Here is a 57,671-nt window from a genome sequence, read left to right as displayed (position 1 = left end):
CGTCCTTGAAGCGCTTGAGCGAGCTGAGCGAGCCCTCGTGGATGACCACGTCGTCGCGGAGCAGGCGCACCTTGCTGTCGCGGCGGACATAGCCCTCGGTGACGGAGCAACCCGCGATCTTGCCGACCTTGGTGATGGCGAAGACCTCGCGGATCTCGGCCTGACCGGTGATCGTCTCACGACGGATCGGCGACAGCATGCCTTCCAGCATGCTCTTCACGTCGTTGGTCAGGTCGTAGATGACCGAGTAGTAGCGCAGTTCCAGACCGGCCTGGCGGGCCAGATCGCGGGCCTGGGCGTTGGCACGGACGTTGAAGCCGATGATCAGGGCGTTGCTCGCCTGTGCCAGCGTGATGTCCGACTCGTTGATGCCGCCCACCGCGCCATGCAGCATGCGCACCGCGACCTCGTCGTTGCCGAGCTTGGCCAGCGTGGCGGTGATCGCTTCCAGCGACCCCTGCACGTCGGCCTTGACCAGCACCGCCAGCTCCTTCTTGGAACCGGCCGAGATCTCGGAGAGCATCTGCTCGACCGTGCCGCGGGCACCCAGTGCGGTTGCGGCACGGGCACGCTGCTCGCGCTCCGACCGGAAGGCCGAAATCTCGCGCGCCTTGCGCTCGTCCTCGACCACCACCAGCTCGTCGCCGGCCTGCGGAACGCCCTGGAGACCCAGGATTTCCACCGGCACCGACGGCCCGGCTTCCTCGACCTTGCGGCCCTTGTCGTCGATCAGCGCGCGCACACGGCCCCACTGGCTGCCGACCACGAAGGCGTCGCCGGTCTTGAGCGTACCCTTCTGGACCAGCACGGTCGCGACCGGGCCGCGGCCCTTGTCAAGCTTCGCCTCGACCACGGCGCCCTGGGCGGCGCGATCGGTGTTGGCACGCAATTCCAGAACCTCGGCCTGCAGCAGGATCGCTTCCAGCAGCTTGTCCAGGTTCTTGCCGGTCTTGGCCGAGACCTCGACCGCGATCACGTCGCCGCCCAGCTCTTCCAGAACCAGCTCGTGCTGGAGCAGCTCGTTGCGCACCCGTTCCGGATTCACGCCCGGCTTGTCGATCTTGTTGATCGCAACCACGATCGGCACGCCGGCCGCCTTGGCGTGATTGATCGCCTCGACGGTCTGCGGCATCACGCCGTCATCGGCCGCAACCACCAGGACCACGATGTCGGTGACCTGGGCGCCGCGGGCCCGCATGGCGGTGAAGGCCGCATGGCCCGGCGTGTCGAGGAAGGTGACGTGGTCACCGGTCTCGAGCTCGACCTGATAGGCACCGATATGCTGGGTGATGCCGCCGGCCTCGCGGGCCACGACATCGGTCTTGCGCAGCGCGTCGAGCAGCGAGGTCTTGCCGTGATCGACATGGCCCATGACGGTGACGACCGGCGCCCGGGGGGTCAGATCGTCATCGGTATCCTCGACACCCAGAATGCCCAGCTCGACGTCGTCCTCGGCAACCCGCTTCACCCGGTGGCCGAATTCGGTCGCGACCAGTTCGGCCGTGTCCGCATCGATCGCCTGATTGATGGTCGCCATCACGCCCAGCGTCATCAGCTTCTTGATGACGTCGGCGCCACGGACGGCCATGCGGTTCGCCAGTTCCTGCACCGAGATCACCTCGGGCACGATGACGTCGCGGACCACGCGGGCCTGCGGCTCGGCCTGACGGCCGGCCCGGCGCATGCGCTCGCGCTGACGGCGCATCGCCGCCTGGCTGCGCTGACGCTCGCTCTCGTCGCCTTCGACCAGACGCTTGATGTCGCCCTTGCCGCCACGACGACGATCGTCGGTGGTACGCGGGGTCGGCGTCGCACGCTTGCTGGCAGCCTTGGCGCGGCTCTCTTCCTCGTCGCGCTCCACCTTGCGCTCACGGGCACGCTCAGCGGCCCGGGCGCGGGCGCGCTCGGCATCCTCGTCCAGGGGCGTCGCGGGCACGGCCGCCGCACCACCCGCCGGCGGACGGCCGGCACCGGCCGGCCGCTCGGGCCGGGGACCACGATCACCGCCGGGGCGGTCGCCGCTGCGGAAGTCCGGACGGTCGCCGCGCGGACGATCGCCACCGGGGCGATCGCCGCTGCGGAAATCGGGCCGGTCGCCACGCGGACGGTCACCACCGGGGCGATCGCCGCTGCGGAAATCGGGCCGGTCACCACGCGGACGATCGCCACCGGGGCGGTCGCCGCTGCGGAAATCAGGCCGGTCGCCACGCGGACGATCACCCTGCGGACGATCACCCTGCGGGCGGTCACCCCGCGGCGGACGGTCGCCGCTGCGGAAATCAGGACGATCGCCGCGCGGACGATCGCCACCCGGGCGGTCGCCACTGCGGAAATCGGGCCGGTCGCCGCGCGGGCGGTCACCGGCAGGACGATCGCCGCGCGGACGATCGCCACCCGGGCGGTCACCGCTGCGGAAATCGGGCCGGTCGCCACGCGGGCGCTCGGCACGCACCTCGGGCTGGGCCTCGGGCGCGGGCTGGGGCCGGGCTGCTGCCGCAGCCGCGGCTGCGGCCTCTTCGGCGGCCTTGCGGGCAGCCTCTTCGGCAGCCTTGCGGGCAGCTTCCTCGGCGACCTTGCGCGCCTCTTCCTCGGCCTTCTTCCTGGCCTCTTCCTCGACCTTGCGGCGGGCTTCCTCTTCGACCTTGCGCCGTGCCTCTTCCTCGGCACGACGGACCTCTTCTTCGGCCCGGCGCTTCTGGTCCTGGATCGCCTGTTCCAGCGCCCTCAGGCGCACATCCCGCTCGTCCTGCGTCAGGCCGCCGTCAGCGGCGGCGCCGCGCGCACGTCCGCGACCGCCGCCGGAACCGCCCCGGCCGCCCTGCTCGGGCACCGACACGGTCCGCTTGCGCTTGACCTCGACCGTCACGGTCTTGGAACGGCCGTGCGAGAAGTTCTGGCGAACCTGCGCGCCTTCGCCCGCAGGCTTCCTCCTCAGCTCAAGACGCCCGGCTCCCGACAGGCTGAGCGCCTTCTTCTGGCCGTCCTCGTTGGTCTCGCTCATATCGCTCCGGTTATCCGTTCTCTCTCAAGCCGGCCGACACCCGGTCGACAGGGTAGGGGGCATCCCTGAAACCCGCGAGGCGCCCGGCTTCCGCCAGGAAACGCTTCGCGAGCCGTCCTTCGGCAATTGCGACGTTGACCGCGTTCTCGCGTCCGAGAGCGCGGCCCATCTCGTCACGCGTCAACAACGCTACGACGGGAACGCCCTTCAGCGCCCCCATGCGGGATACGGCCACGTCTCCGGCATCAGATGCCAGAGACACGGCACCGACGGTCCCGGCATCGAGCCAGGCCCGTACCTTTTCGTATCCGGCAACGACCGCTCCCGCCCGGCGGCCGAGCCCAAGATATTCCAAACACCGGGCGGTTAGCAATCGCTCGACCGTCCCGATCAGGTCTTCACCGGCTTTCACCGGCGCCTTGAAGGCCCGGGGAAAGGCCTTCCGGCGGATCGCCTGTTCCAGCAGATCGGCCCGGGCAGTCACCCAGGCGCCCCGTCCGGGCAGGCGGCCATCCATGTCGGCGACCACCTCGCCGCCCGGGGCGACGACGAAACGGATCATGCCGTCCGGCGATCCGCTCTGTCCGGTCGCAATGCAGCGGCGCTCAGGCGCACGATCACGCGGACCGCCATCGGTCGGCAGATCCGCCGCCGCGTCCGTCATCGCGTTCTCATCCACCGTCACGCCCTGCACCACCACCGTCTGCTCAGGCCTCGCTGTCGCCCGCGGGGGCGGCATCGGCTTCGGGGGCGTCCTCGCCCTCGAACCAATGGGCACGCGCGGCCATGATGATCCGGTTCGCTTCCGCCTCATCGATCGTGCCGGCGGGCAGAAGCTCGATCAGCTCGTCGCCGGCCAGATCGGCCAGGTCGTCCAGCGTCTTGATGCCCTTCTCGCCCAGGCTCGCCAGCATGACCGGGGTCATGCCGTCGATCTCGGCCACGGCATCCTCCACGCCCAGCTCGCGGCGCTTGTCGTCCATCTGACGATCACGGGCCTCGAGGAAGATCTGGGCACGGTTCTGAAGCTCGGCTGCGACATCCGGGTCGAACCCCTCGATGCCCGACAGCTCGTCTTCCGCGACGAAGGCGATCTCCTCAATCGACTCGAAGCCTTCGGTCACCAGCAGCTGGGCGATCACCTCGTCGACGTTCAGCGCCTCGATGAACAGCCGCGAGCGCTCGCGGAACTCTTCCTGGCGCCGCTCCGACTCTTCGGTCTCGGTCACGATGTCGATATCCCAGCCGGTCAGCTGAGACGCCAGGCGCACATTCTGACCGCGGCGACCGATCGCGAGCGACAGCTGCTCGTCGGGAACCACGACCTCGATGCGCTGGGTGTCTTCGTCCATCACCACCTTGGCGACCTCGGCCGGGGCCAGAGCATTCACCAGGAAGGTGGCCGGATCCGGCGACCAGGGGATGATGTCGATCTTCTCGCCCTGCAGTTCGGCCACTACGGCCTGCACGCGCGAGCCACGCATGCCGACGCAGGCACCGACCGGGTCGATGCTGCTGTCGTGGCTGGTCACCGCAATCTTGGCACGCGATCCGGGATCCCGGGCGCAGCCCTTGATCTCGATGATGCCGTCGTAGATTTCCGGCACTTCCTGGGCGAACAGCTTCGCCATGAACTGCGGATGGGTCCGCGACAGGAAGATCTGCGGGCCCCGGGGCTCTTCACGCACGGCGTAGATATAGGCGCGCACGCGGTCGCCGACACGGAAGCTCTCGCGCGGGAGCAGCTCGTCGCGGCGCATCACGGCCTCGGCACGGCCCAGATCGACCACGACGCTGCCGTATTCGGCGCGCTTGACGATACCGTTGATGATCTCGCCGACGCGGTCCTTGAACTCGTCGAACTGGCGCTGACGCTCGGCCTCGCGCACCTTCTGCACGATCACCTGCTTGGCGGTCTGGGCAGCGATGCGGCCGAAATCGATCGGCGGCAGCGGGTCGACCAGGAAATCGCCGGGGGCGGCATCGGGCTTGCGGTGACGGGCATCGGCCACCGACATCTGGGTCGCCTCGTCCTCGACCTCGTCCACCACCTGAGTGTAGCGATAGAGCCGGATCTCGCCGGTCTTACGGTCGATGGTCGCGCGGATATCGTGGTCCTGGCCGTATTTGCGGCGCCCGGCGGTCTGGATGGCCTGCTCCATGGCCTCGAGCACGGCATCGCGGTCGATCGACTTCTCGCGGGCAACCGCATCGGCGACCTGAAGCAGCTCGTGCCGGACCGGGCCGGTGTTGAAGTTGATGTCCATGGGCGCACTCAGCTCCGGTTGTCCTGAACGGCGGCGATGAGCTCATCGGTCAGGATGAGCTTCGCCGACGAAATCTCGTCGAATGGCAGGGCCGGTTCCGACCCGTCATCGAGGCGGATGGCCACCAGACCGCCTTCGCGCACGCCGGCCAGCCGGCCACGGAAACGCTTGCGCCCCTCATGCGGGCGGCGCAGTTCCATCTTGGCCTCGAAGCCGGCGAAACGCTCGAAATCCTTCAGCCGGGTCAGCGGCCGGTCGATGCCGGGCGAACTCACTTCCAGCGAATAGGCCTCGGTGATGGGATCCTCGACGTCGAGGAGAGCCGACACGACATGGCTGATCTCGGCGCAATCGTCCACCGTCATGGGCTGACCGTCCACCCGCTCCGCCATGATCTGGAGCGTGGCATTGACGCCGGAACGAAAAGTCACCCGCACGATCTCGTAACCGAGATCGCCGACGGCCGGCTCGATCAACTCCGTGATACGACGAACGACGTCCATGCGCTCCTCCGGTGGCGGGGCGACTCGCGAACCCTCTCGGGGCGGCGGTCCGACGCGGCACAATAAAAAAAGGCGGGCTTGGAAGGCCCACCCGGCGGAAGCTGCATGTGACCGCGACCACCGGCGGGCCCTCGTCCGGACGTACCTCGCCGCTCCCTCACCGGGGCGGATGGCTCGTCGGCTTGGGCGCTGGCGGGATCGCCGGCGGTCCGCAATCGCGGACGCTGGTCAATATACGCATATGTCGCGGAACCGCAAGGGGTTTATCCACAGCATCCCCGCGCAGGGATGCGCGGCGGTTGCAGGTCCGCCCTGCGGTCCGGGTCAACCGCGCCGAAAACTCATGAAGACCGGCACACGCCCGGCGGCACGGGCCTTCGCTTCGTAGCGGGTCTCGATCTGCCCGTCCGGCCGCCGCTGCCAGTCGCCCGGCCGCCGGGCCTCCCAGCTGAAATCGGGATGGGCGCGAAGATGGGCCAGCGTCCAGGCGCAGAGATCGGGATGGTCGGTGGCGGCGATCAGCCGCCCGCCCGGCCGGAGCACGCGGGCAAGCCCCGCCACCGTCTCCGTCTGGATGAAGCGGCGCTTGTTGTGGCGACGCTTGGGCCAGGGGTCCGAAAACAGCAGATAGACACGGGCCAGCGAGGCGTCGGGCAGGGCATCGAGCAGTTTCGCCGCATCGTCCCCCAGCACCCGGACATTGCGCAGCCCCCGGCGCTCCAGTTCCACCAGAAAGGCCGACATGCCACCGATATAGGGCTCGCAGCCGATGAAGCCGGTATCCGGCTCGGCCTCGGCTCGGGCGATCAGATGCTCGCCGCCACCGAATCCGATCTCGACCACGATTTCACGCATCGGCCGATCGAACAGCCCGGCAGGGTCCAGCCGCGTCCCGGGTTCCGGCAGGGCGATCGCCAGTTCGGGCAGGGTCTCTTCCATCGCCCGGCTGCGCCCGGCCTTGAGCGGACGCCCCACCCGCCGGCCGAAATGGCGGCGGCCCATGCTCTCACCGGCGGCATCCGCCAGGGTGTCGGTCCCGGTGGTCCGGGTATCGTCGGCGCTGGTCATCGTCGGCACGGGTCCGGCTTGCGGCTGAAGATGGGGTTGAAAACGCAACGGGGCGGCGGCCGTTCCCGGCCGCCGCCCCGCTGATCGCACGAATGGGGATCAGAGCACAAGCTGCTTGATCGTCTCCGCCAGATCGGTCTTCTCCCACGAGAAGCCGCCATCGGCCTCGGGGTCGCGGCCGAAATGGCCGTAGGCCGCCGTGCGGCCGAAGATCGGCCGGTTCAGCTTCAGATGCTCGCGGATGCCGCGGGGAGTCAGGTTCATCGCCTCGCGAAGCGCCTTTTCAAGCTTCGCCTCGTCGACCTGACCGGTGCCGTAGGTGTCGACATAGACCGACAGCGGATGGGACACGCCGATCGCATAGGCAAGCTGGATGGTGCAGCGATCGGCAAGGCCGGCCGCCACCACATTCTTCGCCAGATAGCGCGCGGCATAGGCGGCCGACCGGTCGACCTTGGTGGGATCCTTGCCCGAGAACGCGCCACCGCCATGGGGAGCGGCACCACCATAGGTGTCGACGATGATCTTGCGGCCGGTGAGGCCGGCGTCGCCATCCGGACCGCCGATCACGAAATTGCCGGTCGGGTTGATGTAAAGCCCCGCGTCATCGCACATCCAGCCGGCCGGCAGTGAGGCTTCGATGACCGGCAGGACGGCCGCACGGACCTCTTCCTGCGACGCCGAGGCCAGATGCTGGGTGGACAGCACGATCGAAGTCGCACGCACCGGCTTGCCGTCGACATATTCCAGCGTCACCTGGCTCTTGGCATCGGGGCCAAGCACCGCAATGTCGCCCGAGCGGCGAGCGGTGCGCAGGTTGCGCAGGATGGTGTGGGCATAGTGGATCGGCGCCGGCATCAGCGCGTCGGTCTCGCGGCAGGCATAGCCGAACATGATGCCCTGGTCGCCGGCGCCTTCATCCTTGTTGCCGGCGGCATCCACGCCCATGGCGATGTCGGCCGACTGCTCGTGCAGCAGCACTTCGACCTTCGCCGTGTTCCAATGGAAGCCGTCCTGCTCGTAGCCGATGTCGCGGATCACGTCGCGGGCCACACGTTCGATCGTGGCAGGCGCGGTGTCACCATGCGAACGGATTTCGCCCGCGATCACCACGCGATTGGTAGTGGCGAGCGTCTCGCAGGCGACGCGGGAATAGGGATCTGCGGCAAGCAGATGATCCAGCACCGCATCCGAAATCCGGTCGCAGATCTTGTCCGGATGTCCCTCGGAAACCGATTCGCTGGTAAAAAGATAGTTGCTGCGGGCCATGGCGCGTCTTCAACCCCTCAAGAACCGACGACGGACCACGAGATCGGAATCCGTGGTCCGGGCACCAGTGCGGGTGGCGAACCGCGCTGGCACCACTGATGGACTCCGTGCGTCTGGGTTCTCGGCAGATAACGCGACAGCGCACCACCAAGCCCACTTAGCGCACTGTTTAACGTGGCGGCAAGCGGCACAAATCCGACCACGGACGACCTTCTTACCTTTCCCGCGTCCCCGCGGCCGGCGCGGCCGGCACTGCGCGTACTCGCGTGAAAGTTTTAGAAAACGTCGTCAGAGGAAACTTTCACGGCGTGACGTCGGAATCAAGAGGGATTTTTTGAGAGAGCCCCGCCAAGCCGTCACTGATGGTCCGGGCAAGCTCCACCACCCGTGCACGCGCACGCGGATCGGAGATGCGCGCAAAGTCGAAAGCGAGTGTCTGTGCTTCCGGGCCATCCATCACCATCCAGTCGAAACCGTCATCCAGACCGTCGGCTCCCCGGTCCGGTGTCACCGCTCCAACATCTTCATAGAAAAATGAGACCGGAACATTGAGCGCATGGGCGATGAGAAACAGGCGGCCTGCACCGATGCGATTGGCCCCACGCTCATATTTCTGAATCTGCTGGAACGTCAAGCCGACCCGCTGTCCCAGCTTTTCCTGACTAAGGCCCATGAGCTGGCGGCGGAGCCGCACCCGACCACCGACATGGGCATCAATTGGGTTCAGTCGCGTCGCCATCCGTCACATCCCTCCTCGCTCACGGTTGCCTTCAATTCCGGCCCGTTTGTCAGGCGGATAGATGACATCACGCCATGGCATGGGTCAACCCCGGCGCGGGCATCGCAGTGGCCGAAACGCGCATTCCGGGTTGCATTGTCAGGCCTACTCGCCTTTGATGACATGTGGCCAACGTTCCGATTGCCAGCTTCGATGCCACGGTGTCGGCAGGTAGGCGAACAACCGGTCTGCGATCTGACGCCTCAGGTCAGGCTCCCCTTACGCGAAAGCCGTCATCTCTCAACCCGGAATGTGAGAAGCCCCCATCACTCCTCCCTCTGCCGCTTGCGCCGTCCCCAGCCCCCCGGCAGAAAGGCGAGGGCCAGTACAATCAGTCCTGCCATCGCCGCCGACGCATCACCCAGGCGGGCATAGAGGGTCGGCGGCAGAGCCGCCGGAAGCGGTCCATCCAGCACGCCCCGACGATCCAGCTCCAGCAGGGCAACGATCCGCCCGAGCGGATCGACAATCGCCGAAATGCCATTGTTGGCGGCGCGGACCAGCGGCAGCCCTTCCTCGATGCTCCGCAGCCGTGCAGACGCGAAATGCTGATGCGGCCCGGCGGTCAGGCCGAACCAGCCATCATTCGTGACATTCAGCAGAAAACCTGGCCGAACAATAGGGGCGGAGCCCGCGGTAACCTCCCCCGGAAAGATTGCCTCGTAGCAGATCAGCGGGCTGGCCGGCGGCAGGCCGGGCAGGGCCAGCGTCGCCGGGCCGGGGCCGGGCGTGAAATCGATGCTGCCGGCCGTCAGCTTCGGGAAGGGATTGAACTCGCGCAGCGGCACGTATTCGCCGAAGGGCACCAGATGCGCCTTGTCGTAGACACCCACGATCCGCGCCTGATCGTCGATCGCCATCACGGAATTGAACACCCGCGGCTGCGGTTCGGTTCCAGCAGGCGCACCAGGCGGCGGCTGCGTCCATTCCACACGGGGAGCCCCCGTGATCAGCAGACCGCCCGGTGGCACGGCCTGGGCCAGCACCTCGCGAATGTCGGCTTCCTGCTGCGGATAGTAGCCAACCGCGGTCTCGGGCCAGATCACGTCGGTGATCGTATCGAAGCCCGGGCCCCGGGTCAGGTCAAGATGCGTGCGCAGGTGCTGCGCCTTCATCCCGCCGCGCCATTTTTCCTTCTGGTCGATCGCGGCCTGAACAAGGCGGAGTTTCACCCCCGGCACCATGGCCGTCGGATGGGCCTCGAGACGCAAGGCGCCCCACACACCGACGCCTGCCAGCACCACGAGGATCAGACCACCGGTGATCGCCGCCGGCCGCCGGTCCTCCGGCTCACGCACCAGCACCAGCGACGGGGCTGCAAAGACGGCGACGGCAAGCAGGCCCATGCCATAGGTACCGACGATCGCAGCCCCCTGCGCCAGGGCCGGCACAGCCAGGGCGGAGGCACCGGCCAGATTCCAGGGAAATCCCGTCAGCAGATGGCCGCGCAACCACTCGGCCGCCACCCACGCAACCGCCAGAAACAATACGCGCCCGGCGCCCTTTGGCGCCGCCCGGGCCTGCGCCAGGCCGGCCAGGCCCGTGAAGATTGCAAGTCCGGCCGAAAGCCCCAGGACCGACGGCACGGCCAGCGCCCCGAAGGCCGCCGCATCCACGAAGAAGGCCACACCGATCCAGTACAGCCCTGCCGCGAACTGGCCGAGCCCGAAGGCCCAGCCGGTCCAGAATCCTGGCCAGAGCCGGCCGCGGACGCCGTCGAGCAGCAGCAGAAGCAGGGTAAAGGCAATGAAGCCCAGGGGCCAGGCGTCGGCCGGCGGCAGTGCCGCCGTCGAAAGGCCGCCGGCCAGGGCCGCCAGTCCCAGACGTGCACGCACGCCAAGCCCGCCGATCCGGTCGGCGAGGCGGTGCAATCGGCCTTCCGCAGCCGGGCGGTCCCTATCGGCCAGGGTCACGCGGCCGTCGTGGCTTCAGGGGCGGTTACGCGGATGCGCAACCGCTTGATCCGCCGGGGATCGGCATCCAGAACCTCGAAGACCAGACCCGCCGGATGCTCGACGGTCTCTCCCGCCGCCGGCACACGACCGGTCAGGGCGAAAACCAGACCGCCCAGCGTGTCGACATCCTCGTCGTCATCGACCAGAACCCTGTCGAGCCGCGCTTCCAGCTCTTCGACATCCAGCCGGGCATCGGCCTCGAAGACGCCGTCTTCCACTTCCTCCAGCCGCGGCTGCTGCTGATCGTCGTGCTCGTCCTCGATCTCGCCGACGATCTGTTCGACCAGATCTTCGATCGTCACCAGCCCGTCGGTGCCGCCGTATTCGTCGACCACGATGGCAAGATGAATGCGAGTGGTCCGCATGCGGTTCAGCAGGTCGAGCACCCGCCTGGACGGCGCCTCGAACAGCACTTCCCGCACCAGCCCGGGGCTTTCCAGCGTGCCGGCCTCGCCCAGACGCCCGACCACATCCTTGAGGTGAACCATGCCGACCAGCTCGTCGAGCGTGCCGCGATAAACCGGCAGCCGGGAATGCCCCGCCTCGGCCATCGCCCGGAGAGCTGCATCGATGGGAGTGGAGATTTCGATGGCAATGATGTCCGCACGCGGCACCATCACATCCTCGACGGTCAGGTCGCCGAGTTTCAGGACGTTGGTCACCAGCTGGCGCTCGGCGGGATCGAGCGCCTCGCGCTCATCCTCCTCGCCTTCGATGCGCTCGGCCAGTTCGACCAGGCTCTCGCGCAGTTCGTCCCGGTCGCGGGAACGCCCGCCGCCGAGCCAGGACATCAGCAGATGCCCCAGGGAAGTATTGCCGGCCCCGCCCGAGCGGGGCCGTCTAGACGAAGATTGGTCGCTCATCGCTTCCTGCCCGATGGGCCGCCGGCCGACGGATCCTCATGATCCGGGCCCGGGGCCCCTGCCCTCGGACCCAGGTCAGCCCTGCGGTCCGGTCGATCGTATTGCCGCCCTGCCCGGAACGGCCTCCCGATCCTCCGACTTCTCAGACTCTCCAACGAAGGCGGGGGTGTCGTCAATCATCCATCTGAACGCGGCAGCAGCGCGGCGGCAGCATGGTGCCGGGCAACCTTCGCGCGCACTCAGTCCGCGTCGGGCGCGCCCTCGATCTCGGCATAGGGGTCTGCGATGCCGAAGCCCGCCAGACAGCGGATCTCGATGGATTCCATCTGCTCGGCCTGATCGTCATCGACATGGTCGTGGCCAAGCAGATGCAGCAGGCCGTGGGCGATCAGATGCATCAGATGGGCCCGCGGTACCTTGCCCTGCGCGGCGGCCTCGGCCCTCACCGTCTCGGCTGCGACGATCACGTCGCCCAGCATCAGCGGTGCCTCTGCCGGCAGCATGTCGAGGACCTCGTCCATCGTCTCCGGATCGTCCGGATCGATGGACTCTGCAGGAAAGGACAAGACGTTGGTCGGCTTATCCTTCTCCCGCCAGTCGCGGTTCAGTTCGCGCACGGCGGCATCGTCTGTCAGCGTGACCGAGATCTCGATCAGCCGGTCCTCCACCCGCGCGAGCAGGTCCGAGGCCGCCATGGTCAGCAAGGCGCCAGCCAGACGACCGATCGCCTCGGACAGCGGCCCGTCCAGCCGGGCCGCCGGCTCGTCCCAGCACGGATCGGCCCAGATGTCCCCGACGCGCTGCAGGGCGATCTCCACCCGGCCCCCCATGAGAGCGAGCGTTTCGACATCCTCTGCCACACCCTCGTCGCCATCCTCCCGCGGCGGCAGGCCGGTCATGCCGTGCCCTCCCCGGCCTTTGCGGGGACGGCGCCACGTTCCGCCTGCCGGCGTGGTCGGCGCCGGGCTTCGTCACGGGCGTCATAGGCGCGCACGATGCGGGCCACCAGCGGGTGGCGGACGACATCGGTATCGTCGAAGGTGACGACCGGCACCTCCTTGAGCCGCCCCAGCACCGACAGCGCATCCGACAGGCCCGAAACGGTGCCGGCCGGCAGGTCGATCTGCGACAGGTCGCCGGTGATCACCATGCGGCTGTTCTCACCCAGGCGGGTGAGGAACATCTTCATCTGCACCGCGGTGGTATTCTGCGCCTCGTCCAGGATCACGAAGGCGTTGGACAGCGTGCGGCCGCGCATGAAAGCGAGCGGCGCCACCTCGATCTTGCCGCTTTCGATCAGCTTGGAGACGATGTCGTCGGGCAGGGTATCCTGAAGCGCATCGTAGAGCGGGCGGAGATAGGGGTTCACCTTCTCCTCCAGCGTGCCGGGCAGAAAGCCCAGCCGCTCCCCCGCCTCCACCGCCGGACGCGACAGGATGATGCGGTCGACCTTCTTTTCCAGGAACAGCGCCACCGCCATGGCCACCGCCAGATAGGTCTTGCCCGTACCCGCCGGACCGATGCCAAAGACCAGATCGTGATCGCGGATCGCAGACAGATAGGCCCCCTGGCGCATGGACCGGGGCGTGATGCGCTTCTTCTTGGTCTTGATGACCACTTCGCCGGTGATGTAGGCGCCGGCCTGCGCACCGTGATCGCCGTTCCGTCCCGCCGCCGGATGCGTGACCGTGGTGGTCGCCTCTGCCGGCGGAATTTCCACCGCCTCGGTACCGAGTGCCGCCGTCGCTGCCTGGGTGACCATGCGGATTGCGGCGTCGACCTCGGCCATGGTCACGATCAGGTTGCGCTTCAGTCGCTGGTAAAGTCCATCCAGCACATCGGCGGCGGCATCCTGGGCGCTTTCACTGCCCTGAATCGCCAGGCGGTTGCCGCGACTGACGATGTGCACGCCAAGCTGGCTTTCGATCCGCACCAGATGCTCATCATGTTCGCCGACCAGCAGCGCGAGCAGGTGGTTGTCGTCGAAATCCAGGATCACCGCATCGATGTCGGCTGCGGCAACCCGCTCGGCAGCCATGGGGGTGCGACCGCGCGCCGCGCGATCGGTGCGCCGGGCCGTCAAGAAACCACCCCGGCGGACGCGGCGATCCGGCTGTCCCCGGCGGTGGTGATCCCGGTCGGCAGCCATTCGCCGCCGGTGATCCGCCCGTTCAGGCTGAAGGAATTGACGGTGTCGATGTCGACCTCCACCATCCGGCCCGCGGCCTCCGCGGGTGCGTCGACCACCACCGCCTGCATGTAAGGCGAGCGGCCGACCATCTGCCCGGCATGCCGGCCGGGCCTCTCCAGCAGCACCGGCAGGCGCCGCCCCGTCATGCTGGCATTGAAGGCGCGCTGCTGGGACGAAAGCAGGTCCTGCAGGCGCTGCAGGCGCTCGGACTTCACCTCGTCCGGCACCTGGTCTTCCAGATCCGCGGCCGGCGTGCCGGGACGCGGGCTGTATTTGAAGGAATAGGCGAGCGCGTAGTCAACCCGCTCCACCAGCCGCATGGTCGCCTCGAAATCCGCATCGCTCTCGCCGGGGAAGCCGACGATGAAGTCCCCGGACATTGCCATGTCGGGGCGCACCTCGCGCAGCCGGTCAACGATGCGCAGGTAGTCTTCGGCGGTGTGCTTACGGTTCATCGCCTTCAGGATCCGGTCGGATCCCGACTGCACCGGCAGGTGCAGATAGGGCATCAGCTGCGGCAGGTCGCGATGGGCCAGGATCAGGTCGCCGCCCATATCGCGAGGGTGCGAGGTGGTGTAGCGGATCCGGGCAATGCCGTCGATTTCGGCAATCGCACGCGCCAGCCGGGCCAGGGTCCAGTCGCCGGCCGGCCCGCGGGCCCCTTCGGGGGCCGCACCGTGATAGGCGTTGACGTTCTGACCAAGCAGCATCACCTCGCGCACGCCATTGGCCGCGAGCGCGCGGATCTCGTCCAGGATGGCCCCCGCCGGACGGCTGTATTCGGCTCCGCGGGTATAGGGGACCACGCAGAAGGTGCAGAACTTGTCGCAGCCTTCCTGCACCGCCACGAAGGCGGTATGTCCGCGCTGGCCGGTGGCCGTCGGCAGATGGTCGAACTTGGCCTCGGTCGGGAAATCTGTCTCGACCACCGCCTGCCCACGGGTGGCACGCTCCACCATGTCGGCCAGACGATGATAGGTCTGCGGGCCGAAGACGATGTCGACGAAGGGGGCACGGGTCCGGATCTCGACGCCTTCGGCCTGTGCCACGCAGCCGCCGACCGCGATCAGCCGTCCTGCGGGACCGCCGGCCGCGCGCAGCCGCCCCAGATCGGAATAGACCTTCTCGGCCGCCTTTTCCCGGATGTGACAGGTGTTCAGGATCACCAGATCCGCGTCTTCCGCCACCTCGGTCGGCGCAAAGCCCTGGGCGGCCAGCACGTCCGACATGCGTTCGCTGTCGTAGACGTTCATCTGGCAGCCGTAAGTCTTGATGTAGAGCTTCTTCGTCACCCTCGCCTCGGGCCTCGTTCTGATCGGGCCGCGGTCCGCTGACCGCCTCACCCGCAAGATATCAGCCGCACCGCGGCCGCTTCAAGACGCACACCCGGTCTTCGTCAGGCCGGGACGTCCTCGGAGGTCCCATCACCCTCGGCTGCATCGATCTCCTGGGGGTCGAGCGGCTCGTCCTCTTCGGCCACCTGAAGGGCGCCGCCCTCCACTGCCGGACCGCGCTGCGCCAGCGCCTGGCCGATGAGGGCGAGCGCCGCCGTCGAACGGCCCTGCAATGCCTGGGCAACCCCCGCCGAGACGGCCTGCTCGCAATGGCGGGCAAGCGCCTTGCGGTCCTTGAAGTCATCGATGGTAACCGGTGGATGGAAAACCAGTTCCACCCGGGCGGGGCCAAGGGTCAGGGCGGTCCACAGATGGCCCGCCAGATCCATGTCGCCATACCAGGCATAGGACGGACGCAGCTTGCGCCCCATGGGCATGCCGCGGACATGGGTATAGGCCAGAGAGACCGGCTGCACCACCAGCGGCCGCCCGCCCGGCCGGCGATCCGCCACCGAGAAAAAGGCGGTGCGGAAGGGCAGCACCCGCTGGCCGTCATTGCTGGTGCCCTCGGGGAACAGGATCAGCCGGTCGCCCGCTTCCAGCCGCCTGGCCACTTCGTCGGCCTGTTCGGCCGTGCGGCTGCGCTCGCGCTTCACGAACACGGTGCGCTGCAGCTTGGCGAGCAGGCCGTAGAGCGGCCAGTCCGCCACTTCGCTCTTGGCGATGAACGAGCCGGCGATCACCGATCCCAGCACAGAGATGTCGAGATAGGAGCTGTGGTTGGAAACGAACAGGGCCGGCCGGTCCCGGACCGGCGTGCCGACCACATCGACGTCGAAGCCGATCAGCCGGCAGGTCAGCCGGTGATAGAAGCGCGGGAACAGTACGGCGCCGGGCAGCTTCAAAGCCACCAGTGCCGCCTGCACCGGGATCAGTGCCGCCGTCACCGCCAGATAGACCGGCAGAAGCACGGCGGCCCGCAGCCATCCGGTCATGCGCCCTCGTCGCCGGCCTTGCCCCGGCCGCGCCCCGAGCCGCCTTCATAGCGATCCCGGTAGCGCCCGGTGATCAGGTCGCTTTTCACGATCATGCAGACATCGGTCGTGTTGAACTGCTTGTCCACCACCGCGCCGTCACCGACGAAGCCGCCAAGCCGCAGATAGCCCTTCACCAGCGGCGGCAGCTCGGCCAGGGCGCGGGTGGCATGCAGATCGTCCTTTGCCACCAGATCCATCGCGACGTAGCGCTCGGGCACCGCCACCGGCCGCAGGGCCTCGGGCGCCAGATGATAATGATGCAGATAGGCGAGCTGGGTTTTCAGCATGTCGATATCGGTGCCGTCCAGACTGGCGCAGCCGAACATCAGCTGAATGTCGTAATGCTCGAGATAGATGGCGATGCCGCGCCAGAGCAACTGCATGGTCGAGCGGTTGCGGTATTCTGCCGCAACGCAGGACCGGCCAAGCTCCAGCAGCTCGCCCTCGACCGTCATCAGCGGGCCGATGTCGAACTCGTCGGCGGTATAGAAGCGGCCATGGGCCAGGGCCACCGACCGGCGCAGCAGCCGGTAGGTGCCGACCACGGTCGGCGCCCCGCTCGGATGGGCATCGTCGATCACCAGAAGGTGGTCGCAGATCGCATCGAAACCGTCCAGATCGCGCTTCACAGCCGCCATCTCGGGACTCGGCTGAGCGTGGCGTTCCTCGTAGAACACGTGGTAGCGCAGGCGCTGGGCCGCCTCGATGTCGTCGGCTCCGTCCGCGAGGCACACCCGCAGATTTCCGGAACGCAGGCCGAGGTCGGGTTGGAGTGTTTCGGTCATCCGAACATGCCCTGAAGTCTCGCGGCGAAGAGGACCGGCCACCGGGGTGGCCGGTCGTGGGTGAAGGGGCGGACCGGAGCGTGGCCCTCTGTCCCGGGATCCCGGACGATCCCGGTGGGGGCCCGCGCCGGTCGGCGGCGGGGCGGCCGATCAGGCCTTGCCGGCGTCCGTGTCGTCGTCCTGGGGCTGATCCAGCGGAATGCCGTACAGTTCCAGACGATGATCGACCAGTCGGTAACCGAGCTTGCGGGCGATCTCCTGCTGGAGACGCTCGATCTCGGTGTTCTGGAATTCGATCACGGTTCCGTTGCGCATGTCGATCAGATGATCGTGATGCTCTTCGGGAATGGTCTCGTAGCGGGCACGGCCGTCGCCGAAATCATGCCGCTCCAGAATGCTCGCTTCCTCGAACAGCCGCACCGTCCGATAGACGGTAGCGATGCTGATCCGCGGATCAACGGCACTGGCCCGGCGATGCAGCTCTTCGGCATCCGGGTGGTCGTCGGCTTCCGACAGCACGCGGGCGATCACCCGGCGCTGGTCGGTCATCTTCAGACCCTTTTCGAGACACAGACGCTCCAGTCGCGACATCTCCAAGATGGCCTGGCTCCTTGGGCAGAAAGGGGGCGGAACACGCGGATGGCCGGTCTGCGCGCTTCTGCATGCCGCCACCCCCTGTTCCGTCCGGAACGGAGGCCGCGCCATCGTCGCGCCTTCGGACGACCGTCACGAACGGATAAGGACCAGCCCACCAGAGGCACGGTCCCCGCAATCGGTCGTGGCGGGATGGTCTGGAAGACCATCCCGCCCGTCAGGCCATTATCGGACAGCAGCCGCGCAACGACAAGCGGCGGGCGCCACAGTCTTCCGACCGGCGCCCGCAAAATCGTCAGCCGAGGCAGCTGCGGGCCGGATCAATCCGCGTCGCCGCGGCCCCGACGGCCAAGACCGATGCGCTTGGCAAGATCGCTGCGCTGGCGGGCATAGCCCGGCGCGACCATCGGATAGTCGTCGGCCAGGCCCCAGCGGCGGCGATATTCTTCCGGGGTCATGTCGTAGGCCGTCTTGAGGTGGCGCTTCAGCATCTTCAGCTTCTTGCCGTCCTCGAGGCAGATGATGTAGTCGTCGTGCACCGACTTGCGGATCGGCACCGCCGGGGTCGGGCGCTGCTCTTCCTCACGCGGTTCAGGCTCGCGGCCGAGGCCGGCAAGGCTCTGATAGACCTCGCCGATCAGCTGCGGCAGTTCGCCGGCCGACACGGTGTTGTTCGCGACATGGGACGACACGATCTGTGCGGTCAGCGAGAGAAGATCGAGCGGGCTCGGATTTTCGGCCATGATATGGTCTGGACCTCGGTGTCTCGGGCGGAAATCAGGGTCGGGAGCAGGTGTCGGGACAGGCCGGGCCTTCCGCGCGGGAATGCCCTTGACTTCGACGGCCCGGGGGGCAACGTCGAGGTCTGAGAGCCTGGCGGCTGGTCTGTCCGACCGGGATGACGATGACGAGGATGGACATCGGCACTGATGTCCGGGCCCGGCACCGGTACCGGCCTCCGCCCAGGATGGCCGTCACCGGGACCTGCCCGTCCCTCGCACTCCGAGACGACGACCGGATGGTTCGCAATGAAACCAAGTGCAGATCGCTTTCTCGACGTCACGCATGATGTCTGCCCGATGACGTTTGTCAAAACAAAATTAATGATCGGGAAGATGTCCGGGGGTCAGATCGGTGAAGTCCGACTGAAGGCGGGTGAGCCTCTGGAGAACGTACCGCGGTCGGTTGTGGAACTGGGGCACCAGATCGTGGACCTGTCGGCTGAAACGGACACGCCGGACGTGTGGCGGCTGACCTTCCGAATCGCCGGCGGATAACGAAATCTCGGACGGATTTCAGGCGGGAACCAAAGGCAGTTCCATGACTTCGGCATCCACAGCCGGGGCCTTGCCCCGGGCATAGTAACCGCGCCGACGACCTGCGATCCGGAAGCCTGCCGACAGATAAAGGGCCCGGGCAGGCATGTTGTCGACCGCCACTTCCAGCAGCAGCCGGTCTGCCCCGCGGGCCGCTGCCCAGATCGCCGCCCCGTCGAGCAGGCGCCGCCCCAATCCGCGCCCCCGGCAGGCCGGATCGACGGCGATGGTCAGGATCTCGGCCTCACCGGCGGCGGCCTGCGCCATCACCATGCCGGAAAGTGCAGGCTCAGAGCCCAGGATCATCGCGGCCACCGTCGGCAGGGCCAGCAGATCGCGGATGGCGCCGGCACTCCACTGCGTCTCCCACGGGGCATCGAAGGCCCGCGCATAGAGTGCGGCCATGGCCGGCGCCGTATCCGCCGTTGCCGGCGCCAGATCATGGGTGCCGGTCACGGCGTCTCGATCCCGCTCGGAGCCGGCGGCAGGGCATCGGGTGCCCGCAGATAGAGCGGCACGGGCGGTGTGCCGCCGGCCTGCCCCGCCGCCAGATGGCGCTCTGCCAGGCCGATCAGATCGGCGGCATCCGGTTGCCCATGCCCGTGCGGCAGATCGTCACGGACCAGATCGGCCAGCCCGTGGGCATCCAGCAGCGGGCGCAGCAGCCGCGCCCCTGCCCCCACCGCCAGCGCCGGCCGGGCGACCAGATCGGCCACCGCCGTCTCGGGCGTCACGGCCGCCGGCTCGCCGGGGCTGCCATCGGCAGCGATGCGCTGAACATAGACCTCGCCGCGCCGTGCATCGATCACTGCCAGCGCCCCGCGCCCGCGGGCATCCGCAGCGGCGACATCTTTAGCGGCACCGGCGGCCAGCAGCTCCAGCGTGGTCATGCCAAGAACCGGGCAGCCGGCCGCCAGCGCCAGACCGCGGGCAAATCCCAGCCCGATACGCACGCCGGTGAAGGTGCCGGGGCCGCGGGTGACCGCCACGGCGGCAAGCTCCGCCGGTGCGACACCCGCCTCGGCCATCAGCCCCTTGACCAGGGGCGCCAGCCGTTCCGCTGCCGCCCGGGCATCCGGCAGAAAGACCCGGGCCACGACCTCCCCGTGGCGGCCGATCGCCGCCGAGGTCGCCCCGGCGCAGGTGTCGAGTGCCAGAACTGCCGTCCGTCCGCCGAAGGTCATATGTATGTCCGTGCCCCCGGAGCCGTGCCTTGTGCTAGGGTTCCCCCGCCGCATAGCACGGACGGGACAGCTGATGTTAGAAGAAATCCTGAGCGCGCGGGACGGGGTCGATATCGACATCGCCTACGCCACCACCCGCAACTTCACCGGCCGGCCGATCTATGCCCGCGCCGCCTGCTTCCTGCATCCCGAGGCCGCAGCGGCGATGCGCCGGGCGATCGCCATCGCCGCACGCCAGGGGCTGCGCTTCCGCATCTACGACGCCTTCCGGCCGTCCGAGGCCCAGTGGAAGCTGTGGGAACACACGCCGGATCCGAATTTCGTCGCCGATCCGCGTCGGGGCTCGCCCCATTCCCGCGGGGCTGCGGTCGACCTGACCCTGATCGACGGGGCGGGACAGGCGCTCGACATGGGCACGGGGTTCGACGACTTCACCCCGCTGTCGCATCACGGTGCCGCCGGCATCACGCCCGAGGCGGAACGCAACCGGCTGTTGCTGATGGGGATCATGACCACCGCGGGATGGGATTTCTACCGCAATGAATGGTGGCATTATCAGCTCTTCGACGCCCGACGCCTGCCGGTGTTGAGCGACACGGCCGCAGGCACGCGGCTGATGCCGGCCGGCTGACTGCCGGAACCTGACGCGATCACGAGGGGAGATCCGCCGAGATGTCGATCGAGGGACGCAAGCTGCTGGTCACCGGGGGAACCGGCGCACTGGGCCGCGCGGTGGTGCTGGCCGCGCTGGACCGGGGGGCCGAGGTCGCCGCGACCTATCTGGTGGCAGAGGAATGCGCCGCCGCCGAAAAGGCATTCGGCGGCCGGGCGGTGCTGGTCCAGGCCGATCTGGGCAGCGAAGACCAGACGGCGACCGCCGTGGACGCCGCGGCGGCGGCCCTGGGCGGCCTCGACGGCATCGTCGCCATCGCCGGCGGCTTCGACATGGGGCCGCTTGCCGAGGTGGACGGCAGCCGCTTCGACACGATGATGTCGATGAATGCCCGCAGTCTCTATCACACGCTCCGGGCCGGCGTACCGCATCTGAAGGCGGCCGGCGGCGGATCGATCACCGCCATCGGCGCCAGGCCCGCGGTCGCAGGGGCTGCACAGATGGCGGCCTATGCCGCCTCGAAGGCGGCGGTGATGTCGCTGGTCCAGAGCCTGTCGCAGGAACTGCTGGCGAGCCATATCCGCGTCAATGCCGTGCTGCCCTCGATCATCGACACCCCGGCCAACCGCGCGGCCATGCCCGATGCCGACCATGCTGCCTGGGTCACGCCCGAGGCACTGGCGAAGATCATCCTGTTCCTGACCTCGTCGGAGGCCGCCCCGGTCAGCGGCGCCCTGGTGCCCGCCTATGGCCGCGCCTGACCGACCGTCTGCGGCACCCGGCCGCCGCGCCCTGGTCCTGATCCCGCCGCGCAAGCGCGACCGGCTGGCCAAGGGATTCGATCGCGACGAGCTGGAGCGCCGCCTGATCCGCGCCGGCTTCCGCCCCGACATCCCGGATCTGGACGGGCCCGACGCCTTTCCCGAGGCCATCCGCACGGCAGGCGCCTCGGCGGAGCCGCCGGCCCTCGTCATGGTCGGCGGTGGCGACGGCACCCTCTCGGCAGTGGCCGACGCCATGGCCGAGACCGGGTTGACGCTTGCCATCCTGCCGCTCGGCACCGCAAATGATCTCGCCCGCACGCTCGCCATTCCGGCCGATCCCGCCCAGGCGGTGGACGTGGCGCTGAAGGGGCGCGTGCGGCAGATCGATATCGGCACCGTCGATGGCCGCGGCTTTTTCAACGTCGCCAGCATCGGCCTGTCGGTCGACGTCGCCGAGGCGCTGGATGGCGAGGAAAAGCGTCGTTTCGGCCCGCTCGCCTATCTGTTCGCACTGTTCAGGGTGGTGACCCGGCACCGTCGCTTCCACACCGTTCTGACGGTCGACAACCGGCGGGTGGAGATGCGGGCGATCATGGTCGCGGTTGCCAACGGCCGCTATCACGGCGGCGGGCTGACCGTTGCCCCCGATGCCGCGATCGACGACGGCCGGCTGGACGTCTATGTGATCGAGCCCGTCTCCCACTGGCGCATGGCCTTGCTGCTGCCGGCGCTGCGTCTTGGAACCGCCGATGCCTGGATGGGTGTTCACCGTATGTCGGGCCGTGAGGTCCGGGTCGAAACCCCGTCCAAGCCGAAGCGGATCAATGTCGACGGCGAAATCCTGACCAAAACCCCGGCGAGCTTCGGCCTGAAACGCCGGGCGATCCGGGTCATGACCCCCGACCGGCCAGCGGCCGAGCTGCCGGGCACCCGGAACCGGCCGGACAACCGGCCTCCGTCACCCCCCCCACGCGCTCCGCACCCGGCGCCGCCTGAAGATCAGGAGGAGCAGATGCATCCCGAAGAGGAAGGCCTTGCCACCGAGGCCGAGATCGCCCTGCAGGATCTGGCCCGTGCCGCCCGCGAGGGCGTGGCGCTGACCGAACGGCTCGCCCTTCATGCCGGCCCGCATCTGGGCGAAGAGGTGGTGGCGGCGCTGGGCCGGATCGGCGGCGCCTGGGGCCGGATCGCCATCACCGCCGACGAGGCGCTGGATGCGATGGACCTGCCCACCCGCGACGCCGATGACGACCGGGCGCTGATCGAGGATGTGGTGAACTGGCTGGAAGGTCTGGTCGGCATGCCGCTGGATCAGCGGGTCAGCCAGCGCCTGCATCAGGCGGCGACCCGGATCGAGATCGCGATCGAAGAGGTCCGTCAGGTCGGCCAGGCCCGCGTGGCCGAAGTCGTTACCGCCGCCTATGACGAGGCCTGGTCGCTGATCGTGGCATCGCTGCCCGATCCCGATGGCGGCGGCGCCTCGGACTGAGCCACCTCGTCGTCGCGGGAGACGCCGCGAATCATCGCCCTGAGCTTGGCGACATAGCGCGGCCCCAGCTCCGAATAGGCGCTGAGGCCGCCCGCCAGCTGCAGCGGATCGGGCAAGGTGCCGTCCAGCCGCGCCTCGGCACGGTGGCGCCGGAAGGCGGCATAGGCGCGGTGGGTGTTCAGATTGTGGACATAGGCCGCGACCGAGGCGGTGATGTCGGGGAAGGCGCGCGCGACATGGGCCGCCCCGCGCTTGCGCGCCAGCGGCATCACCCCGTCGGCCAGCCGCCAGGCCCGCTCGCCGAACAGCGCATGGGCGTCGTGCGCCAGGCGGGAGCGGCCCCAGCCGCTTTCCAGGGCCGCCTGGGCAGTGATCAGGGCCGGCGGCACGGTGTCCACCCGCACCAGCAGACGCACCGGATCGTCGGCGGGAACGCCGTAGCGGGCGGCGATGGCTGCGACCCGCGCCTTGAGCCCGCGCGGCGGCCGGCGTCCTTCCGCCCGGGCATCGGCCGCCAGCGTCACCAGCGCCCGTTCCAGCCGCACCCGGGCATTCACCGCCCGGATGGCGGGGTCGAGCGTGTCGCGAAACAGGGCCTTGCGGGTGTCGGTATCGAGCGCACCGGCCAGCTCGGCCGGCAGCGCACCGGGCGCCGCCGCCTCGGCACGGCGGAGATCCAGGGCCGCGAGCGTCGCCGGCGACAGGCCGAAACCGCCGGCCGGCCGCGGCAGCACGCCCAGAGCGGACCCGAACGCGACCAGCCCGGCCGCAACGGCGACGGCCAGGCAGGCGAGACGGTAGCGGCGTGTCATCACGCGGAAGGTCGGCTCAGACCTGACGGACCTCGACCACCTCGGGCACATAGTGCTTGAGCATGGTCTCGATGCCGTTCTTGAGCGTCATGGTCGAGCTGGGGCAGCCCGAGCAGGCACCATGCATCTGCAGATAGACGATGCCGTGATCGAAACCCTCGAACACGATGTCGCCGCCATCCTGGGCCACGGCCGGGCGGACCCGGGTATCGATCAGCTCGCGGATGGTCGCCGTCACCTCGTCCTCGTCGACGGCCGGAGCGGCTGCCGCATCGCCTTCACCGGTCAGCACAGGCCGGCCCGAGGTGAAGTGCTCCATGATGTCCGACAGGATCAGCGGCTTCAGCAGCATCCAGTCGGCCTGTTCGGACTTGGTGACCGAGACGAAATCGGCCCCCAGATAGATGCCTTCGACGCCGTCGATGGCAAGCAGGGTGCCGGCCAGCGGCGAGCGGGCGGTGTCGTCGCCGCGCGCGAACTGGGCGCCGCCCTCGGCCACATCCCGGCCGGGCAGGAACTTCAGCGTCAGCGGATTGGGCGTCCGCTCGGTCTGGATGAACATCGGACCTGATCCTCTCTGCGGCTTTCGGGTGACGGAACCCATGCCGTCTGTCGTGCCCTGATTTGGCACCTCGATCCGGCGGGATCAAGACGTCTTCGACGCAGCCCCGTTCTGCACGATCCCCTCCTGTGGCACTCCTGCATGCCCCGGGCGGTGATCGCGGGCGAGCACGGTATAGACGGTCGGCAGCACGAACAGGGTGAACAGCGTGCCGACCATCATGCCCGAGACGATCACCACCCCAAGGCCGAAGCGGCTTGCAGCCCCGGCCCCTGCGGCAAAGAGCAGCGGCACCAGGCCGAAGACCATGGCCGCCGTGGTCATCAACACCGGCCGGAGCCGGATCTCCGCCGCCCGCCGGATCGCCTCGCGCCGGGCCAGCCCTTCATGCAGCTGCAATTCGTTGGCAAACTCGACCATCAGGATGCCGTGTTTGGCGATCAACCCGATCAGGGTGACCAGCCCGATCTGGGTATAGATGTTGAGCGTGGCCGCCCCCATCGCCAGCGGCACCAATGCCCCGCAGATCGACAGCGGCACGGTGATCAGGATGATCAGCGGATCGACCAGGCTCTCATACTGCGCGGCCAGCACCAGATAGATCACCACCAGCGCCGCCAGGAAGGCGATGACGAGGCTCGCCCCTTCCTGAACGTATTGGCGCGAATCCGACTGCCAGTCATGGCTGAATCCGGCCGGCAAGGCCCGGGCCTCGGCGTCGAGAAACGCGACCGCCTGCCCCATGGAGACGCCCGGCGCCGGAATGGTCTGGATGGTCGCGGCATTCTGCTGGTCGAACTGGCTGAGCCGGTTGGGCTCCACCCGCATCGAGATCTCCGCGACCGCCCGAAGCGGTACCAGCGTGCCGTCGCGGCTGCGCAGGAACTGGCGGCCGAGGGCGTCCGGCGTCAGACGCCCGGCTCTCTCGCTCTGCGGGATCACGTCATAGGACCGGCCGGCCATGGCGAAGCGGTTGACGTAGTTCTCGCCCACCAGGACCGCCAGCGTCTCGCCGATATCGGCCATGGCGATGCCCAGGCTCGCCGCCTTGTTCCGGTCGACCGCCACCTGCACCACCGGCCGGTCATAGTCCAGATCGCCGTCGACCACCACGAACAGCCCGCTCTCCCGCGCCCGTTGCTTGATCTCTTCCATGGTTCGGTAGAGCACGTCATGAGGCTCGGGCGTGCGCAGCACCATCTGCACCGGCAGACCGCCGGTGGAGCCGGGCAGCGGCGCCGGCTGGAACACGAAGATCGCGCTGCCCTCCACCTCGGCCACCGCCTGCTGCAACCCCGCCTGGACGTCCGACGCCGTGCGGCTGCGGGCCTCCCAGCGGGAGAGATTGGCGCCGCCGAAGCTTGCAGACGGCCCGTCGGTGCCGTTGATGATCCAGGTGCCGACCGTCTCGGGCATCGCCGCGAACACCTCGTCCAACCGGGCCGCAAACCGCTCGGCATAAGCGAGATTGGCATGCTGGGGCGACTTGATCGCCGCCAGGACCGAGGCCTGATCCTCGACCGGCGCCAGCTCCCGCGCCGGCATCTGGTAGAGCAGCGGCAGGCTGATGCAGACGCCCAGCGCCACCAGCCCGGTTGCCCAGCGATGGCGCAACGACAGGCCGAGCAGATGCCCGTAGCTGCGGGTCAGCCCGCCGAAAACCCGCTCCGTCACCCGCGCCATCCGGCTTTCATGAAGCTTCGCCGTCAGCAGCAGCGAACTCATCACCGGCGAGAGGGTCAGCGCCACCACGCCCGAGACCACCACAGATCCGGCCAGCGTCAGGGCGAATTCCCGGAACAACGCCCCGGTCAGCCCGCCCATCAAGCCGATCGGCGCGTAGACCGCAGCCAGCGTCAGCGTCATGGCGACCACCGGCCCCGCCACCTCGCGGGCGCCGATCAGCGCTGCCTCGAAGGGCGTGCGCCCTTCCTCGACATGGCGATGGACGTTCTCGACCACCACGATCGCATCATCGACCACAAGCCCGATCGCCAGCACCATGGCGAGCAGGGTGAGCAGGTTCAGACTGAATCCGAAAGCGAGCATCAGGCCCGCCGCCCCCAGCATCGACAGCGGGATGGTCACAACCGGGATCAGCACGCTGCGCAGCGAGCCGAGGCAGAGGAAGATCACCACCACCACGATCACCAGCGCCTCGACCAGGGTGTGCAGCACCTCGTCGATCGAGGCCTGGATGAAGCCCGCACTTTCATAGGCGAGATCGACGCGGACATCGGGTGGCAGGGTCTTGCCGATCGCGGGCAGAAGATCGCGGATGCCGTCGACGATCACCAGCGGGTTGCCGGCCGGCGTCGGAAACAGACCGAGGAAGACCGCGGCCTCACCATCCATCACCGCACTGGTCTGGGTGGAGGCGGCGCCCAGCTCGATCGTGGCCACATCGCCCAACCGGACCAGCCCGCGGGCATCGTCGCGGATCACCATCTCGCGGAAGCCGGCGACGTCGGTGACGTCGGTATTGACCGAGAGGTCCGAGAGCACATAGAGCCCGTCCAGCCGGCCGGGGGCAGCCTGGACATTGTTGGACCTGAGGGCGGCCGCCACATCGCCCCCCGTCAGCCCACGGGCCGCCAGCCAGTCCGGATCGAGCCAGAGCCGCATGGCCAGCTTCTGCCCACCGAAGACCTGGACCTTGGCGACACCATCGATGCCCGAAAACATCGGCTCCACCACCCGTGACAGATAGTCGGTCAGGGCCGGCATCGGCAGGGTGTCGCTGGCAAAGCCGACATAGGCAACGGCGGTCGAATCGCCCGCCGAGCGTTCGATCACCGGATCATAGGCCGCTTCGGGCAGGCGGTAGCGGACCGACGAGACCTTGGCCATCACCTCGGTCATCGCCCGGGTCGAGTCGCGGTTCAGCTCCATGCGGATCGTCACCGTGCTCCGCCCTTGCACGGAGGACGAGGAGAGATAGTCGATGCCCTCCACCGACGAGACCGCCTGAGTGATCGGCTGGGTGACGAAGCCCTGCATCAGCTCGGCCGAGGCTCCGGGATAGTCGGTGGTGACGGTGATCGTGGCGCTCTCCAGCGCCGGATACTGCCGGATCGGCAACTGACCGAGCGAGACCGCGCCGCCCAGCAGGATCAACATGCTGACCACCAGCGCCAGCACCGGGCGGCGGACGAAGATGTCGGTGAAGCTCATGGCCGCACCTCGAGCGTGTCATGCGCAACCGGCTCCACCGCCATACCGTCCACCAGCCGCACCTGGCCCGAGGTCACCACCCGGTCGCCATCGGCGAGCCCGGAGACGATCTCGGCACGCCCGTCCCAACGCGCGCCCACCTCGACCGCCACCCGGGTCGCGACCAGCCCGCGTGCCGGATCGGCGCGCGTCACGAACAGGCTGTCGCCATAGGCGGTATAGGTGATGGCGGTCTCGGGCACCACCAGCGCCGGGGGGCCGGAGGGTCTGACCACCCGCACGCCGGCGAACATCCCGGCTTTGAGCCGCCCGTCAGGCTCGGGCAGCGTCGCCTGGATCCGGACCATCCGGGCGTCACCGATCAACGGGTCGATGGCGGTGATCTCCGCCACGAACACCTGATCGGGCCAGGCGTCGGCCGAAACCTCTACCCGCTGCCCCAGGCTCAACTCCGGCATGGCCTGCTCGTCGAGTGCGAAATTGATCCGAAGCAGGCTGGTATCGACCAGGCTCACCACCGGCGCGCCGGTTTCCAGATACTGCCCTGGATGCACCCGGCGGATGCCGGCAACCCCGTCGAACGGCGCCCGGATCGCCTTCTGATCGATCAGCGCCCGGGTCCGTGCGACGGCCGCCGCCGTCACGTCACGCTCCGCCTGGGCATCGTCCAGCTGCTCGCGAGAGGCGGCATTACGCTCGACCAGCCTCTTCAGGCGGGCAAGACGGGCCTCGGCATTGCGCAGCTGGGCCAGTTGCTGCTGCAGCTCGGCACGTTCCACCGCATCGTTCAGCTGCACCAGCAGTGTACCGGCCTTGACCGCTTCGCCCGAGGTGACGTCGATGCCGGTGATCCGGCCGCTGGTTTCGGCCGCCACCAGCACCTGTCGGATGGCCTCCACCTCGCCCACGCCCTGAAAGCGCCGCGGCACCGTCACCCGTTCGGCCGTGGCCAATGCCACCTTCGTCGCCGGCCAGGCGGGCGCCGCCGGGGCCGGCCGGGGCTCCGCCAGAAGAAACCAGGCCCCGGCGAGGCCGGCGGCAGCCACCACTGCAAGCCCTGCAAGCCCTGCAAGCCCTGCAAGCAGACTGCGGGACATGGGCTCACCCCCTCCAGCGCAATCGGCGGCGTTGATCGCTGGCGATCGCCGCCGCGATCAGCCCGCCCGCCACCGAGACATGTTCAAGCGCGAAGAACAGGGCGAGCTGCGCCTCGGCACCGGTCTTGGACCAGAAGGTGTGGACCACCAGGATGGTCGCCACCAGGAACACGGCCAGCACGCCGGCCCCCAGCCAGACCAGCCTGTCAGCCAGAATCGCCGCCGATCCGCCGAGCAGGGTGGCCGCGGTCAGCAGATTGAACAGGATGGCCGGTTCCAGCCCGGCCGCCCGCATCTCGGCGAGCCCGCCCTCGAAATCCACCAGTTTGGCAAGGCCCGAGGCGACGAAGACCACGGCGAGGCAGACCCTGGCGGTCAGCCAGAGCCAGGCGCTGTCGAGCGCCCGTTCGATAAACCCTGTCACGGAACCGATCCCGTTGCTGAATGAAGGCCGGCAGGCTTGCCGGACCGGATCGGCCGGACTATAGAACCTCAAGTAAAGTTCAGGTCAATGGGGAACCGGAGGATGCCGACAAAGCCGGAAGACCGCATCGATGCCCATCGGATCCTGACCGTGGGGGAGGTCGCAAAACGCGCCGGGGTCGCGGTCTCGACCCTGCATTTTTACGAAAGCCGCGGCCTGATCCGCAGCATGCGCAGCGCGGGCAACCAGCGCCGCTTCCCGGCGGCGGTGCTGCGCCGGATCGCGATCATCAAAGTGGCCCAGCGGGCGGGCATCCCGCTTGAAGACATCGGTGCGGCGCTCGCCCCCTTTCCGCCCGATGCAAAGCTGAGCGCCGCTGAATGGCAGGACATGTCGTCGCGCTGGCGCGCCATGCTGGAGGCACGCATCATCCGTCTGACCAGGCTGCGCGACGAGCTGGACGGCTGCATCGGCTGCGGCTGCCTGTCGCTGGCGGACTGCCCGCTGCGCAATCCCGGCGATGCGCTGGGCCGTGAGGGGGCAGGCCCCAGGCTTCTGGAGCGCCCGTGAAAGTCACACCTCCGCAATTATCGGGCAGGCGTGAGCTTTACCACTCGACGCGGGCACATCGAGCCACGATATGAACGTGGGCGCGTTGTGCCGACACGCCCCGCCCCACCGCCTGCAGGACGATCCGATGATGGAAGCCGAACGCCTGGACGACGTCTTAGTGCCGCGTACACCCGTGCGCCGTGCCGCCGCGGTCCCGTCGGTGCTGGGCCCGGATCCGATCGGTGAGTGGCTTGCCCAGGAAGGTCCCGGCCTGCCGGTGGGAGAGCTGATCGCCGGCCTGTCCGAGCGGTTGCTGGCAGCAGGTGTGCCGATCGATCGGGCTACCCTGCATCTGCGCCTTCTGGACCCGCAATTCCGCGGCGTGTCGATCGAATGGCGACCCGACCAGCCGGTCGAGGAGATCCGTCGCGCCCACGGGGTGGAGTTGACCGAGGCATATCTGCGCAGCCCCTTCATGCTCGTCGCCGAACACGGCGTCGGCGTGCGCCGGCGGCTGACCGGCCCCAATGCCCAGATCGGCGATTTTCCGATCCTGGCCGATCTGCACGAAGAGGGCTTCACCGACTACGCAATGATGCCGCTCGCTTTCCATGACGGCACGCCCAACGCCCTGTCGCTCGCCACCCGCAATCCGGGCGGCTTCAGCGAGGGCGATCTGCGCCGGGTGTCGTCCCTGCTTCCGATGGTGACGCTGGCGGTGGAGGTGATCAGCCAGCGTGGCCAGGTTCGCACCCTGCTCAAGACTTATCTGGGCGATGATGCCGGCGAACGGGTGCTGGCCGGCACCATCAAGCGCGGCGATGTGGAACGGATGAATGCCGCGATCTGGTTCTCGGACCTGCGCGGCTTCACCGCCATGTCGGAACGGGTGGCGCCCGAGGTGCTGATCGCCACGCTGAATGACCATTTCGAGGTGATGAACCGCGCGATCACCGCCCATGGCGGCCAGGTGATGAAGCTGATCGGCGACGGCGTGCTCGCCGTCTTCCCGACCCCGGTGCGCGAAGGGGCCTGCCCCTTCGCCGGCTGCGCGGCGCTGGATGCCGCCCGCGATGCCGTCCGCGGCATGGCGGAGCTGAACGCCCGCCGTCGGGCGCTGGGTCAGGAACCGCTGGCCTTTGGCCTGGGCCTGCATGCGGGCGAAGTGCTCTACGGCAATATCGGTGCCCCCGAACGGCTGGACTTCACCGTCATCGGCCAGGCCGTCAACGAAGCAAGCCGGCTGGAGGTTCTGGCCCGGGATCTGGGCCGCACGGTCGCGATCTCGTCGACCATCGCCCGGATCGTCGAGCATATGGGCCGCAGGCTCGAACCGCTCGGCACCTTCCATCTGCGCGGGCTCGCCACCGAGGAAGAGGTCTATACCCTGCCCGAGGATTGCGAGGATTGTGGCGTGGATGTGCCGGCAGAGGCCGCCGCCGTCAGGTAAGGCGCAGCAGATCGTCCTCGGACAGGTTGCCGGGGACGATCGTCATCGGCACCAGCAGCTCCCCCGCCAGCTGGCTTGCCAGCCAGCGCACCAGCTTGCCCGGCCCTTCCGATGGCGGGCGGGCGGCCAGCACGATCATGCCGATATCCTTGTCCTCGCGCATCTGGCGCAGGATCTCGTCGCCGATCGGGCCGACGCGGACCAGCAGTTCGGGCATCAATCCGGCGAAAGCGTTCACCTCGGCCGCAATCTCCTGCAGCACCTGCTCGGCCTGCTCGCGCAGTTCCTCGGCCATCAGATTGCCGACCGACATCCAGTGCTGGTTCTCGGCCGGCTCGATCACGGTCAGCAGGGTCACCCGGCCACCACGGGCGCGGGCACGCCGGCAGGCATAGCGCACCGCCACCCGGCTATGGGCGCTGCCATCGACGCAGACCAGGAATTTGACGGCGGGCCGGGGCTTGGGCACGGCCGCGGGTTCGGGGGTCGAAGTCTCGTCGGCCATCGGATGACAACCTCCTCAGAAGCGGCGGAACACGAAGCCTGCGGTCCAGCCGGCGGTCAGCGCAATCAGCACCGCGGCGATGCCGTAGCCGAGCGGCTGTTCATGGGCCAGACGGGCGATGTTGTCGCCCAGCCCGTCCTTGCGCACGAACAGGGGCGTGGTCTGCGCGGCCACCACCCGGCCCTCGTTCACCAGAAAAATCTCGGCCCGGTATCCGCCGGTGGTGACATTGGACGGAAAGGCGACCGTCACCCGGAACAAACGGTCCCCCAGTCGCGAGATCGGCTGCACCGCGGGCACGAACAGGCCGGCCTGCTGGCGGTTCCGGATCAGGGCGTCGCGGAAGACGGCGCGTTCCTCAGGGGCCGCATCCTCGCCGCCGGGGAAGTCCAGCCGGGTGAGGCCGATGCGATGCCGGGCCAGCATCTGGTCGTTGGTGAAGGTCTCAAGCGGCGCGCTTGCCCCCACCCAATAGAAGGCCGGCACCTGATTGAAGCGGATCGTGCGGGCATTGATCCACATGCCGAGGATACGGTCCTTGCGGCGGATGTCGACCGTCTCGGCCGGGCCGCGGATCACCACGATCACCTCGCCCGGGCCTTCGGTCGCGCCGAACAGCAGCAGTTCGGTGCCGGTGAAGCTGGAGGTGATGGAGATCAGATGGCTGGAAAGGTCGGCCACCAGCGGCTGCGCCCGGGCGCGCAGGGTACCCGACACCGCCGTCACCAGCGCGGCCGCCAGGGTCAGCAGAAAGACGAACAGGGCCGGCAGCCTGGCGATGCGCAGCATGTCGGCCATCAGCCCGGCCCCACGACCACGGCCGAGAACAGCTCGTCGGGCCGGATCACCAGATCGGCACCGATCTTGATTGCAGTCAGCACCACCACGGCCGCAAGCAGGCCGCGCAGATGCTCGCCGCGCAGCTTCGTGGTCAGCCTGGAGCCCACCTGGGCGCCGATCACGCTGCCGATCACCAGGATGGCCGCCAGCACCAGATCCACCGCCTCGGTCGTGACCGCGTGCATGATCGTGACGTTCATCGACACGAACAGAATCTGGAACAGCGAGGTGCCGACCACGACCAGCGTCGGCATGCCCAGGATATAGATCATCGCCGGGATCATGATGAAGCCGCCGCCGACGCCCAGAATGGCGGTCAGCACGCCGACCCCCGCCCCCAGCGCCAGCGGCAGCAGCGCCGAGATGTAGAGTTTGGACTTCCGGAAGCGCAGCTTGAAGGGCAGCCCGTGCATCCAGTTGTGCTGATGGCGCTTCTTCGCCGGCTGATTGCGGACCAGCAGGCTGCGGACGGACTCGATGCCCATCAGCACGCCGATCACGCCCAGGAACAGCACATAGGAGACGCCGATCACCAGGTCGATCTGGCCGATCGCCTGTAGCCAGCGGAAGATCAGGATCCCGACGCCGGATCCTGCCAGACCGCCGATCAGCAGCACGCCGCCCATCCGGACATCGACCGTGCCGCGACGCCAATGGGCCAGCAGGCCCGACACCGAGGCCGCAACCACCTGATTGGCCCCGGTCGCCACCGCCACCGGTGGCGGCACACCCACGAACATCAGCAGCGGCGTCATCAGAAAGCCGCCACCGACACCGACCAGACCCGAGAGAAAGCCCACACCCAGCCCCATCAGCAGGATCGCGATCGCATCGATCGACAGCTCGGCGATGGGGAGATAGATCTGCATGACGGTCCGTCTGGCGCGGGGACCGGTCCTGAAGGCGACCGGGCCGGACCATTCTGGTCCGGCCCGTCGGCGCTTGCAACCCGAAGACCGCGGTTTTCCGCGATCCGGGCATGTCGTGAAGATCCGCAGCCCGAAGGCTACGGGCGGATCACGGCCGCAACAGACCAATCGTCTCGCGCACCTCGGCCACCACCGGGTCGGCGATGGCGCGGGCACGATCGGCCCCCTTGGCCAGGATCCGGTCGATCTCGGCCGGATCGGCCATCAGGCGCTTCATCTCCTCGGCGATCGGGCCCAGCTTCTCGACCGCAAGGTCGGTCAGCCGCGTCTTCACCGTAGTGAAGGGCGCGTCGGCATAGTCGGCCACCACCTGGTCGGTGGTGCGGCCGTCCAGCGCGGCATAGATCCGGATCAGGTTGGCGACCTCGGGCCGGCGCTCCGGCTCGTAGGTCACGCCGGGCTCGCTGTCGGTCCGGGCCTTCTTCAGCTTCTGGGCGATGGTGTCGCGGTCGTCGGTCAGGTTGATGCGTGCATAATCCGACGGGTCGGATTTGCTCATCTTCTTGGTGCCGTCGCGCAGCGACATCACCCGGGTTGCCGCCCCCAGGATCATCGGCTCGGGCAGCGGCAGCACGTCCTTTTCGTAAAGCTGGTTGAAGCGCTGGGCGATGTCGCGGGTCAGTTCCAGATGCTGCTTCTGGTCCTCCCCCACCGGCACATGGGTCGCCTTGTAGGCCAGGATGTCGGCCGCCATCAGCACAGGATAGGCATAGAGGCCAAGGCTCGCCTTCTCGCGGTCCTTGCCGGCCTTCTCCTTGAACTGGGTCATCCGGTTCAGCCAGCCGATCGGCGTCATGCAGTTCAACAGCCAGGCCAGTTCCGAATGCGCGGTCACGGCCGACTGGTTGAAGATCACGCAGCGCTCCGGGTCGATGCCGGCGGCGATATAGGCGGCGGTCAGTTCGCGGGTCTGCCGGATCAGCGCCTTGGGATCCTGCCAGACGGTGATGGCGTGCAGATCGACGATGCAGAACACCGACTCGTAACTATCCTGCAGCGTCACCCAGTTGCGGATGGCGCCCAGATAGTTGCCGAGATGCAGGTTGCCGGTCGGCTGTGCGCCGGAGAAGATCCTCGCCATCTGGTCCTCGCCTTCGGCATCCGCAGACCGCCCGCCGGGTGTGGATGCCGGCCGGAGCTTGGGTCCGCGATGCGCGGTTCAATGGAAACGCGCCTATATCACGCGCGGGCCGGGGCGCGGTCAAGCGCCGCTGACACGATGAATTTTCACGGAAAGCGGCGTTGCGGCCGGCTCAGATCCGGTTGGCGGTGGTCAGGATGCCGCCGATGCCGACAAAGGCCGCACCGGTCGCCCGGTTGAACCAGCGGCCATGGCGCCCCAGCCAGGGGGCGATGCGCCGCGCGGCCCCGGCCAGGATCAGCTCGTAGACGAATTCGACCACGGCGAAGGTGCCTCCCAGAACCAGAAGATGGGTCAGGAACGACACGCCCGGCACCATGAACTGGGGCAGGAAGGCGGCGAAGAAGATCAGCGCCTTGGGGTTCGAGACCGCCACCAGAAAGCCCTGGGTGAACAGCCGCCAGGGCCCCGCCCCGGCAATGCGGCCCCCGGCATCGGCCAGCGTCACCGAGGGCGGCGGCGCGCGGAAGGTGCGGATGCCCAGCCAGACCAGATAGGCCGCCCCGATCCATTTGGCGATGGTGAAAGCCTGTTCCGAGGCCGCCAGCAGCGCCCCGAGCCCGGCAAGCGAGGCCGCGACCAGAACCATGAAGCCGGTCACCCCACCCGCCGCAGTGAAGGCGGTGCGGCGCACGCCGAAGCGCACGCCATGATTGAGCGACAGGAGCCCGTTCGGTCCGGGCGTCAGCGACAGCCCGGCCGCCGCCGCCAGATAGATCAACCAGATGTCGAGCGTCATGGGGCCCCCGCGCCATAAACTGCCGGTCGGGCAGTCACCCCATGCTACGCCCGGCTGCGGGCGCCCGTCCACATCAAGTCGGGCTGCGGGGACCGTCAGGCAGCCGTGCCCTGGGCATCGAGCGCATAGCCGGCGGAGCGCACGGTGCGGATCAGATCGGGCAGGTTCTCGCCGTTCAGCGCCTTGCGCAGCCGGCGGATATGCACATCCACCGTGCGGGGCTCGACATAGATGTCCTGACCCCAGACGCCGTCGAGCAGTTGCTCGCGCGAAAAGACCCGGCCCGGATGCTCCATCAGGAAGCGCAGCAGGCGGAATTCGGTCGGGCCCAGATGCACGGGTTCGGCCGAACGGGTCACCTTGTGGGCCGCCAGATCCATCTGCAGATCGGCATAGGACAGCACCTCTTCCGAGAAGGCGGGGCGGATGCGGCGCAGCACGGCGCGGATCCGGGCCACCACTTCCTGGGGCGAGAAGGGCTTGGGCACGTAATCGTCGGCACCGCTGTCCAGCCCGCGCACCCGATCGGTCTCCTCGCCCCGGGCGGTGAGCATGATGATCGGCAGATTGCGGGTCTCGGGGTCGCGGCGCAGCTGGCGACACAGCTCCAGCCCGGAAAGCTTGGGCAGCATCCAGTCCAGCAACAGGACGTCGGGCTTCACCTCGCGAATGCGCCAGAGCGCTTCCTCGCCGTCATTCGCCTCCTCGACGGCGAAACCGGCCCGTTCGAGGTTGTAGCGCAGGATGGTAACGATCGCGGTTTCGTCTTCGACGACCATGATCTTCGGACGCATCGCTCGGATGTCCTCCAGGAAGTCTAGTTGGCCGGCACCAGAGGCCCCGAAGGGGGTGCCGGCCGGTCAGAGGGGCGGGGTGCGCGCAGGGGAAGAGGCGGTCCGCCGGACGGACCACCGGGCCGTCAGTCGTCGAGAACGGCGTCGCCCGACCGGTCGAGAACGGTCTCGGCCTTGGGGCGGGCGGTGTCGGGCTTGGTGCCCTCGACCACGAAGATCACCTGCTCGGCGATATTGGTGGTGTGATCGCCCATCCGCTCGATGTTCTTGGCGATGAACAGCATGTGCGTGCACGCCGTGATGTGCCGCGGATCCTCCATCATGTAGGTCAGGAGTTCGCGGAACAGGCTGTTGTGCAGCTCGTCGACCTCGGCATCGTTCTGCCAGACCGCGCGGGCGCGGCCGGCATCACGTTCGACGAAGGCGTCGAGCACGTCCTTCAGCATGCGCTGCACCACCGCGGCCATGCGCGGCAGCACATGCACCGGCCGAACCGGCGCCGACTGGTTCAGGATGATCGCGCGCTTGGCGGCGTTCTTGGCCAGATCGCCCATGCGCTCCAGCTCGGCCGCGATGCGCAGAGAGGCAAAGGCCAGGCGCAGATCGTTGGCGACGGGGGCACGCAGCGCAAACAGCCGCACCACCTGCTCCTCGATCATGTCTTCCAGGCCGTCGACCTTGGTGTCACCCGCGACCACGTCGCTCGCCAGCTCGCTGTCACGGCTGGCGATGGCGCGCATGGCGAGATCGATCTGCGCTTCCACCTGACCGCCCATGCGGACGATGTCGTTGCCGAGGCGCGCAATCTCTTCGTCGAAGGATTTCACGATGTGCTGACCGGAAATGGGCATGAGACTGGTCTCCCTGGGCAGATCCGGTCAGCCGAAGCGGCCGGTGATGTAGTCCTGGGTCCGGACCTCACGCGGGTTGGTGAACACCTGCTCGGTGTCGCCGAACTCGACCAGCTGGCCCAGATGGAAGAAGGCGGTGCGCTGCGACACGCGGGCCGCCTGCTGCATGGAGTGGGTGACGATGGCGATGGTGTAGTTCTCGCGCAGCTCGTCGATCAGCTCCTCGATGCGCGCGGTCGCGATCGGGTCCAGCGCCGAGCAGGGCTCGTCCATCAGGATGACCTCGGGGTCGACCGCGATCGCGCGGGCGATGCACAGGCGCTGCTGCTGACCACCCGAAAGCCCGGTGCCGCTTTCCTGCAGCCGGCTCTTCACCTCTTCATAGAGGCCGGCGCGCTTCAGCGACCGCTCGACGATCTGGTCCAGCTCTTCGCGGCTGTCGGCCAGGCCGTGGATGCGCGGGCCGTAGGCGACATTGTCGTAGATCGTCTTGGGGAAGGGGTTCGGCTTCTGAAAGACCATCCCGACCCGGGCGCGCAGCTGTACTACGTCGACCGAGCGGTCATAGATGTCGGCGGTCTCCAGCTTCACCTCGCCCTGGATCCGGACATTGGGGATGGTGTCGTTCATCCGGTTCAGGCAGCGCAGGAAGGTCGACTTGCCGCAACCCGATGGGCCGATCAGCGCGGTCACGCTGTTGGCATGGATGTCGAGATCGACGTCGAACAGTGCCTGCTTCTCACCATAGAACAGGTTCAGCTTGCGCGCGGTCATCTTGGGCACGAGGCCGGAAGTCATGGGCGGGCTCTCCGCTGAAGGTCTCTGATCCGCCCGGCCGAAGCCCCGGGAAGGGCGCCCCGGCCGGGGGAGGAGGTAAGGTCTCCCGTACCGGCTTACCAGCGGCGCTCGAAGCGCCTGCGCAGCAGGACGGCGATCGCATTCATGATGATCAGGAAGCCGAGCAGCACCAGGATGGCGGCGGCGGTCTTTTCGACGAAGGCACGTTCCGGGCTGTCGGCCCAGAGGAAGATCTGCACCGGCAGCACCGTCGACGGCGTGGTGAAGCCACCCGGCACGTCGGCGATGAAGGCGACCATGCCGATCATCAGCAGCGGCGCGGTCTCACCCAGCGCCTGGGCCATGCCGATGATCGTGCCGGTCAGGATGCCCGGCATGGCCAGCGGCAGCACGTGATGGAACACCACCTGCACCGGGCTGGCGCCCAGACCCTGGGCCGCCTGACGGATCGAGGGCGGCACTGCCTTCAGCGCGGCGCGGGTCGCGATGATGATGGTGGGCAGGGTCATGAGTGCCAGCGTGAAGCCGCCGACCACCGGCGCCGATCGCGGCATGCCGAAGAAGCCGATGAACACCGCAAGACCCAGCAGACCGAACACGATCGAGGGCACTGCCGCGAGGTTGTTGATGTTGACCTCGATCAGGTCGGTCCAGCGATTCTTGGGCGCGAACTCTTCCAGATAGATCGCCGTGGTGACGCCGATCGGAAAGGAGAGGATGAAGCAGACGAAGAGGGTGAGGGCAGAGCCGACGGTCGCTCCCCAGATGCCGGCCAGCTCGGGCGAGCGGCTGTCGGCACCGGTGAAGAAGCGGGTGTTGAAGTCGCGGCTGACGGCGTCCTTGGCGGCAAGCGCGTCATACCAGCCGAGCACCTGATCGTCGACCGGCCGCTGGGCTTGGGGCAGGTCGCGGTCGATCCAGCCCTTGTCGAGCATGTCCAGATTGCCCGAGGCCGTCAGCCACACCGTCTGAGTGGTACCGATCAGATCCGGATTGGCCAGCACGAAGTCGCGCAGTTCGAAGCGGGCATCGCGGCTGAACAGGCCCAGGGCCTTGAGCACGTCGCGGCGCTGGGTGGCGCCGAAATTGTCGCGGACGATGTCGGTCAGCAGGCCGGTGTAGTTGGCATCGGCCAGCGTTTTCGGGTCGCGCGTGCCTTGCGGATCCAGCCGCGCCGGGTCCAGATTGACCTCGACCGCGATCTGGGTCTGGGTGAAGGCGCCGAGGCCCTGGCCCGCCAGCGTGCCGATCAGCACGACCAGCATGACGATGGCGAGCAGGACGGCCCCAAAGCCATAGGCCTTGAAGCGGCGTTCCGAGCGGCGCCGTGCCCTCAGGCGGGCAGCAGCCGCCTGGCCGGCATGGGGGCTCTCCCGCCGGGCCATCGGTGCCTCGGCGGGGTTCAGGGTGCTGTCGGTCATGACCTGTTGCTCCCGTCGCTCAGTCATAGGCCTGGCGATATTTGCGGACGATGTGCAGAGCCACCACGTTCAGCGCCAGGGTCATGACGAACAGGACCAGCCCCAGGGCGAAGGCCGCGAGCGTCTTGGCACTGTCGAATTCCTGGTCGCCGACCAGCAGGGTGACGATCTGCACGGTGACGGTCGTGACCGCCTCGAAGGGATTGGCGGTGAGGTTCGCAGCCAGGCCGGCCGCCATCACCACGATCATGGTCTCGCCGATGGCGCGCGAGAAGGCGAGCAGGCAGGCGGCGGCAATGCCCGGCAGGGCCGCCGGCAGGATCACCAGCTTGATCGTCTCGGAGGTGGTGGCGCCAAGGCCGAGCGAGCCGTCGCGCAGTGTCTGGGGCACGGCGTTGATCACGTCGTCGGCCAGCGACGACACGAAGGGGATGATCATGATGCCCATGACCAGACCGGCGGCCAGCGCCGATTCCGAGGCGGCGTCGATGCCCAGGCTCTCGCCGAAACCGCGGATCAGCGGCGCCACGGTCAGTGCCGCGAAGAAGCCGTAAACCACGGTCGGGATGCCGGCCAGGATCTCGAGCAGCGGCTTGGCCAGCGCGCGGGTCTTGCGACCGGCATATTCCGACATGTAGATCGCCGCCAGCAGGCCGATCGGGATCGCCACCGCCAGCGCGATGAAGGTGATCAGCAGCGTGCCCGCGAACAGCGGGATCATGCCGAACGAGCCCTCCGAGGCGACCTGATCGGCACGGATCGCGATCTGCGGGCTCCAGTGCAGGCCGAACAGGAAGTCCAGGATCGGGATGCGCTGGAAGAAGCGGATCGATTCGAACAGCACCGAGAACACGATGCCGATGGTGGTGAAGATCGACAGCGTCGAGGCGATGACCAGCAGGATCCGCAGGATCCGCTCGACCCGGTTGCGGGAGCGGAAATCCGCGGTGATCCGCCGATAGGCCGCGGTAAGGCCGGCCAGCGCCAGGGCGAGACCGATGCCGGCAAAAGCCAGGTTCACCGTCCGGGTCAGGCCGGTGATGATCGATGCCGCCTCGCGGACTGCGGGGCTCGGATTGGACGAGACGATGTTGCCGGTGGCAAGGTTGTAGGCATCGGCCATGAACAGGTTCACGGCACCGGCGCCTGCCGCCATCACGTCTTCCGGAATGACGTCGTGGACGGCGCCGTTGACGATCGGTGTGCGGGCCACGATCCAGACAAATGCCAGCAGCACCGCCGGCAGGCCGCACCACAATGCCACATACCAGCCGTAATAGCCGGGGCGCGAATGCAGGGTGGAGAGCCTGCCGTTCGCAAGCGACACCGAGCGCCGCCGTCCGAGGAAGAATGCTACCGCGCTCAGGATCAGCACGATGAGCACGAAGGAGCTTACCGTCATGCGCCGCCTCTGCCTTCAGGCATCGGGCCGGTTGGGCCCTTCAGGTTCGCGGGTTCCGCAAGGTCGCGGACGAAACGTTCGATGCGGCCGTTCTGTCGCGGCTGCTTCGGATGGGGGCCGGCCGGGAGGGTAGGCCCCGGCAGGCGAACGGCGGCTCCGGCGGTGCCAGCCTGCACCGGACGAAAGCCGCCGGGTCGTCTTGCGATGGCTGGGGCTGGCTGCGCCGGTATGCCAGTACAGCCAGCCCTCATCCGATCACATCTTCAGCGGAACCAGGCCCTGGGCGTTCTTCGCCACTTCGGCACGCTCCGCATCCGGCAGGGCGATCAGGCCGCGCTGGGCCAGATAGCCGACCGGGCTCATGGCGTCTTCCGAGGTGAACTCGGTGACGTATTCCTTCATGCCGGGCACGGTGCCGACATGCGCGTTCTTCACGTAGAAGTACAGCGAGCGCGAGACCGGGTATTCACCGCTCGAGATGGCGTCGTATTCCGGCGCCTTGCCCTCGATGGTGGCGGCCTTCACCTTGTCGCCGTTCTGCTCAAGGAAGCTGTAGCCGAAGATGCCGAAGGCGGCCGGGTTCGAGGCCAGCTTCTGAACGATCAGGTTGTCGTTCTCGCCGGCTTCGATGAAGGCGCCGTCTTCGCGGATCGACTTGCAGACCGCGCCGCGCATCTTCTTGTCTTCGATCGCCTTCACGGCGTCGAATTCCTCGCAGCCATGCTCCATGACGAGCTCGACGAAGGCGTCACGGGTACCCGAGGTGGGCGGGGGGCCGAGAACCTCGATCGGCTCGTTCGGCAGCGAGCCGTCGATGTCCGACCAGCTCTTGTAGGGGTTCTCGACCAGCTTGCCGTCGACCGGAACCTGCTTCGCCAGCGCCTGCCACAGCTGGGCGCGGGTGATGTTCATGTCCGGGCCGTTGACCGCATTCGCCAGCACGATGCCGTCGAAGCCGATCTTCACCTCGGTGATCTCGGTCACGCCGTTCTTGGCGCATTCCTCGACCTCGGACTTCTTGATCCGGCGCGAGGCGTTGGTGATGTCAGGGTGCTGCGTGCCGACGCCGGCGCAGAACAGCTTCAGGCCGCCGCCCGAACCCGTGCTCTCGATGACCGGGGTCGCGAAGCCCGAGGTCTTGCCGAACTCTTCGGCGACCGCAGTCGCGAAGGGGTAGACGGTCGACGAGCCGACGATGCGGATCTGATCGCGGGCAAGGGCCGGAGTGGCGACCGCAACGATCGCAACCGCCGACAGAAGCGCGGCTTTCTTGAACACCGTTCCAACTCCTGTTGGATGTTCGTCATGTGTGCTGGCCGGCGGCAGACACGCCACCGGTCCCGATCTCGAAACGCGGCAGGCGGCGTCGTGTTTCCACCCGGCCTCGCGTCACACATGGTCTAATCCTGCTCGACGACGGGAATATCACAGTTTCATGACGGAATCATGACACACTTCGCCGCAGCCGACCCGCACCGTTTTCGAAGCAACCGTTTGTAATTTCTTGGTTTAATCCAGAGGCCAGCACGCCGGAGGCCCCCATCGACAATCTATGGAAAGTTGTCTATACCTCCGGGGAAACCTTCCGGAAGCGACTGTCATATAAAGGAAAACCGCGGCAGTGTGACCTGCCGCGGCCTGATCCGGATGCATGGCTGCCGTCACGGATTCCGGCATCAGCCCTGCTCGGCAAACTCCTGGCGCAGCGTGCGCTTCAGGATCTTGCCGGCGGTGTTGCGCGGCAGGGCGTCGACGAAATGCACGGCCTTGGGCACCTTGTAGGGCGCCAGCCGCTCGCGGGCATGGGCCACCAGCTCGTCGATCCCGACCTCCTGACCGGGCCGGAGCACGACCAGGGCCGTCACCGCCTCGATCCATTTCGGATCGGGCAGGCCGATCACCGCCACTTCCGAGACCGCAGGATGGGTGAAGATGGCATCTTCGACCTCTCGGCTGGCCACGATCACGCCGCCGGTCTTGATCACGTCCTTCACCCGGTCGACGACATAGAGATAGCCCTCGTCGTCGAGATAACCCACATCGCCCGAATGGAACCAGTCGCCAGAGAAGGCGTCTGCGGTCTCGTCCGGCTTGTTCCAGTAACCGGTCAGCAGTTGCGGCGAACGGTGAACGATCTCGCCCTGCACGCCCGGGGGCACGTCGTTCATCTCGCCATCGACGATCCGGGTCTCGACATTCATCACCGGCCGGCCGGCGGAAGCGGGGCGCGCCTCGTGCTCGTCGGGGCCGAGAACGGTGGCAAGCGGGCCGATCTCGCTCTGGCCATAGCAGTTATAGGGCTGGGCCCCGGCCAGTCGCCGGCGCAGCTCCTGCAGGATCGGCACCGGCATGATCGAGGCGCCGTAATAGACGTTCTTCAGGCTGGAGAGGTCGCGCCGGTCGAAATCGGCATGGCGCAGCAGGCTGATCCAGACGGTGGGCGGCGCGAAGAACGAGGTGATGGCCTCTTCCTCGATCAGCGCCAGGCACTGCTCCGGCACCGGGGTCTGGATCAGGATGGTGGTGGCGCCGACCAGCAGCTGGGGCATGGTGAAGCAGTGCATCTGCGCCGAATGGTAAAGCGGCAGGGCTGCGAGCGCCCGATCGCTGCCTTTCAGGTTCAGTTCAACGATGCAGCTGGTGTATTCGGCCAGCAACGCACGATGGGTCATCATCGCGCCCTTGGGCGCCGCCGTGGTGCCCGAGGTGTACAGGATCTGCGCCAGATCCTCGTCGGCAAGCCCGACCTCCAGCGGCTCTGCCCCGGCCGAGCCCAGCGCGACCTCCAGCGGGTCGAAATCCGCATCGCCCGTCATCGGGACGGCGAAGGCGAGATCCACCCGCCCCGCCACCGCCCGGGCGGTTTCGGCCAGATCCGGGTCATAGATCAGGCCGCGGGCGCCCGACTGCTCCACGATGTAATGCAGCTCGGTCTCGGTCAGTGCGTAGTTGATCGGCACGTGGACGAGGCCTGCGCGGAGGGCGCCCAGCCAGACCAGCAGATAGGTGTCGGAATTGCGGGCATAGACCGCCAGCCGGTCGCCGCGGCCGAGCCCGGCCTCGATCAGCCGGCGACCGATGGCATCGGCGGCGCGGTTCACCTCGGCGAAGCTCCAGCGCCGGTCGCCATGGCGGAGCGCCAGACGGTCGCGGAACTTGGCGGCCGCACGGCGCACGGCATCATTGATGGTGTTTCGGCGGATCAGATCCGACATGGCGTTCCCTCAAGCTTCGATCTTCTTGCACCGCAGGGCGGTTCTTCAGCTCATAGCATGAATCCGGGTTCACGGGGCAGCGGAAGCGGCCATGGCAGCAGCGCACAGGATGGCGTGCAGGGATGTCAGGAAGCGGCCGCCACCGGCGCCCGGCCGTTGCCGCGGCCGGCCAGCGGCAGATAGACCGTAAAGCACGACCCCTCGCCCACCCGGCTGTCGATCGCCAGATGGCCGCGATGGCGGTTGACGATGTGCTTCACGATGGCCAGCCCGAGACCGGTGGAGCCGACCTGCCGCGACCGGGCGCTGTCCACCCGGTAGAAGCGCTCGGTCAGCCGCGGCAGATGCTCCCGCGGGATGCCGTCACTCTGGTCGGTCACCGAGAAGCCCACCGCCTCCAGGGTTGCGGCCAGCCCAACCGGCCGCGGTGCCTCGGTCGTGCGGAACAGCCGCACGGTGATCCGGCTGTCGTTGCGGCCGTATTTGATCGCATTGTCGATCAGGTTCTGGGCGACCTGGGTCAGTTCGTCCGGATCGCCCAGCGCCGGCACCAGGGTGGGATCGGTCATGATCTCGATCTCGATCCCCCGGGCATGGGCCTTGAACTCCAGCCCCGAGATGACGTCGTCGATCACATCGGTCAGGTCGACCGCCGCAGCCGGCGGCATATGTTCGTTCATCTCGATCCGCGACAGCGACAGCAGGTCGTTGACCAGCCGCGACATCCGCCGGGCCTGATCGTCCATGATCGACAGGAAATGCTCGGCCGCATCCGGATCGTCGCGGGCGGGCCCGCGCAGCGTCTCGATGAAGCCGATCAGAGTGGCGAGCGGCGTGCGGATTTCATGGCTGGCATTGGCGACAAAATCGGCGCGCATCTGCTCCAGCTTGCGGATCTGGGTCAGGTCGTGGAGGGCGATCACTGCCCGGCGCGCCTCGGTATGCTCATCGCCGGCCCGCAAGGCCTCGATATGCGCCTTGTATTCCCGCCGGTCGGGGGCGGCAGTGGAGAACACCACATCAGCGAATTCACCCCGCATCAACGCCTGATCGACCGCATCCAGCAGGGCCGGATGGCGCAGCACGGCAACCAGCTCGCGCCCGACCAGCCCCTCGCCCATCGTCTCTTCGGCGGCACGATTGGCCGAGCGGATCCGCACCTGATCATCGACCGTCAGCACCAGCAAAGGCAGCCGGTCGAGAATCTGACCGAAATCATCGGCCTGAACCGCCAGCCGCTCGGCACGGCGGCGTTCCTTGAGCCAGAGCCGGAGCATCGCACGGGCGATGTCCTGGACGATCCGCCCGCCGGGCGGCGGGGCCGGGCGTTCCTCGCCATGGGCAAGCGCCTCGGCAAAATCCCGCAGGGCATGGAAGCCGCCGAGCAGCAGGCGGGCGACGGCCATGGAGCCGGCGACCGAGACCACCACACCGGCCAGCGCCCAGTGCCAGTCCAGCGCGCCCGCAAAACACAGGCCGCCGAGCGTACCCACGGCAGGGGCCGCGATCGCCGCCGTCGCGCCGAAGAAGCGCCTGATCTCGTTCCGGTCGAATACCGCCATGTCCACCCGCCATCGGCCGTGCCGCGTCTCTGCGCGCCGCATCTGTCCCCGCATCCACTTGCCGCCGTGGGTCCGGCACCGGGCGCGGCCCGCCAGACTGCCCGAGCCCGGCGGGCGGTCAAGCGACCTGGACATGAAAGTTTTACGACGCGCGCATCCCCGGGGACACGCGCGTCGCAAAGAGGCAGAGGCGAACCGCGAAAGAGGGAGAGCGACCGCGATCAGCGACCGGTCTTCTCCTCCTGGTCGAGGATGGCGTCATGGGCGGCCACGGCCGCGATGTTCACCATCTCGGCCACGGTCGCGCCCATCTGCACGATCTGCACCGGCTTCGACATGCCGCGCAGGATCGGGCCGATCTGCACACCGCCGCCCAGCTTCTGCAGCAGCATGGCCGAGATGTTGGCGCTGTGCAGGCCGGGCATGACCAGCACATTGGCCGGCCCGGTCAGGCGCGAGAACGGGTAGTAGCGCTGCATCAGCTCTTCATCCAGCGCCACATCGGCCGACATCTCGCCGTCGAACTCGAAGCCGACCCCGCGCTCCTCCAGGATCCGGCAGGCCGCACGGATACGGTCGGCCTTCTCGCGGTGGGGGTTGCCGAAATTGCTGTAGGACAGCAGCGCCACCCGCGGCTCCAGCCCGAAACGCTTCGCCGATGCCGCCGCCTGCATGGCGATATCAGCCAGGGCCTCGGCCTCGGGCAGCTCGTTCACGGTGGTGTCGGCGATGACGATGGTGCGGCCGCGGCTGACCATCACCGACAGGCCGATCAGGGTCTCGTCCGGCTCGGGATCGATCACCAGCTGCACGTTCTCGAGCGCGACCCAGTAGTTGCGGGTCAGGCCGGTGATCAGGGCGTCGCCGTCACCACAGGCCACCATGCAGGCACCGAAAACGTTGCGGTCCTGGTTCACCAGGCGTTGGACGTCGCGGTAGAGATAGCCGCGGCGCTGCAGGCGCTTGTACAGGAAGTCGGCATAGACCTTGTTCTTTTCCGACAGCCGGGCGTTGTGGATGTCGATATCGAGATCGGTACCATCGCCCAGGCCAAGGCGCAGCATGCTGGCCTTGATCCGCTCCTCGCGGCCGATCAGCACCGGCTTGCCCAGGCCCGACTTGGCCCACTGGATGGCGGCGCGGATGGTCTGCTCTTCCTCGCCCTCGGCAAAGACGACCCGCTTCGGGTTCTCGTGCACCCGCTCGATCAGCCGCTCCAGGCTGTCGGCGGTGGGGTCGAGCCGGGCGCGGAGAGCACGGACATAGCGGGGCGCATCGACCAGCGGCTTGCGGGCGACGCCGGTCGAGGTCGCGGCCTTGGCCACCGCCACCGGCACGGTCGACATCAGCCGCGGATCGAACGGCGCCGGGATGATGTAGTCGGGGCCGTACTGCATGCGGCGGTTGCGATAGGCACGGGCGACTTCGTCGGGCACGTCCTCGCGCGCCAGACTCGCGATCGCATAGGCGGCCGCGATCTTCATCTGCTCGTTGATCTCGGTCGCCCGCACATCCAGCGCGCCGCGGAAGATGTAGGGGAAGCCCAGCACGTTGTTGACCTGGTTCGGATAATCCGACCGGCCGGTGGCGACGATGGCGTCGTCGCGGACCTGGGCGACCTCTTCCGGGGTGATCTCGGGGTCCGGATTGGCCATGGCGAAGATGATCGGCTTCGGCGCCATCGAGGCCAGCATTTCAGGGGTGAAGGCGCCCTTGGCCGACAGGCCGAACGCGACGTCGGCGCCCTTCAGGGCATCGGCCAGGGTGCGGGCATCGGTTTCCACCGCATGCGCCGACTTCCACTGGTTCATGCCCTGCTCGCGGCCCTTGTAGATCACGCCCCTGGTGTCGCAGAGGATGGCGTTCTCATGCGGCATGCCCATGGCCTTGACCAGTTCCAGGCAGGCGATACCGGCCGCGCCGGCGCCGTTCACCACCATGCGGATGTCGCGCAGCGACTTGCCGGTGATGTCGAGCGCGTTGATCAGCCCCGCCGCCGCGATGATCGCGGTGCCGTGCTGGTCGTCATGGAAGACGGGCACGTCCAGCAGCTCGCGCAGGCGCTGTTCGATGATGAAGCATTCCGGGGCGCGGATGTCTTCCAGATTGATGCCGCCCCAGGTGGGGCCCAGGAAGCGCACGCAGTTCACGAATTCCTCGACGTCCTCGGTCGAGACCTCGATGTCGACCGCATCGATATCCGCGAACTTCTTGAACAGGACGGCCTTGCCCTCCATCACCGGCTTGGAGGCGAGCGCCCCCAGATTGCCGAGGCCGAGAACCGCGGTGCCGTTCGAGATGACGGCGACCATATTGCCCTTCGACGTGTAGTCGTAGGCCTTGTTCTCGTCCTTGTTGATGTGCAGGCACGGCCAGGCGACGCCGGGGCTGTAGGCGAGCGACAGGTCGCGCTGGGTCATCAGCGCCTTGGTCGGCGTGATCGACAGCTTGCCCGGCCGGTCGCCCTGGTGGAACTCCAGCGCCTCCTGCTCGGTCACGTAATACTTCTCGCCATCCATCCGGGTAGCCCTTCGGGTTTTTGATCTTCTCTGAGGTCAAGACGACGGCCCGCCCCCCAGGCCGCAAAACGGCCGCAACCCTTGCGCGGGTCACGAAAGGCAGACACTGTAACGAAATTTCAAGAGATCGTCGCGCGACATGATTGGGGCCACATGCCGTGCAGGCAGGGGGCCGCGGGCACCGTTCTCCGTCTCCGCCGCCATCGGCAGAGAGGGCACCGCCGATGGGTCATACAGTTTTATAAATCATCGGCTTCCGGTCGCATTATTCCAAAAGGTCGCGGTTGTCCGTTTTTTTATAGCCGAAGCCGGTCCATGTGTCGACGGGTGAAACCCGCCCCGGACGCGGGGGGCCGGTAGCGGCCCTTGTCGGGTGCCGGGCTCTCGCGCTAGGGTCGGCCGGCCCGCCTGCGCCCTTGCGGCCAACCCCCTTCTGCCGAGCTGCCCGATGACCAGATCCCGCCAGCGGACCCCCGACGAGCGCCCCGACGCAGCGGCCGACGACGAGATCGCCGGTGCCACGCCGATGATGGCCCAGTATCTGGCGGTCAAACGCGAGCATCCGGGCTGCCTGCTGTTCTATCGCATGGGCGATTTCTACGAGCTGTTCTTCGACGATGCGATCGAGGCGGCGCGCACGCTGGACATCACCCTCACCCGCCGCGGCCAGCACAAGGGGGAGGACATCCCCATGGCCGGCGTGCCGGTGCATGCGGCCGAGCACTACCTGTCGCGGCTGATCCGCGCCGGCCACAGGGTGGCGATCTGCGAGCAGACCGAGGATCCGGCCGAGGCCCGGCGCCAGCGCGGGTACAAGGCCCTGGTCCGGCGCGAGGTGGTGCGCGTCGTCACCCCGGGCACCATCGTCGAAGACACGCTGCTCGATGCCCGGCGATCGAACAATCTGGTCGCCCTCGCCCGGGCCGACAATCGTCTGGCGCTGGCCTGGGTCGATGTCTCGACCGGCGAGTTTGCGGTGACCGGCATCGAGATGGCGGCGCTGGCGGCCGAGCTTGCGCGGCTGGAGCCCTGCGAACTGGTGGTCGCCGACCGGCTGCTGGAACGACCCGAGATCGCGGCCGCCCTGGCCGAACTCGGCCCCGCCCTCACCCCGCAACCCACCGCCCTTTTCGACCCGGGCGCCGCGACGAAGCGGGTGATGGAGCATTACGGGGTCGGCGCCCTCGACGCCTTCGGCATCGAAAGCCGCGCCGAGGCCGCCGCCTGCGGCGCGCTCATCGATTACGTCACCCTCACCCAGAAGGGCCGCGTGCCGCATCTGTCGCCGCCCCGGCGCGAGGGGGTGGAGACGGTGATGGCGATCGATCCGGCCACGCGCCGCAGCCTCGAAATCGTCCAGACCATGGCCGGCGAGCGTCGCGGCAGCCTGCTGGGGCTGATGGATCTGACGGTCACCGGCGGCGGTGCCCGGCTGCTCGCCCGCCGGCTGTCGGCGCCGCTGACCGACCCGGAGGCGATCGGCGCCCGGCTGGATGCGGTCGCCCATCTGCTCGACGACGACCTGCTCTCGGAAGAGCTGCGCGACCTGCTGGGCGGCATGCCCGATCTGGAGCGCGCCCTGCAGCGGCTGTCGCTCGGCCGCGGCGGCCCCCGCGACCTGCGCGCCATCGGCGACGGTCTTTTCCGGGCCGGCGAGATCCGCGACCGGCTTCTTGAAGACGGCAAGGGGTTCGGCGACCTGCCCGAGGAACTGGGCCGGGGCCTTGCCGCCCTCGGCTCTCATGGCGCGCTGGCCCATCGGCTGCGCACCGCCATCGAGGCCGAACCGCCGCTGCTCGCCCGCGATGGCGGCTTCATCGCCCGTCAGTTCGATCCGGCGCTCGACGAACTGCGCTCGCTTGCCACCGAAGGCCGGCGCCATATCGCGGCGCTTGAAGGCGAATGCCGCCGCGACACCGGCATCACCTCGCTCAAGGTCAAGCACAACAACGTGCTGGGCTTTTTCATCGAGGTCACCCCTGCCCATGCCGACAAGCTGGCCGGGCGCGACGGCTTCATCCACCGCCAGACGCTCGCCAACGCGGTGCGCTTCACCACCGTCGAACTCGGCGAGCTGGAAACCCGCCTCACCCGCGCCGCCGATCAGGCGCTCGCCGCCGAGCTTCAGGCCTTCGAACAGCTGACCGCCGAGGTCGTCGCGGCCGCCGATGGGATCGCCGCGGCCGCAGCGGCCCTGGCGGTGATCGACGTCTCGGCCGCGCTCGCCGAACTTGCCCGCGCCCGCAACTATGTCCGCCCCGACATCGACCGCAGCACGGCCTTCGCGATCGAAGGCGGCCGCCATCCGGTGGTCGAAGCCTTCGTGGAGGCGAGCGGCGGCGGCCGCTTCGTCGCCAATGATTGCGATCTGGGGGGGCCTGACGGACAGCCCGTGGGTGACGGCGGGCCCGGGCTCTGGCTGCTGACCGGCCCCAACATGGCCGGCAAGAGTACCTTTCTGCGCCAGAACGCCCTGATCGCGGTCATGGCCCAGGCCGGCAGCTTCGTGCCGGCGACCCGCGCCCGGATCGGCGTGGTCGACCGGCTGTTCAGCCGTGTGGGTGCGGCCGACGACCTTGCCCGCGGCCGGTCCACTTTCATGGTCGAGATGGTCGAGACCGCGACGATCCTCAATCATGCCGGTCCCCGGGCGCTGGTGATCCTGGACGAAATCGGCCGCGGCACCTCCACCTGGGACGGTCTGTCGATCGCCTGGGCGGTGGTGGAGCATCTGCACGACGTCAACCGCTGCCGCGGGCTGTTCGCCACCCATTATCATGAGCTCACCGCCCTTTCGGCCCGGCTCGACCGATTGTCCTGCCATACCATGCGGATCAAGGAATGGCAGGGCGAGGTGGTGTTCCTGCACGAGGTGGCCGCCGGTGCCGCCGACCGGTCCTATGGCATCCATGTCGCCCGGCTCGCCGGCCTGCCCAAGCGGGTGATCCGCCGGGCCGAGGCCGTGCTGGGCCAGATCGAGCGTGGCGAGGCCGGCTCTCCGGCCGCAAAACTCGCCGACGATCTGCCGCTGTTCGCGAGCCTCCGCCTGCCGGAACCGCCGCCGGCGCCGGCGGCACCGGAGCCCGATCCGGAAGCCGAGGCGGCGCTGGCGCTTCAGGCCCGTCTTGCCGCCCTCGACCCCGACGATCTCACCCCCCGCGCCGCGCTGGAGCTGGTCTACCGGCTCCGGCGCGAGGCGCGGGGAGAGGCCCCCGGGGAAGGCGACGGGGCGGAAGGCGATCAGGCCGTCGGCAGCCTGTAGTCTTTGAAGGCCTCCCGCAGCTTGATCTTCCAGATCTTGCCGGTGGCGGTGTGGGGCAGTTCATCCAGCACCACCACGTCGTCGGGCATCCACCAGCGCGCGATGCGCGGCTCCAGATGGGCCAGCACCTGCTCGCGCGTCAGCTCCGCGCCCGCCCGCGGGGTGACGATCAGCAGCGGCCGTTCCTGCCAGCGCGGATGCGGCACGCCGATCACCGCCGCCTCCAGCACGCCCGGATGGGACACGGCCTCGTTCTCGATCTCGATCGAGCTGATCCATTCGCCGCCCGACTTGATGACATCCTTGGTCCGGTCGGTGAGGCGCAGATAGCCGTCGGCATCGATGGTGCCGACATCGCCGGTCGGGAACCAGTTCCGATCGTCGACCGCCAGCTCGTCGCGGCCGAAATAGCCCTTCACGATCCAGGGTCCACGAACCTGGACGTTGCCGGGCGTCCGGCCGTCATGGGCAACCGGTGTGCCCGCCTCGTCGACGATCCGGACCTCGGTGCCATAGACCGGCCGGCCCTGGGTCAGGCGCAGGCTGCGCAGCGCCTCTTCGTCCAGCCCCTCATGCTTGGCCAGCGGCAGGGCCACGGTCACGATCGGGCTGGTCTCGGTCATGCCCCAGGCATGAATCATGGTCACGCCGAGCTCGCGATCGAAGCGTTCCATCAGCGCGCGCGGCAGGGCACTGCCCCCCACGAAGACCCGCTTCAGCCGGGTCGGCCGGTCCTCGGGGTGCTGGTCCAGATGCTGAAGATAGGTCACCCACACCGTGGGAACGCCGCCACTGACCGTGACGCCCTCGCCGTTGATCAGCTCCACGATGCTCGCAGGGTCGAGTTTCGAGGCGGGGAAGACCAGCTTCGACCCGGCCATGGCCGCAGCATAGGGCACGCCCCAGGCATTGGCGTGGAACAGCGGCACCAGAACCAGGATCGTCTCTGCCGCAGACGCTGCGATGGTGCTGTCGACCGAACAGCTGATCAACCCGTGCAGCACGGTGGAGCGGTGGCTGTAGAGCACGCCCTTGGGATTGCCGGTCGTGCCCGAGGTATAGCAGAGCACTGCGGCCGCGTTCTCATCCAGCTGCGGCCAGTCATACTCCGTGGGCTGGGCGGCGATCAGCGTCTCGTAGCAGAGCGCACCGGGCAAGCTGGTCTCGGGCATATGGGCGTCGTCGGTCAGGATCACCCAATGGGTCACGCCGGGCAGATCGGCGGCGACGCTTTCCGCAACCGACACCAGGTTCAGGTCGACGAACACCACCCGGTCGTCGGCATGGTTCATGATGAAGGCGACCTGATCGCGGAACAGCCGCGGATTGACCGTGTGCAGGACCGCGCCCGAACCCGAAACGCCGAAATAGAGTTCGTAGTGGCGATGGGTGTTCCAGGCAAGTGTCGCAACCCGGTCGCCCTCGGCGATGCCAAGTGCCGCCAGAGCATTGGCCACCTGCCGTGCCCGGGCTGCGACCTCGCCATAGCTGGTGCGGAGGATCGGGCCTTCATTGGTGCGGGTGACGATTTCCGTGGCGCCATGGGCCCGCGCCGCATGCTCGATGATCGACGAGATCAGCAGCGGCATGTCCTGCATAAGTCCGTTCACGTGAACCTCCCTGGAGCGGGTGGATTCGTGACGCCCACCCTGGTCTTTCTTCGTGTCGCCGCACCGGGCTCCGGTGCATTTTTCATGATGCAACGCAATAGATTGCTGCGATGCAGGGAAGACAACCGGGTTCCTTCCGGCATTCTGCCTGATCAGGGCGCTGTTTTCTTGGCCGCAGATGCGGTCCCGCGGTTTTCGTTGCAGGGATACTTGACGCCTGAACCCATGAGCATATACCTTACCCGTGAGTAAATAATCTAACAACAGTTAGAATAAAGAACCGCCATCCACTCGGACCGGCGGCTCCGGTGGCACGCGCGGGCCCCTGGTTTCGCGCCGGAACCCATCGTCCTGGGGAGGACATCCATGACGTCTCGCTGGAGGACCGCGATCGCTGCGGCCGCTCTGATGCTGTTCCCTGCGGCCGGTCAGGCGCAGGTTTCCGACGATGTGGTCCGGATTGCGGTCATGAACGACCGCAGCGGTGCCTATGCCGATTTCGGCGGGGAAGGCTCGGTCGCCGCCGCCCGGCTCGCGGTCGAGGATTTCGGCCCCACCGTGCTCGGCAAGCCGATCGAGGTGATCTCGGGCGACCATCAGAACAAGCCTGATCTCGGCGTCTCTCTCGCCCGGCGCTGGGTGGATACCGAAGGCGTCGACATGATCATCGACTTCGGCAACTCGGCGGTCTCGCTCGCGGTGCAGGATCTGACCGCGGGCCGGCGCGTGGTCATGCATGTCAGCTCGGCCTCGGATGCGCTTTTCGGCCCGCGCTGCTCGCCCACCGGCTTTCTGTGGAATTACGACACCACGGCCATCGCCAATGCCATCGGCAAGGCCTCGGTCGAAGCCGGCAATGACAGCTGGTTCTTCATCACCGCCGATTATGCCTTCGGCCATGCCATGGAAGCGCAGCTCACCCGGGTGATCACCGCGGCCGGCGGCAAGGTGCTGGGCCAGGTACGCCATCCGGTCGGCAACACCGATTACAGCTCCTTCGTGTTGCAGGCTCAGGCATCGGGGGCGAAGATCATCGCCCTGCTGAATGCCGGCGGCGACACCACCAACACCATCAAACAGGCCGCCGAATTCGGCCTGGTCGCGGGCGGGCAGAAGCTGGCCGGCACCACCTTCTATATCCTGAACGTCCATGCGCTGGGTCTGGAAGCCGCGCAGGGCCTGCAGGTGGTGACCCCGTTCTATTGGGACCGGAATGATGCCTCGCGCGACTACACCGGTCGCTGGCGGGCGGCGATGAAGACCGACAAGGCCCCCACGCACAACCATGCCGGCGTCTACAGCGCCACCCTCTCCTACCTCAAGGCCATCCAGGCGGCCGGCACCGACGAGGCGATGGCGGTGTCGAAGAAACTCAAGGAGCTGCCGGTCGACGACTTCTTCGGCGAAGGCGCCCATGTCCGCGCCGACGGGCGGATGATGAAGGACCTGTTCCTGGTGCAGGTCAAATCGCCGGCCGAGTCCAAGGCCCCCTGGGACTATTACACTGTGCTGAACCGCATTCCGGCCGAACAGGTCGTCCGGCCGATGTCCGAAGGCGGCTGCCCGCTGGTGGCCGGCGCCTCCTGAGGCTCATCTGCGGAACCCGATCCCACGCGGAAGATTTCTTAACCACGGATGGCGTATCCCGTCGGGATCGATGATCCCGACGGGCGGGCCTGCCCGAAGGGCCGGTCTTCTTGTCGCTTGTCCCCCCGCGCAGACGGCCGGATAGTGTCGTTCCTTCATCCCGTCCGGCCCGGACGGGTAGAGGAATGTTCGCATCTGGCTGGTCCAGCGACGAGGAACGGGATGAACGGGCAAGGACGTTTGGCACGGTTGCTGGCACCCCAGATCCTGCGGCCGGCCGCAGCGATCGCGATGTTCGCCGTGTTCGGACTGGCGCTCTGGGTGATCCATTACGAAACCCGGACCATGTCCTTCGAGGACATCCGCGCCGCAATCGGCAATGTCGGCATGATCGACGTCGCCGCCGGCTGCGGGCTGACGGCGCTGTCCTTCCTGATGCTTATCGGCTTCGATGCGCTGGCGCTCAGATCCTCGGGGATCCGGGTGCCGTTCCCGCGCATCGCCTTTGCCGCCTTCTGCGCCCAGGCGATCAGCCATACGGCCGGTTTTGCCGCCCTGACCGGTACCTCCGTCCGGCTGCGCGTCTATGGCAATGCCGGCGTGCCGCCCGCCGCCGTGGCGAAGTTGATGGTGTTCTGCGCCACCGCCTTCACGCTGGGCGCCGTCACCCTGGGCGGGCTTGCCGGGCTGTTCGAAGGGACCAGGGTCGCAGCCGCGCTCAACCTGCCTGAAACCGTGGTCCATCTGACCGGCATTCTGGCGCTGGCGGTCTTTCTGATCTATGCCACGGCATCCGCGCGGGGGGCCGGCATCCATGTCCGCAGCTGGCGGATCGCCGTGCCGGCCCTGCCGGTCACGATCGGCCAGACCCTGCTCGCGATCGGCGATCTGATTGCTGCCGGTGCGGTGCTCTGGGTGCTGCTGCCGGCAGACCTGCCGCTGTCTTTCCCGGCCTTCCTGGGCCTCTATGTGGTCGCGATCGTGGCGGGCGTGCTGGCCCATGTCCCGGCGGGGCTCGGCGTGTTCGAAGGCATCGTCCTGCTCTTCCTGCCCGGCGTGCCGGCACCGGAAGTGCTGGGCGCGCTGGTCGTCTATCGTTTCGTCTACAACCTGGTGCCGCTGATCCTGGCCGCCACCCTGATCGCGCTCGCCGAGGCCGGCCGGGCGGCCGGGCGCATGGCGCCGGCGATCCGTCGGGCCGGGGCCGGTGCGGCCCAGATCGCGCCCATTGCCTTTGCCCTGCTCGCCATCGCTTCCGGCGCCGTTCTGCTCGCCTCGGCCGCGACCCCCGCCGCCACCGGCCGGCTCGATCTGCTGGACGGCCTGCCGCTGGTCGTGGTGGAAGCCTCGCATCTGGCCAGCGGCGTGGTCGGCCTGCTGCTGCTGGTGATCGCCCGCGGCCTCGCCCGCCGCGTGGACGCCGCCTGGATGGCCGCCACCATTCTTTCGGGCCTGGGCGCCGTCCTGTCGCTGCTCAAGGGGTGGGACTGGGAAGAGGCGATCCTGCTTGCCGTGGTGACGGGCCTTCTGGTCCTCGCGCGTCGGGCCTTCTATCGCCGCGGCTCGCTGCTGCGCCAGCCGATGACCCCGGCCTGGGTGGGCGCGCTCGCCATGATGGTGGGGGCGGCCGCCTGGCTCGCCTGGTTCTCGTTCCGTCACGAAGCCCTGTTCTCCCAGGGCCTGTTCACCTTTGCGCTCGAAGCCGAGGCACCGCGCAGTCTTCGGGCGACGGTCGCGGTGCTGGCGCTCGGGCTGGTGCTGTTCGCCGCCCGCCTCTTCGCCCCCGTCCGTGCCCGCCCCGGCCCCCCGACCGAGGAAGACCTGGTTCAGGCCGAACGGATCGTCGCGACCTCCACCTCCAGCGCCGCCCAGCTCGCCTTCACCGGCGACAAGAGCTTCATCTTCTCGGAATGCGGCGACGCTTTTGTGATGTATGCCGCCTCGGGCCGCTCGCTGGTCGCCATGGGCGACCCGGTCGGGCCGCGCCATGCCTGGGCCAATGTCGCCTGGATGTTCCGCGAACTCTGCGATGCCCATGGCGCGATCCCGGTCTTCTACCAGGTCTCGGCCGAGGCCCTGCCGCTCTATCTCGATCTGGGCCTCAGGATCGTGAAGCTCGGCGAGGAGGCGGTGGTGCCGCTCGCGCAGTTCTCGCTCGAAGGCAAGCCGCGGGCGGAGCTGCGCTATGCCCATCGCCGCGCGATCAAGGACGGCGCCAGTTTCGAGATGCTGGCCCCGGGCGAGGCGCGGCTGCTGATGCCCGAACTGCGCAAGGTCTCGGATGTCTGGATGGAGCAGCGTCAGGCACGCGAGAAGCGCTTCTCGCTCGGCCGGTTCGAGCCCGCCTATCTGAACCGCTGCCCGATCGCAGTCGTCCGCCAGAACGGCCGGATCGTCGCCTTCGCCAATCTCTGGCCGTCGGCCGGGCACGAGGAAATGGCGCTCGATCTGATGCGCCATCTGCCCGATGCGGGCTATGGAATCATGGACTACATGATGGTGGAGATCATGCTCCACGCCCGTGATGCCGGCTGGAAGTACTTCTCGCTGGGCATGACCCCCCTCGCCGGCCTGCCCGACAACCCGCTCGCCTCGGCCTGGAGCCGGGTCGGCACCTTCATCTACGAACACGGCGAGGGCATCTACAACTTCCAGGGACTGCGCCGCTTCAAGCAGAAATTCCTGCCCGACTGGCGGCCGCGCTACCTCGCCTCGCCTGGCGGCACCGCCCTGCCGCAGGTCGGGCTCGACGTCGTCGCACTCATCTCGGGCGGCATCAAAGGGGTCATCGGACGATGATCTGGCGGTCGCTGCGCCGGGTGGCGCATCTTGCAGTGCTGGTCCTGCTCTGCGCCGTCCATGGCGGCGCCGCGCAGGAACCCGAACACGATACGATCCGTGCCGACTGGCTGATCGACGAACCGGCCGACGGCGCACATGGTCCCCATGCCCGGGATCTGGCGGTGATCATCTCGGGCGATGGCGGCTGGGCCGATCTCGATCGCGATCTCGCCGCCCGCCTGGAAGCCCGCGGCGTCGCCGTGCTCGGCGTCGATGCGCTGCATTATTTCTGGACCCGCCGCACCCCCGACGAGGTGGCCCGCGATCTGGCGCCGCCGATCACCGATCGGATGGCCCGCTGGAAGCGCGACCGGTTGATCCTGATCGGCTTTTCTTTCGGCGCCGGCATCCTGCCCGATGTCGCAGCCCGGCTGCCCGGGGATCTGATCGACCGCTCGGTTCTGGCGGTGATGCTCACCTCAAACACCTGGGCGAACTGGGAGGTGCATCCGGGCGACTGGCTTCTGGACGAGCCGCACAAGGAATCGACCGATGTGGTGGCGCCCGCGCTGGCACTCGCCCATCCGCCGATCGTCTGCGTTTACGGAACCGACGAGACCGATGTCTCGGCCT

48 protein-coding genes and 1 riboswitch (2 of these 49 cut by a window edge) are annotated in these 57,671 nt (G+C 68.0%); of the genes, 10 read left to right on the top strand and 38 right to left on the bottom strand.

Annotated features, from left to right (window positions below):
- The 16 genes from infB to TMO_RS17765 form a co-directional block, all read right to left on the bottom strand.
- Nucleotides 1–3,001, bottom strand: the 5' portion of a protein-coding gene (infB, locus tag TMO_RS17840) for a translation initiation factor IF-2 (protein WP_014747057.1). Its footprint begins 131 nt before the window's first position; 3,001 of the gene's 3,132 nt are visible here — the first part of the coding sequence; the start codon lies at nucleotides 2,999–3,001; its stop codon lies beyond the left edge, outside the window.
- Nucleotides 3,002–3,011: 10 nt separating this feature from the next.
- Nucleotides 3,012–3,701 (bottom strand): RNA-binding protein, encoded by a 690-nt coding sequence (locus tag TMO_RS17835; RefSeq protein WP_187297796.1) that lies wholly within the window; start codon nucleotides 3,699–3,701, stop codon nucleotides 3,012–3,014.
- Nucleotides 3,702–3,708: 7 nt separating this feature from the next.
- A complete protein-coding gene (gene nusA / locus TMO_RS17830) occupies nucleotides 3,709–5,268 on the bottom strand; it encodes a transcription termination factor NusA (protein WP_014747055.1) in 1,560 nt (519 codons plus the stop codon).
- 8 nt (nucleotides 5,269–5,276) lie between these two features.
- On the bottom strand, nucleotides 5,277–5,771 hold the full coding sequence (gene rimP / locus TMO_RS17825; RefSeq protein WP_014747054.1) for a ribosome maturation factor RimP: 495 nt from the start codon (nucleotides 5,769–5,771) through the stop codon (nucleotides 5,277–5,279).
- Between the two features lie 324 nt (nucleotides 5,772–6,095).
- Nucleotides 6,096–6,839: a tRNA (guanosine(46)-N7)-methyltransferase TrmB gene (gene trmB, locus TMO_RS17820; RefSeq protein ID WP_014747053.1), complete on the bottom strand. Its 744-nt coding sequence runs from the start codon at nucleotides 6,837–6,839 to the stop codon at nucleotides 6,096–6,098.
- A 99-nt stretch (nucleotides 6,840–6,938) separates the two neighbouring features.
- A complete protein-coding gene (gene metK, locus TMO_RS17815; protein WP_014747052.1) occupies nucleotides 6,939–8,108 on the bottom strand; it encodes a methionine adenosyltransferase in 1,170 nt (389 codons plus the stop codon).
- A gap of 136 nt (nucleotides 8,109–8,244) precedes the next feature.
- A riboswitch (SAM riboswitch) is annotated at nucleotides 8,245–8,321 on the bottom strand.
- A gap of 88 nt (nucleotides 8,322–8,409) precedes the next feature.
- Nucleotides 8,410–8,847, bottom strand: coding sequence for a helix-turn-helix domain-containing protein (locus tag TMO_RS17810; RefSeq protein WP_014747051.1), 438 nt, complete (start codon nucleotides 8,845–8,847; stop codon nucleotides 8,410–8,412).
- A 305-nt stretch (nucleotides 8,848–9,152) separates the two neighbouring features.
- Complete coding sequence (lnt, locus tag TMO_RS17805; RefSeq protein WP_014747050.1) at nucleotides 9,153–10,757, bottom strand: apolipoprotein N-acyltransferase; 1,605 nt, start codon at nucleotides 10,755–10,757, stop codon at nucleotides 9,153–9,155.
- Between the two features lie 38 nt (nucleotides 10,758–10,795).
- Nucleotides 10,796–11,704 carry a hemolysin family protein gene (locus TMO_RS17800; protein ID WP_145978171.1) on the bottom strand — a complete coding sequence of 303 codons (909 nt, stop codon included), beginning with the start codon at nucleotides 11,702–11,704 and terminating at the stop codon, nucleotides 10,796–10,798.
- 239 nt (nucleotides 11,705–11,943) lie between these two features.
- Nucleotides 11,944–12,603: an rRNA maturation RNase YbeY gene (ybeY, locus tag TMO_RS17795; protein ID WP_014747048.1), complete on the bottom strand. Its 660-nt coding sequence runs from the start codon at nucleotides 12,601–12,603 to the stop codon at nucleotides 11,944–11,946.
- A complete protein-coding gene (locus TMO_RS17790; RefSeq protein ID WP_014747047.1) occupies nucleotides 12,600–13,742 on the bottom strand; it encodes a PhoH family protein in 1,143 nt (380 codons plus the stop codon). Before TMO_RS17790 ends, ybeY begins: the two co-directional genes overlap by 4 nt.
- Nucleotides 13,743–13,783: 41 nt before the next feature.
- Nucleotides 13,784–15,187: a tRNA (N6-isopentenyl adenosine(37)-C2)-methylthiotransferase MiaB gene (gene miaB / locus TMO_RS17785; RefSeq protein ID WP_014747046.1), complete on the bottom strand. Its 1,404-nt coding sequence runs from the start codon at nucleotides 15,185–15,187 to the stop codon at nucleotides 13,784–13,786.
- 104 nt (nucleotides 15,188–15,291) lie between these two features.
- A complete protein-coding gene (locus TMO_RS17780) occupies nucleotides 15,292–16,224 on the bottom strand; it encodes a lysophospholipid acyltransferase family protein (RefSeq protein WP_014747045.1) in 933 nt (310 codons plus the stop codon).
- The gene (locus tag TMO_RS17775; RefSeq protein WP_041605101.1) at nucleotides 16,221–17,051 is read right to left on the bottom strand and encodes a GNAT family N-acetyltransferase; all 831 of its coding nucleotides are present in this window, start codon (nucleotides 17,049–17,051) and stop codon (nucleotides 16,221–16,223) included. Before TMO_RS17775 ends, TMO_RS17780 begins: the two co-directional genes overlap by 4 nt.
- Before the next feature lie 150 nt (nucleotides 17,052–17,201).
- Nucleotides 17,202–17,642, bottom strand: a complete 441-nt coding sequence (locus tag TMO_RS17770; RefSeq protein WP_041605099.1) for a Fur family transcriptional regulator — start codon at nucleotides 17,640–17,642, stop codon at nucleotides 17,202–17,204.
- A gap of 323 nt (nucleotides 17,643–17,965) precedes the next feature.
- Complete coding sequence (locus TMO_RS17765) at nucleotides 17,966–18,388, bottom strand: MucR family transcriptional regulator (protein WP_014747042.1); 423 nt, start codon at nucleotides 18,386–18,388, stop codon at nucleotides 17,966–17,968.
- Nucleotides 18,389–18,673: 285 nt separating this feature from the next.
- Here TMO_RS17765 and TMO_RS17760 point away from each other — a divergent pair, with 285 nt between their 5' ends.
- A complete protein-coding gene (locus TMO_RS17760; RefSeq protein ID WP_041605096.1) occupies nucleotides 18,674–18,922 on the top strand; it encodes a sulfurtransferase TusA family protein in 249 nt (82 codons plus the stop codon).
- A gap of 18 nt (nucleotides 18,923–18,940) precedes the next feature.
- Here TMO_RS17760 and TMO_RS17755 read toward each other — a convergent pair whose 3' ends face one another.
- Nucleotides 18,941–19,417, bottom strand: a complete 477-nt coding sequence (locus tag TMO_RS17755) for a GNAT family N-acetyltransferase (RefSeq protein WP_014747041.1) — start codon at nucleotides 19,415–19,417, stop codon at nucleotides 18,941–18,943.
- Complete coding sequence (gene tsaB, locus TMO_RS17750) at nucleotides 19,414–20,145, bottom strand: tRNA (adenosine(37)-N6)-threonylcarbamoyltransferase complex dimerization subunit type 1 TsaB (protein WP_014747040.1); 732 nt, start codon at nucleotides 20,143–20,145, stop codon at nucleotides 19,414–19,416. The genes TMO_RS17755 and tsaB overlap by 4 nt, the downstream gene beginning before the upstream one ends.
- Before the next feature lie 73 nt (nucleotides 20,146–20,218).
- On the opposite strand from tsaB, the gene ddpX reads away from it, so the two are divergent.
- The 3 genes from ddpX to TMO_RS29685 are packed head-to-tail and all read left to right on the top strand — an operon-like array spanning nucleotide 20,219 to nucleotide 23,011.
- Nucleotides 20,219–20,776: a D-alanyl-D-alanine dipeptidase gene (gene ddpX, locus TMO_RS17745; protein WP_014747039.1), complete on the top strand. Its 558-nt coding sequence runs from the start codon at nucleotides 20,219–20,221 to the stop codon at nucleotides 20,774–20,776.
- Nucleotides 20,777–20,817: 41 nt separating this feature from the next.
- A complete protein-coding gene (locus TMO_RS17740; RefSeq protein ID WP_014747038.1) occupies nucleotides 20,818–21,519 on the top strand; it encodes an SDR family NAD(P)-dependent oxidoreductase in 702 nt (233 codons plus the stop codon).
- Nucleotides 21,506–23,011 carry a lipid kinase gene (locus TMO_RS29685; RefSeq protein ID WP_014747037.1) on the top strand — a complete coding sequence of 502 codons (1,506 nt, stop codon included), beginning with the start codon at nucleotides 21,506–21,508 and terminating at the stop codon, nucleotides 23,009–23,011. Before TMO_RS17740 ends, TMO_RS29685 begins: the two co-directional genes overlap by 14 nt.
- On the opposite strand, the gene TMO_RS29680 is transcribed toward TMO_RS29685, so the two are convergent.
- The 5 genes from TMO_RS29680 to TMO_RS17710 all read right to left on the bottom strand — a co-directional run bounded on the left by TMO_RS29680 (nucleotide 22,942) and on the right by TMO_RS17710 (nucleotide 29,080).
- On the bottom strand, nucleotides 22,942–23,823 hold the full coding sequence (locus TMO_RS29680; protein WP_051045414.1) for a glucosaminidase domain-containing protein: 882 nt from the start codon (nucleotides 23,821–23,823) through the stop codon (nucleotides 22,942–22,944). The genes TMO_RS29685 and TMO_RS29680 overlap by 70 nt on opposite strands.
- A 16-nt stretch (nucleotides 23,824–23,839) precedes the next feature.
- Nucleotides 23,840–24,385, bottom strand: a complete 546-nt coding sequence (locus TMO_RS17725; protein ID WP_014747036.1) for a NifU family protein — start codon at nucleotides 24,383–24,385, stop codon at nucleotides 23,840–23,842.
- A gap of 84 nt (nucleotides 24,386–24,469) precedes the next feature.
- The gene (locus tag TMO_RS17720; protein WP_014747035.1) at nucleotides 24,470–27,559 is read right to left on the bottom strand and encodes a MexW/MexI family multidrug efflux RND transporter permease subunit; all 3,090 of its coding nucleotides are present in this window, start codon (nucleotides 27,557–27,559) and stop codon (nucleotides 24,470–24,472) included.
- Nucleotides 27,556–28,656 carry an efflux RND transporter periplasmic adaptor subunit gene (locus tag TMO_RS17715; protein WP_014747034.1) on the bottom strand — a complete coding sequence of 367 codons (1,101 nt, stop codon included), beginning with the start codon at nucleotides 28,654–28,656 and terminating at the stop codon, nucleotides 27,556–27,558. Before TMO_RS17715 ends, TMO_RS17720 begins: the two co-directional genes overlap by 4 nt.
- A gap of 4 nt (nucleotides 28,657–28,660) precedes the next feature.
- Nucleotides 28,661–29,080 carry a DoxX family protein gene (locus TMO_RS17710; protein ID WP_014747033.1) on the bottom strand — a complete coding sequence of 140 codons (420 nt, stop codon included), beginning with the start codon at nucleotides 29,078–29,080 and terminating at the stop codon, nucleotides 28,661–28,663.
- A 102-nt stretch (nucleotides 29,081–29,182) separates the two neighbouring features.
- Here TMO_RS17710 and soxR point away from each other — a divergent pair, with 102 nt between their 5' ends.
- Together soxR and TMO_RS17700 are read left to right on the top strand one after the other, a co-directional pair.
- Entirely contained in the window at nucleotides 29,183–29,650 is a 468-nt protein-coding gene (gene soxR / locus TMO_RS17705; protein ID WP_014747032.1) for a redox-sensitive transcriptional activator SoxR, read from the top strand.
- 127 nt (nucleotides 29,651–29,777) lie between these two features.
- Complete coding sequence (locus TMO_RS17700) at nucleotides 29,778–31,082, top strand: adenylate/guanylate cyclase domain-containing protein (protein WP_014747031.1); 1,305 nt, start codon at nucleotides 29,778–29,780, stop codon at nucleotides 31,080–31,082.
- Here TMO_RS17700 and TMO_RS17695 read toward each other — a convergent pair.
- The 14 genes from TMO_RS17695 to TMO_RS17630 form a co-directional block, all read right to left on the bottom strand.
- Entirely contained in the window at nucleotides 31,075–31,587 is a 513-nt protein-coding gene (locus TMO_RS17695) for a universal stress protein (RefSeq protein ID WP_014747030.1), read from the bottom strand. The two genes, TMO_RS17700 and TMO_RS17695, sit on opposite strands and share 8 nt — an antisense overlap.
- 15 nt (nucleotides 31,588–31,602) lie before the next feature.
- Nucleotides 31,603–32,385 carry a TIGR02186 family protein gene (locus TMO_RS17690; RefSeq protein ID WP_014747029.1) on the bottom strand — a complete coding sequence of 261 codons (783 nt, stop codon included), beginning with the start codon at nucleotides 32,383–32,385 and terminating at the stop codon, nucleotides 31,603–31,605.
- Nucleotides 32,385–33,296 (bottom strand): sulfite exporter TauE/SafE family protein, encoded by a 912-nt coding sequence (locus TMO_RS17685; protein ID WP_014747028.1) that lies wholly within the window; start codon nucleotides 33,294–33,296, stop codon nucleotides 32,385–32,387. Before TMO_RS17685 ends, TMO_RS17690 begins: the two co-directional genes overlap by 1 nt.
- A gap of 148 nt (nucleotides 33,297–33,444) precedes the next feature.
- The gene (trpS, locus tag TMO_RS17680; RefSeq protein WP_014747027.1) at nucleotides 33,445–34,437 is read right to left on the bottom strand and encodes a tryptophan--tRNA ligase; all 993 of its coding nucleotides are present in this window, start codon (nucleotides 34,435–34,437) and stop codon (nucleotides 33,445–33,447) included.
- A 172-nt stretch (nucleotides 34,438–34,609) separates the two neighbouring features.
- A complete protein-coding gene (locus tag TMO_RS17675) occupies nucleotides 34,610–35,236 on the bottom strand; it encodes a LysE family translocator (protein ID WP_014747026.1) in 627 nt (208 codons plus the stop codon).
- 95 nt (nucleotides 35,237–35,331) lie between these two features.
- Nucleotides 35,332–36,030, bottom strand: a complete 699-nt coding sequence (phoB, locus tag TMO_RS17670; protein ID WP_014747025.1) for a phosphate regulon transcriptional regulator PhoB — start codon at nucleotides 36,028–36,030, stop codon at nucleotides 35,332–35,334.
- 125 nt (nucleotides 36,031–36,155) lie between these two features.
- The gene (phoU, locus tag TMO_RS17665; protein ID WP_014747024.1) at nucleotides 36,156–36,881 is read right to left on the bottom strand and encodes a phosphate signaling complex protein PhoU; all 726 of its coding nucleotides are present in this window, start codon (nucleotides 36,879–36,881) and stop codon (nucleotides 36,156–36,158) included.
- Between the two features lie 27 nt (nucleotides 36,882–36,908).
- On the bottom strand, nucleotides 36,909–37,679 hold the full coding sequence (gene pstB / locus TMO_RS17660; protein WP_014747023.1) for a phosphate ABC transporter ATP-binding protein PstB: 771 nt from the start codon (nucleotides 37,677–37,679) through the stop codon (nucleotides 36,909–36,911).
- A 95-nt stretch (nucleotides 37,680–37,774) separates the two neighbouring features.
- Nucleotides 37,775–39,100, bottom strand: a complete 1,326-nt coding sequence (pstA, locus tag TMO_RS17655) for a phosphate ABC transporter permease PstA (RefSeq protein WP_014747022.1) — start codon at nucleotides 39,098–39,100, stop codon at nucleotides 37,775–37,777.
- 19 nt (nucleotides 39,101–39,119) lie between these two features.
- Nucleotides 39,120–40,502 carry a phosphate ABC transporter permease subunit PstC gene (gene pstC / locus TMO_RS17650; RefSeq protein WP_014747021.1) on the bottom strand — a complete coding sequence of 461 codons (1,383 nt, stop codon included), beginning with the start codon at nucleotides 40,500–40,502 and terminating at the stop codon, nucleotides 39,120–39,122.
- Nucleotides 40,503–40,757: 255 nt separating this feature from the next.
- Nucleotides 40,758–41,780 (bottom strand): PstS family phosphate ABC transporter substrate-binding protein, encoded by a 1,023-nt coding sequence (locus tag TMO_RS17645; RefSeq protein WP_014747020.1) that lies wholly within the window; start codon nucleotides 41,778–41,780, stop codon nucleotides 40,758–40,760.
- Between the two features lie 398 nt (nucleotides 41,781–42,178).
- Nucleotides 42,179–43,717 carry an acyl-CoA synthetase gene (locus TMO_RS17640; protein ID WP_014747019.1) on the bottom strand — a complete coding sequence of 513 codons (1,539 nt, stop codon included), beginning with the start codon at nucleotides 43,715–43,717 and terminating at the stop codon, nucleotides 42,179–42,181.
- 125 nt (nucleotides 43,718–43,842) lie between these two features.
- The gene (locus tag TMO_RS17635) at nucleotides 43,843–45,279 is read right to left on the bottom strand and encodes a sensor histidine kinase (RefSeq protein ID WP_145978170.1); all 1,437 of its coding nucleotides are present in this window, start codon (nucleotides 45,277–45,279) and stop codon (nucleotides 43,843–43,845) included.
- Nucleotides 45,280–45,500: 221 nt separating this feature from the next.
- Nucleotides 45,501–47,798, bottom strand: a complete 2,298-nt coding sequence (locus TMO_RS17630; protein ID WP_014747017.1) for an NADP-dependent malic enzyme — start codon at nucleotides 47,796–47,798, stop codon at nucleotides 45,501–45,503.
- A gap of 448 nt (nucleotides 47,799–48,246) precedes the next feature.
- Between TMO_RS17630 and mutS the strand changes: the two genes are divergently transcribed.
- Nucleotides 48,247–51,060 carry a DNA mismatch repair protein MutS gene (gene mutS / locus TMO_RS17625; protein WP_014747016.1) on the top strand — a complete coding sequence of 938 codons (2,814 nt, stop codon included), beginning with the start codon at nucleotides 48,247–48,249 and terminating at the stop codon, nucleotides 51,058–51,060.
- On the opposite strand, the gene TMO_RS17620 is transcribed toward mutS, so the two are convergent.
- The gene (locus TMO_RS17620; protein WP_041605093.1) at nucleotides 51,039–52,670 is read right to left on the bottom strand and encodes a long-chain-fatty-acid--CoA ligase; all 1,632 of its coding nucleotides are present in this window, start codon (nucleotides 52,668–52,670) and stop codon (nucleotides 51,039–51,041) included. The two genes, mutS and TMO_RS17620, sit on opposite strands and share 22 nt — an antisense overlap.
- Nucleotides 52,671–53,036: 366 nt before the next feature.
- Here TMO_RS17620 and TMO_RS17615 point away from each other — a divergent pair, with 366 nt between their 5' ends.
- The 3 genes from TMO_RS17615 to TMO_RS17605 all read left to right on the top strand — a co-directional run.
- Nucleotides 53,037–54,257: an ABC transporter substrate-binding protein gene (locus TMO_RS17615; protein ID WP_014747014.1), complete on the top strand. Its 1,221-nt coding sequence runs from the start codon at nucleotides 53,037–53,039 to the stop codon at nucleotides 54,255–54,257.
- 249 nt (nucleotides 54,258–54,506) lie between these two features.
- Entirely contained in the window at nucleotides 54,507–57,056 is a 2,550-nt protein-coding gene (gene mprF, locus TMO_RS17610) for a bifunctional lysylphosphatidylglycerol flippase/synthetase MprF (protein WP_014747013.1), read from the top strand.
- Nucleotides 57,053–57,671, top strand: partial view of a virulence protein gene (locus tag TMO_RS17605; RefSeq protein ID WP_014747012.1) — the 5' portion only. It continues 149 nt past the right edge of the window; only the first 619 of its 768 coding nucleotides appear in the window; the start codon lies at nucleotides 57,053–57,055; its stop codon lies off the right edge, out of view. The genes mprF and TMO_RS17605 overlap by 4 nt, the downstream gene beginning before the upstream one ends.

The sequence above is a fragment of the Tistrella mobilis KA081020-065 genome, assembly GCF_000264455.2.
Classification (GTDB): domain Bacteria; phylum Pseudomonadota; class Alphaproteobacteria; order Tistrellales; family Tistrellaceae; genus Tistrella; species Tistrella mobilis.
This window is presented reverse-complemented; position numbering and strand designations above follow the sequence as displayed.

Bases quoted from the DNA above. Each gene is read 5' to 3' on its own strand.
- nusA (WP_014747055.1), bottom strand. From the start codon at position 5,268: ATGGACATCAACTTCAACACCGGCCCGGTCCGGCACGAGCTGCTTCAG.
- rimP (WP_014747054.1), bottom strand. From the start codon at position 5,771: ATGGACGTCGTTCGTCGTATCACGGAGTTGATCGAGCCGGCCGTCGGC.
- trmB (WP_014747053.1), bottom strand. From the start codon at position 6,839: ATGACCAGCGCCGACGATACCCGGACCACCGGGACCGACACCCTGGCG.
- metK (WP_014747052.1), bottom strand. From the start codon at position 8,108: ATGGCCCGCAGCAACTATCTTTTTACCAGCGAATCGGTTTCCGAGGGA.
- TMO_RS17810 (WP_014747051.1), bottom strand. From the start codon at position 8,847: ATGGCGACGCGACTGAACCCAATTGATGCCCATGTCGGTGGTCGGGTG.
- TMO_RS17800 (WP_145978171.1), bottom strand. From the start codon at position 11,704: ATGAGCGACCAATCTTCGTCTAGACGGCCCCGCTCGGGCGGGGCCGGC.
- ybeY (WP_014747048.1), bottom strand. From the start codon at position 12,603: ATGACCGGCCTGCCGCCGCGGGAGGATGGCGACGAGGGTGTGGCAGAG.
- TMO_RS17790 (WP_014747047.1), bottom strand. From the start codon at position 13,742: ATGGCTGCCGAGCGGGTTGCCGCAGCCGACATCGATGCGGTGATCCTG.
- TMO_RS17780 (WP_014747045.1), bottom strand. From the start codon at position 16,224: ATGACCGGATGGCTGCGGGCCGCCGTGCTTCTGCCGGTCTATCTGGCG.
- TMO_RS17775 (WP_041605101.1), bottom strand. From the start codon at position 17,051: ATGACCGAAACACTCCAACCCGACCTCGGCCTGCGTTCCGGAAATCTG.
- TMO_RS17770 (WP_041605099.1), bottom strand. From the start codon at position 17,642: ATGTCGCGACTGGAGCGTCTGTGTCTCGAAAAGGGTCTGAAGATGACC.
- TMO_RS17765 (WP_014747042.1), bottom strand. From the start codon at position 18,388: ATGGCCGAAAATCCGAGCCCGCTCGATCTTCTCTCGCTGACCGCACAG.
- TMO_RS17760 (WP_041605096.1), top strand. From the start codon at position 18,674: ATGAAACCAAGTGCAGATCGCTTTCTCGACGTCACGCATGATGTCTGC.
- tsaB (WP_014747040.1), bottom strand. From the start codon at position 20,145: ATGACCTTCGGCGGACGGACGGCAGTTCTGGCACTCGACACCTGCGCC.
- ddpX (WP_014747039.1), top strand. From the start codon at position 20,219: ATGTTAGAAGAAATCCTGAGCGCGCGGGACGGGGTCGATATCGACATC.
- TMO_RS17740 (WP_014747038.1), top strand. From the start codon at position 20,818: ATGTCGATCGAGGGACGCAAGCTGCTGGTCACCGGGGGAACCGGCGCA.
- TMO_RS29685 (WP_014747037.1), top strand. From the start codon at position 21,506: ATGGCCGCGCCTGACCGACCGTCTGCGGCACCCGGCCGCCGCGCCCTG.
- TMO_RS29680 (WP_051045414.1), bottom strand. From the start codon at position 23,823: ATGACACGCCGCTACCGTCTCGCCTGCCTGGCCGTCGCCGTTGCGGCC.
- TMO_RS17725 (WP_014747036.1), bottom strand. From the start codon at position 24,385: ATGTTCATCCAGACCGAGCGGACGCCCAATCCGCTGACGCTGAAGTTC.
- TMO_RS17720 (WP_014747035.1), bottom strand. From the start codon at position 27,559: ATGAGCTTCACCGACATCTTCGTCCGCCGCCCGGTGCTGGCGCTGGTG.
- TMO_RS17715 (WP_014747034.1), bottom strand. From the start codon at position 28,656: ATGTCCCGCAGTCTGCTTGCAGGGCTTGCAGGGCTTGCAGGGCTTGCA.
- soxR (WP_014747032.1), top strand. From the start codon at position 29,183: ATGCCGACAAAGCCGGAAGACCGCATCGATGCCCATCGGATCCTGACC.
- TMO_RS17700 (WP_014747031.1), top strand. From the start codon at position 29,778: ATGATGGAAGCCGAACGCCTGGACGACGTCTTAGTGCCGCGTACACCC.
- TMO_RS17695 (WP_014747030.1), bottom strand. From the start codon at position 31,587: ATGGCCGACGAGACTTCGACCCCCGAACCCGCGGCCGTGCCCAAGCCC.
- TMO_RS17690 (WP_014747029.1), bottom strand. From the start codon at position 32,385: ATGGCCGACATGCTGCGCATCGCCAGGCTGCCGGCCCTGTTCGTCTTT.
- TMO_RS17685 (WP_014747028.1), bottom strand. From the start codon at position 33,296: ATGCAGATCTATCTCCCCATCGCCGAGCTGTCGATCGATGCGATCGCG.
- trpS (WP_014747027.1), bottom strand. From the start codon at position 34,437: ATGGCGAGGATCTTCTCCGGCGCACAGCCGACCGGCAACCTGCATCTC.
- TMO_RS17675 (WP_014747026.1), bottom strand. From the start codon at position 35,236: ATGACGCTCGACATCTGGTTGATCTATCTGGCGGCGGCGGCCGGGCTG.
- phoB (WP_014747025.1), bottom strand. From the start codon at position 36,030: ATGCGTCCGAAGATCATGGTCGTCGAAGACGAAACCGCGATCGTTACC.
- phoU (WP_014747024.1), bottom strand. From the start codon at position 36,881: ATGCCCATTTCCGGTCAGCACATCGTGAAATCCTTCGACGAAGAGATT.
- pstB (WP_014747023.1), bottom strand. From the start codon at position 37,679: ATGACTTCCGGCCTCGTGCCCAAGATGACCGCGCGCAAGCTGAACCTG.
- pstA (WP_014747022.1), bottom strand. From the start codon at position 39,100: ATGACCGACAGCACCCTGAACCCCGCCGAGGCACCGATGGCCCGGCGG.
- pstC (WP_014747021.1), bottom strand. From the start codon at position 40,502: ATGACGGTAAGCTCCTTCGTGCTCATCGTGCTGATCCTGAGCGCGGTA.
- TMO_RS17640 (WP_014747019.1), bottom strand. From the start codon at position 43,717: ATGTCGGATCTGATCCGCCGAAACACCATCAATGATGCCGTGCGCCGT.
- TMO_RS17635 (WP_145978170.1), bottom strand. From the start codon at position 45,279: ATGGCGGTATTCGACCGGAACGAGATCAGGCGCTTCTTCGGCGCGACG.
- TMO_RS17630 (WP_014747017.1), bottom strand. From the start codon at position 47,798: ATGGATGGCGAGAAGTATTACGTGACCGAGCAGGAGGCGCTGGAGTTC.
- mutS (WP_014747016.1), top strand. From the start codon at position 48,247: ATGACCAGATCCCGCCAGCGGACCCCCGACGAGCGCCCCGACGCAGCG.
- TMO_RS17615 (WP_014747014.1), top strand. From the start codon at position 53,037: ATGACGTCTCGCTGGAGGACCGCGATCGCTGCGGCCGCTCTGATGCTG.